Raw genomic sequence first — 41,301 nt, 5'->3', positions numbered from 1 at the left:
TGTAGGATAGGCGGGAGGAGTTGAAGGGGCGTCGCCAGGCGTCCTGGATCCAACCTTGAAATACCGCCCTTGGCTGACCGGCTGCCTAACTTTGAACGAAGGACAGTGTTTGGTGGGTAGTTTGACTGGGGTGGTCACCTCCGAAAGGGTAACGGAGGTTTCCCAAGGTCCGCTCACGCCGGACGGTAATCGGCGGTTGAGTGCAATAGCAGAAGCGGGCTTGACAGTGAGGCACACAGGCCGATCTGGGACGAAAGTCGGGTATAGTGATCCGGTGGTTCCGCATGGAAGGGCCATCGCTCAAAGGATAAAAGGTACGCCGGGGATAACAGGCTGATCTCCCCCAAGAGCTCACATCGACGGGGAGGTTTGGCACCTCGATGTCGGCTCGTCACATCCTGGGGCTGGAGAAGGTTCCAAGGGTTCGGCTGTTCGCCGATTAAAGTGGCACGCGAGCTGGGTTCAGAACGTCGTGAGACAGTTCGGTCTCTATCTGTGGTGGGCGTTGGACTACTGAGGGGGTCTGTCCTTAGTACGAGAGGACCGGGATGGACGCACCGCTGGCGGATCAGTTATCATGCCGGTGGTATGGCTGAGTAGCTACGTGCGGATCAGATAAGCGCTGAAAGCATCTAAGTGCGAAACTGGCCCCGAGATGAGTGGTCCTAAACAGGAAGGGTCGTTGGAGACGACAACGTTGATAGGCGGCAGGTGGAGGTGGTGAGAGCCATGGAGCCGAGCCGTACTAATGTGCCCGAGAGCGAGTTTGCCGGTTTGTTATGCTGGTCTGGGATTGTGTATTTGATTTTCTCTCTGTGAGGAAAAAGACGCTGGTCTTGGTATCGTTGCCCGGTGGGGTCAGGATACGAATGATATACTTAGGTTGGTGTTGTTAAGGCGGGTGATCACCTCTTTCCATTTCGAACAGAGCCGTTAAGCCCCGTACTGCCGATGGTACTGCTGTCACAAGTGGGAGAGTAGGAAGGTGCCACCTAAGAAACTGGAAGCCGCTATCAGCTGATAGCGGCTTTTTTTATGCCCTAAAGTTTCAGCGTGAAAACAGCTATTTTATTACAAAACAGATGGCTCTTCAATGGTTTGCTTCAGCGAGATCTTCTGAGCGAATTGCTCCTCCAATAGGCTGGCCCATGTGTTCATATACGTAATAACATCTTCCCGCACATTGTGCCTGAGATGCCGTTTCTCCAGTGGTAAGCGTAGCAAAACAGCTCGATCGTCAAGTTTCTCCAGGTGTTTCAAATCTTCAATCTGCAATCCGGCTGATACCATCTCGTTAATAATCACGTCGATTGGCATCTGACTACTTGGGCAATAATCATCCAGTTGTCTATTCCAGTCGCCGTATCGTTCCATAGCATAATGATGGATCTGAGCCTTATCTAGTTTGGTCAGTTCCTGGGCAAGATTGCCGCAATTGCAGCCACCCATGTGCCCCCATTGATAATGAGCACCATTTTTAAGATTACGCGCTGTCTGTCGGAGCGCTTCAATAAGCATAGGTGTTGGACGCGCCATAGCTTTACAAGTTAGTTTACTTAAAGCTAACAAAGTTGCGACAGGAAAGTACCATGCCGGGTATTAAAAAAAGCCCGCTCATAGCGGGCTTTCTATTATTTGACGAGTTCCATACTGACAAGCTCCATCAGATCTTTATCGTTAACCTGCTTACGAATGTCGGCCATGTCAAGAAAACGGGTGTAGATTGTATCAAGCGACGACTTGTTATATGTAAAGCCCAGGAGCTCCAGACGATGACGGAGGGCGTGGCGGCCACTACGGGCGGTCAAAACGATAGACGACTCCGGTACGCCTACGTCCTGCGGATTCATAATCTCGTAGTTCTCGGAATGTTTTAGAAAACCATCCTGGTGAATACCCGACGAGTGAGCAAAAGCGTTACGACCAACAATAGCTTTATTAGCCTGCACAGGCATCCGCATCAGTTCTGAAACCAGTTGGCTAACGGGGAAAAGACGAGTAGAATCAATATTAGTATGTAAACCCAGTTCTTTGCGCACTTTTAACGCCATAACGACCTCTTCCAGCGACGTATTTCCTGCGCGCTCACCGATGCCGTTCATAGTTACTTCAACCTGTCTGGCACCGTTTACAACGCCTGCCAGCGTATTGGCTGTAGCTAGTCCCAGATCGTTGTGGCAGTGGATAGAAATGGTTGCCTGATGTACATTTGATACGTGCTCATAGATATAGGCGATTTTCTTACCGTATTCATCTGGCAAACAATAGCCTGTTGTGTCAGGAATATTGACTACCGTGGCTCCGGCTTTAATGACAGCTTCGGTCAACTGAGCCAGGAAAGCCAGATCAGCACGGCCGGCATCTTCTGCGTAAAATTCAACATCTTCAACATACGTTTTCGCGTGTTTAACGGCAGCTATGGCCTGCTCGACGATCTTTTCGCGGGTACTGTTGAATTTGTTCCGGATATGAATATCCGACGAACCAATACCGGTATGAATACGGCCACGTTTCGCCCATTTCAGAGCTTCACCAGCGGCATCAATATCGCCTTTAACGGCCCGGCTAAGCGCACAGACCGTGGGTTCGCTGACGGCTTTGGAAATCTCGACAACGGAACGAAAGTCTCCAGGGCTTGAAATTGGGAAACCAGCTTCAATTATGTCAACACCCATGCGCTCCAGCTCTTTAGCGATGACGATCTTTTCATCTGTAGTGAGCTGACAGCCGGGAACCTGCTCGCCGTCCCGCAGTGTAGTGTCGAAAATATAGACTTGTTGGCTCATATCCGGTTTGTATTGAAATGTTTGCAGTTTAACGACTTTTAAGCAAAAAAGCTCTTTCCAGGGAGAAAGAGCTTTTTAAGCACTATATAACTTTCTCCGTCTTATAAAACGATTGGCTTTAGCAGTCGGTCGATAAGCAGAAAGGAGGTCATTGTTATTTGCGAAATTTCGCTGGTTGCGTAAATACGCTACAAAAGTAGCTAAATGTCGGAAATTTGCAAACAGTCAATAATTTTTTAACAAATGCGAGTCTACTCTAAATCAAGCGTTTAAATGCTGAAGAATTTGCTCACCCATAGCCGACGTTCCCAAAATATTATCAGGAGCTGTAGCTGCATCTGCAATATCACGAGTTCGGTAACCCGCTTTTAGTACAGCATCAACAGAATCGATAACGGCCTGTGACTCTTCTTTGAGACCAAACGAGATGTCAAGCAGCAACGCAACCGACAAAACAGATGCCAGCGGATTGGCGACGCCTTTACCTGTAATATCGTGGGCTGAGCCGTGAATTGGTTCGTAGACGCCTGTTTTATCGCCTACAGAGGCAGAAGCCAGCATACCCATCGAACCAGCAATCTGGCTGGCTTCATCGGTAAGTATGTCCCCAAAAAGATTACCTGTTACAACAACGTCGAATCGTTTAGGATCTTTGATCAATAGCATAGCCGCTGCATCGATAAACTGATGCTCAACCGTTACGTCCGGATATTCTGGAGCAAGAGCCTGCACCACTTCACGCCAAAGCCGGCTACTTTCTAATACGTTAGCCTTATCGACCGAACATAATTTTTTACCGCGAGTGCGGGCGGCTTCAAACGCTTTCCGAACGATACGCTCTACTTCGTATTTGCTGTAGATCATGGTATCATAAGCGGTGTTACCGTCTTCGATTCGTTCGCGCTTACCAAAATAAACGTCACCCGTCAGTTCTCGGAAGAATAGAATATCGGCACCACGCAGAATCTCTGGCTTTATGCTCGACGCTTCCAAAAGCTCATCAAATAGTTTAATTGGACGCAGGTTCGCGTACAGACCCAGTTCCTTCCGCATTTTCAGCAGTCCTTGCTCGGGTCGTACTTTAGCAGATGGGTCGTTATCGTACTTAGGGTGACCAACAGCGCCAAACAGCACCGCATCAGCGGCTTGCATTTTGGTCAGTGTCTCGTCGGGTAGGGGTGAACCGGTGGCTTCTATGGCAACGTGGCCGATCAGCGCTTCGTCGTAGGTGAACTCGTGACCAAATCTCTGGGCGATTGTTTCCAGAACCTGCTTACCAACCGCGGTAACTTCGGCGCCAATACCGTCGCCGGGAACAACAAGGATGTGTTTTTTCATAGAGGATGGGAACAAGGAGTAAAGGAGAAAGAAACAAGGACGTAGTCGTCTCATTAGATTTTCTTATTCCTTGCTCCTTGTTCGAGTTATTCTAAAGTATTCAACATTTTTTGGGTTGCCTTAATGGCTGAGACGGCCTGATCGGAATCAAGCCCCCGGGTTTTGAATTCGTTATTCTGGTGCTTCCAGGTAATAATGGTTTCGCAGAGCGCGTCGGTATGACCACCCGTTGGAATCCGGACAGCATAATCGGTCAGGGTCGGAAGCGTCATCTTCTTTTTGCCATATATCTTTTTCAGGGCATTCATGAACGCATCGTACTGCCCATCACCCTGGGCATTCTCTTCGAATTGCTCGTCGTCGATACGTACCCGGAGGGTAGCCGATGGTTTCAGGTCCTTGGAGTGCGTTAATACGTAGTTCAATACTTCTACCCGCGAAACGAGGGTGTTTGTGTTCAATACGTCGCTGATGATATACGGCAGGTCTTCGCGCGTGACCATCTCCTTCAGATCGCCGAGCTCGATTACCCGCTGCGTAACTTTCTTCAGATCACTTTCTGGCAACTGAATCCCCAGTTCGCGTAAGTTATTCTCAATGTTCGCCTTTCCCGACGTTTTCCCGAGTGCGTAGCTCCGTTTCCGGCCGAAACGCTCGGGCAGCAGCGTATTGAAATACAGGTTGTTTTTCTTATCACCGTCGGCATGGATGCCAGCTGTCTGGGTGAAAACATTATCGCCCACCACCGGCTTGTTGTCAGGAATGCGCAGCCCGGAGAACGTCTCAACCAGCTTACTAACCTGGTAGAGGGATTTTTCAACCACGCCGGTTCTAACATCTGGCATGAAATCACGCAGAACGGCAATGGCGCTGGCCATCGGGGCATTGCCGGCTCGTTCACCGAGGCCATTTACGGTCAGGTGCAAGCCATGCGCTCCTGCCCGAATAGCTTCCATTACGTTAGCAATGCTCAGGTCGTAATCATTGTGGGCGTGGAAATCGAAATGCAGATTGGGATACCGGCTGACGATCGCGGAAACGAATTGATACGTATCGGCAGGTGTCAACACGCCCAGGGTGTCAGGAAGTAAGATTCGGCGAATGGGCTGCGTGCTGAGGAAATCCAGAAACTGGTAGACATAGTCCGGCGAGTTATGCATTCCGTTGCTCCAGTCTTCCAGATAGATATTAGCCTGTAAGTCGTGCTGTTGCGCTCTTGTCAGTAACTCTTCGATGTCAGCAAAATGCTCTTCGGGTGTTTTCTTAAGCTGATACGTCAGGTGATTGACGGAGCCTTTCGTAAGCAGGTTCATCACCCTGGCGCCAGAGGCCAATACCCAATCAATTGATGCCTGTCCGTCGACAAACGTCAATACTTCAATCTTCTGCAAATAGCCCGCTCCTTCAGCCCATCGGGTTATCTGCTGTACTGCTTCCAGTTCACCAGCCGACACCCGGGCGGAAGCCACTTCAACCCGATCTACTTTCACCTCGGTCAGCAGCGATTGCGCCAGGGCTAGCTTCTCGGATGCAGAAAACGACACTCCGCTGGTCTGTTCACCGTCGCGTAGCGTCGTATCCATAATTTCAATGTAACGACGTTTCATACTTAATGAGTGAATGAGTGAATGAGTGATTTGGTGAATACCATCCGGAAGAATTTATTCAATAAATCACTTATTCACCCATTCACAATTAAAACGGTCTCGTGTCGGCGAAGGCTTCGATTTCAGTTTTCATCGACAGGAGGTAATCGATGTCGTCGAAGCCGTTTATAAGATTGTTCTTCTTGTATCCATTGATGGTAAAGCTTTCGCTCTCGCCAGTGGCCAGCAAGGTGATGGTCTGTTCGGGGAGGTTTACTTCCAGCTCCGTGTTCGGGTCGGCATTGATTGCTGCGAAGATTCTGTCCAAAAATTCGGGACTTACTTTCACGGGCAGAATGCCAATGTTCAGGGAGTTGTTCTGGAAAATGTCGGCGAAGAAGCTGGACACGACGCAACGAAAACCGTAGTCGTAAATAGCCCAGGCTGCGTGCTCGCGGCTGGAGCCGCTGCCGAAGTTTTTGCCACCTACCAGAATTTTTCGGGGCGACCCTTCGCTTGAGTAAGTTGGATTATTCAGGACGAAATCTGCTTTGGGCGTATCGTCGTTGTTGTATCGCCAGTCGCGGAAGAGGTTATCGCCGAAACCTTTGCGCTCGGTTGCTTTCAGGAAACGGGCGGGGATAATCTGGTCCGTATCGACGTTCTCGATGGGCATCGGAACGGCCGAACTGCGGAGTATAGTAAATTTGTCGTAAGCCATTGGAAAAGGTCATTTACTAATTACTCAGCCGTCATCGTTCTACTGCTTTTGACAAATCGCGATGGCGGCTGAATAACGGAGCATTAAATCAATTGTCTTGGATCGGTAACGACGCCCGTTACGGCAGCCGCAGCGGCAACGAGGGGACTGGCAAGCAGCGTACGAGCGCCTGGACCCTGGCGACCTTCGAAGTTGCGGTTCGAGGTCGAAACGGCATATTTACCCGCTGGAATCTTGTCTTCGTTCATGGCCAGACAAGCCGAACAACCCGGTTGACGGAGTTGGAAACCAGCCTGCGTCAGTACGTCCAGAATACCTTCTTCCTGAATCTGCCGCTCCACAATATGCGAACCCGGTACGAGCCAGGCCGTTACGTGGTCAGCTTTCTGACGACCTTTTACAATCGAGGCAAACGCCCGGAAATCCTCGATCCGGCCGTTGGTGCAGCTGCCGAGAAAAACGAAATCGACGGGTTTTCCAATCATAGTTTCGTTTTCGGCGAAGCCCATGTATTGTAGTGACTTCTTGTAGCTGGCCGCACCATCTTTAACCGCGTCAGCCTGCGGAATTTGCTGCGTTACGCCCGTTCCCAGACCTGGGTTGGTACCATACGTAATCTGAGGTTCGATATCGGCAGCGTTGTAAGTCAAATCAACGTCGAACGTAGCGCCCTCGTCGGTTTTAAGCGACTGCCAGTACGGAACGAGTTTGGCCCACTGTTCGCCCTTAGGGGCAAGCTCGCGGCCCTTCAGGTAATCGAGCGTTGTCTGGTCAGGAGCAATCATACCGCCCCGTGCCCCCATTTCAATACTCATGTTGCAGACCGTCATCCGGCCTTCCATGCTCATGTTTTCAAAAACATCCCCGGCGTACTCAACGAAGTAGCCCGTAGCACCGCTGGCCGAAATCTGCGCAATGATATACAGGATAACGTCTTTCGGTAGTACGGCTTTGTTCAATGTACCGTTGACGGTGATCCGCATTTTCTTCGGCTTCGGTTGCATGATGCACTGCGTTGCCAGTACCATTTCAACTTCAGACGTACCAATCCCAAAGGCAATTGCACCAAAAGCGCCGTGCGTCGATGTGTGCGAATCGCCACAAACGATGGTCATGCCGGGTAGAGTAATGCCGTTTTCTGGGCCTACTACGTGTACGATGCCGTTTTTAATGTGCCCAAGCCCCCAGTGCGAGATACCGTATTTCGTTGCGTTGCGTTCCAGCGCGGCCAGCTGGTTGGCCGATAGCGGATCGGCTACGGGCAGGTGCTGGTTCATGGTTGGCGTATTATGATCAGCGGTAGCGAAGGTCCTGCCGGAGAACATAACCGGTACATGCCGACTCTCCAGACCCAGAAACGCCACCGGGCTGGTTACTTCGTGAATAAAATGCCGGTCGATAAAGAATACATCGGGACCATCCTCAATGTGTCGAACAACATGGGCGTCCCATACTTTGTCGAACAGGGTCTTTGGCGAACTCATATGATTTGCGATTTATGCTACAAAATTGGCAAAGTGCAATTAATCCAACATCCCGCCATTCGTCCAGTAAATAGCGATTTTAGTTCAATAGCCTGATATGAGTTTAAAACTGTATTAGTGAAACGTATTCATATATTCTGAGGCAGTATTCATTTGAGGCCAGATTAGCGACAAATATTAACTGAGAATAGGTTGTATTACATCGTCACCAGATAGATCAGACTGCCTGTTTCGGCGTGAGTCCGTATTGGGCTTTGTAAGCTTTGATGAAGTGCGATACGCTTTCGTAGCCAATTTCCATGCTTACTTCCGATACGTTCTTATCGGTATTGCGTAGCAGAAAATGTGCGTGCTCCAGTCGTTTTCGACGGATCCAGTTACCGGGAGACGTATGAAAATGATCTTCAAAATCCCGTTTAAACGCCGATAAACTTCTGCCGGACAGGCGGGCCAGTTCATTCATCGACAACGGCTTGAGAAAGTACGCACTCATTAGAAAATCCAAGTCGATTTTCTGCCCCTGGTAGATGTGCAGCAGTATGGCCCGCAACTGCCCGGCGGTATCCAGTTCGAGCAGATGCAGCAGCAATTCCTGAAACTTAAGCTGCAGCAGCTCATTCAAATAAGGCGTCTGCGCACCGAAATACGTTAGCAATGAGTCAATGAACGTAGTGAACGTAGGGGAAGACGAAAACGACAGAATCAGGTCGGCGAAGGGCGTTGGACTTGGCTGCTGAAAAATGGGGAGATGCTGGCTGACGAATTCTTTCAACAGGCGCTCGTTGAAGAAAAAGACCAGACTTCGGTAATTATTATCGATCGACTCGTTCATCGAGTAGCAGCCCCGCTGAAAAAACAAAATGTCGCCCTTACGTACGTGTAATTCCTGCGTGGGTGAGCTGAACTTCTTTTCGCCTTTCAGCACAACGATGACCGCGTGTTCCTCAAAGAATATCTCGTTTCGTTCGGGGTAAACGTCGCTACGGTAAGCCACAAAGGTCATTTCCGACGCGTCCGTCCGGCGGATGCTGAGGGATTGAAATTGGTTGGGCTCGATGGAGGAGGGAACGCGAAGCATGAGTGATTAGAACCTACCTAGTTCTTGTTTAATAATGAAATCTATATATGGATTTCCTTCTGAATTGCGTCCCACATTAACTCGTAATCAATTCCCCAGTAATGATGAATAAGCTTGTCTCTCATTCCTGCAAACCCTGCCAATCGAACTCGGGATGATGGTACCGTACTTCATCAGGAACGTTCTTGCAGGCTTCACCAATAACTTCAAAGCTTCTAATAAAGGCCTTGCTAATAAAAGGTTGTTTTAAAATTCTTCGTAAGTAATTCCTTTAGAGTGTTTAAAATATAAGCTAACTCGCTTTGTATGTGCAGAAGAAATTCAATAAGTAAGGGGCGCATATTCAATTTCTTTTTCGGCCTGACGTTTTACAAACGATGCCATACCTTCCCAGGTAAGCAATTCTACCTCACGACCCATTAGCCTTTCCGGGTAATAGACCATATTGATGTAATTCCGAAAAGTCTTTTTACTATCCTCAAATTCTACTACAAAATCAATATCGCTTTTCTCGGTCTGATCACCCCTTACAAATGATCCAAATAGACCCAGCCGAGCCGTACCAAATAGTTTTAAAGCCGACTGGTGCGACTGAATGCGTTCAAAAGCCTGTTGTTTATTCTGTACTGCAGAAGTCATTCGTCAAACAAGTTTGAGCTGTTAAATCTACACTAGAAACTGGAATAGATCGGGCTGATCGTTCAGGTATTCGTAAACGATACTCTGGTCGTTCATCCGCTGAATGAGCGGCTCGAAATCTTCCCGGTTTTTTAACTCAATCCCTACCACGGCCGGCCCCGTTTCGCGATTGGTTTTCTTCACGTATTCAAAGCGGCTGATATCATCGTTAGGCCCTAATACGTTCAGAAACTCCCGGAATGCGCCGGAGCGCTGCGGAAACCGGATGATGAAATAGTGTTTGAGTCCTTCGTAGAGCAAAGACCGCTCTTTGATCTCTTCTGTCCGGGTGATGTCGTTATTACCGCCACTAACCAGACAGACAACGTTTTTACCTTTGATTTCATCCTTGATCAGGTCAAGAGCTGCAATCGTCAGGGCGCCGGCTGGCTCGGCCACAATGGCCTCTTCGTCGTACAGTTTCAGGATGGTCGTGCAGACTTTCCCCTCCGGAATCAGCAGAATGCGATCAAGGTTCTGGCGGCATACCTCGAACGTAATATCGCCCGGGCGTTTGACCGCAGCTCCATCGACAAATTTATCAATCTTATCGAGCGCTACGACATGGCCTTCATCCAGGGATGCTTTCATTGAAGGAGCCCCCAGCGGCTCGACGCCAATCAGTTTTGTTTTAGGACTGAGTTGTTTAAAAACGGTCGATACACCAGCCGCCAAGCCACCACCGCCAATCGCCATCAGCAGGTAATCGATCTTACCGCTGGCATCCTTGAAGATCTCCAGACCAACTGTACCCTGGCCTTCAATAACCTGCAGATCATCGAAGGGGTGAACAAACGTACTATTGTTACGCTGGCTGAACTCAATGGCTGCGTAGAAAGCATCATCGAACGTATCGCCGGTCAGAACAACGTCGATAAACTCTTTGCCGAACAATTTTACCTGCTTCACCTTCTGACTCGGTGTGGTGGAGGGCATGAAAATGGTGCCATGAACAGCCATCTTCCGGCAGGCGTAGGCAACGCCCTGGGCATGGTTGCCGGCGCTGGCACACACGACCCCCTGCTCCAGCGCTTCGGCGGGCAGGCTCGCCATTTTGTTGTAGGCTCCCCGAATTTTATAGGACCGAACGATCTGCAAGTCTTCCCGTTTAATGTAAACGTTCGCGTTGTAGCGATCCGACAGATTGAGATTTTCCTGAAGGGGCGTCCGGACAGCTACGCCCTGCAGACGCTCGGCGGCCAGGTAAATATTATCAAGATCGGGCGCGAGCCCTATTTGGTCAGTATCAGTCACGAGGATAAAGCTAAGTACACAAAATTACGAAAAGTCAGCGGGCCAGGAGCTAACAGGGTAGTTGTCTTAATTCTGCCCCGGATAGGTCTTGATCAACGCGCTGGCTTCCTCCGCGGTTAGTTGCGAAACGCAGCCATGCCGGGCTTCCGGCGGGAAATTTACGTTCTCCTCAACGGTCCAGTGGAGCAGGTCCGGCGAAGACGATGCGCCAAAGCGATCTGTCATGCAGTAATCATATAACAGAAGCCAGCCCGGTTTAACGGGGTCTTTCATAACAGTAGGGCCTTCAGTAATGACCGGAACGATCTGCCCGTTGTTCAGATAGCCATCAACAATGCGGTAGGGGCCTTCCAGATGCTTGGACGTAGCTACGCGAATAGCCCTGCGTTCGCCGGTTTTGGCGCCGAATACCTCCTCTTTATGAAAGAGATAATACGTATCTCCCTGTTTCAGCAACGTACCATCGATGACGGAGTAAGGAGGGGCAAAGAGGACTTTGGCGGGGGTGAAGGTCTTCCAGTCGCGCGTTCTGCTATACCAGAGCCGACTTTCTTTCCAGCCCGCATCCATGAAGGAAGAGGACCAGAACAGGACATACTCACCCGTTTTGTCGTCATAGAACCATTCGGGCGCCCAGATATTCCGGGCTAAAGCACCTGTGTCGTTCCGTACGTCTTTCATTAGGGGAAGCGACCCTTCTTCCTGCCAGTGAATGAGGTCTTTTGACGTAACATACAGGCAGCTGGGACCTACTTTCTCCCGGTCGAGACCCTTTCCACCTCCGGTCGACAGGATTCGCCAAAGCCCATCGGGGCCACGCCGAACGTACGGATCGCGGATATGATGGTCCCAGACCGGTTTGTTATCATTCAACGGCGTCCAATGGCGGCCATCCGTAGAGAGCGCTATGTGCAGCTTATTGATCAGCATAGGGTTTGCCAGCGGCACCTCAACGACCTTTCCCGTTGCATCAATCTCAACGCGGGTCGGATAGCGCTGCCGGAAATACGTCAGCATCCAGACGGGCTTATCCTTTTGAATAGTGAATGTCCCGCCTGGATTGGCAGGAGTTTCCCCCCGTCTGGGCTGGGCCGCAACTCCTGCGTAAATAAATAGCAACACAAACCCAAACGCCACTCTCATAACGATCTCTTTTAGTACTACCCGAAAACCAAAGATAGAAAAAAGCGTCAGGCAAAGCTCGAAGCTTTCCCTGACGCTTTTTTCTTGATAAACAACGAAGAAAGCTAGAAAGAGACCAGATCAGAGCTGGAAGCGCTCGTCGTCATTTTTTTAATTGGTGGTGAAAACTGCGTTAGTTTGATACCTCTAACGGCCGCTTTATACTCGTCAATGGTAGGGGTTCTGCCAAGAACGGAAGAAAGAACAACCACGGGGGTCGAGGCCAGTAAGGACTCGCCTTTCTTACGGTCTGAATCTTTCACCACGCGGCCCTGGAACAAACGAGTAGAGGTCGCCATTACGGTATCGCCCTTCGCGGCTTTTTCCTGGTTTCCCATACACAAGTTACAGCCGGGCCGCTCCAGATACAGGATGTTTTCATATTCGGTACGGGCCGCCGTTTTAGGTGCAGCATCGTCGAATTCAAAACCAGAGTACTTTTGCAGCACATCCCAGTCGCCTTCTTCTTTCAGTTCAGCGATGATATTGTAGGTAGGCGCTGCCACGACTAAAGGCGCCTGGAACTCAACTTTTCCGTATTGTTCTTCCAGGTTTTTCAGCATCCTGGAAACAATCTTAATATCGCCCTTATGGACCATGCAGGAGCCAACAAAACCGAGGTCAACATGTTTCTCTCCGCTATAGTACGTAAGATCGCGAATCGTGTCGTGCGTGTATCGCTTGGAGGCATCCGCGTTATTTACGTCAGGGTCAGCAATCATCGGCTCATCAATGACATCCAAGTCGACCACAAATTCCGCGTAGTATTTCGCGTTCTCATCAGGCGTCAATGGTGGTTTTTCCCCTGATCTGATTTCCTCAATTCGCTGGTTGGCTTTGTCGATAAGGCCCTGAAGGACCTGCTGCTCATTATCCATGCCCTTTTCGATCATAATCCGGATGCGGTCTTTCGCGATCTCCAATGATTCGATGAGGGTATCCGGCTGGGAAATGCAAATAGACGCTTTGGCTTTCATTTCGGCCGTCCAGTCGGTGAAAGTGAAGGCCTGATCGGAAAGCAACGTACCGATATGTACTTCGATCACACGTCCCTGGAATACATTCTCTCCGTTAAACGCCTTCAGCATCTGTAGTTGGGTAGCATGGACCACATCGCGGAAATCCAGGTGATCGTTCATTTTGCCTTTGAACGTCACTTTTACTGATTCTGGAATGGGCATGGATGCTTCACCAGTGGCCAACGCGAGCGCCACCGTACCGGAGTCGGCCCCGAACGCAACCCCTTTGGACATCCGGGTGTGGGAGTCACCACCAATAATGATCGCCCAGTCGTCGACCGTGATGTCATTTAGAACCTTGTGAATTACATCGGTCATCGAATGGTAGACACCTTTCGGGTCCCGGGCCGTGATAAGACCGAAGTCATTCATAAAGCGCATCAGCTTGGGAATGTTCTGCTGCGATTTGCTATCCCAAACCGAGGCCGTATGGCAACCCGACTGGTAACCGGCATCTACGATAGGAGAAATTACCGTTGCCGCCATTGACTCCAGTTCCTGCGCCGTCATCAGACCCGTTGTATCCTGAGAACCAACAATATTTACCTTGACACGGACGTAAGAACCGGCATGTAACGTAGCACCAGAGGTACCAACCGCATTCCTATTGAAGATTTTTTCTACGGCAGTAAGCCCTTGTCCCGGATTCGAAATTTCCTTGGATGGGGCAAACACGGCCGGAGCCGTAATACCTAAAGTCTTGGCCGCAAACGTCTGTAGCTTTTTACCGAATTCGATGGAGTAAGACCCACCGGCTTTCATGAATTCGATCTTCTGGGGAGTGAACGCCGAACTAATATCCATGACCTCCTGGCCATCTTTATACAGCTTCTTGGTTTTCGTGTTAACAGTCAGGATAGTTCCGGTGTCTATCGAATAGGTTTGCTCTAAAACAGGCTGACCGTCGGCATCGACTACCAGTTTACCGTTTTCATCGAACTTTTTGACCCAGTTTTTAAGGTCCAGACCAATACCGCCTGTTACGCCAACGGTCGTTAAAAAGATCGGGGAGATACCGTTGGTTCCGGCAACCACCGGAGCAATGTTAACGAAAGGCACGAAAGGGCTGGCTTGTTTACCAATCCACAGCGCTACGTTGTTTACCCCCGACATCCGCGAAGAACCCACACCCATCGTGCCTTTTTCGGCTACCAGCATAACCCGCTTATCCGGGTGTTGTTCTTTCAGTTCTTTGAGGGCCTGTTGCTGAGCTTTGTTGTGCTCAAACATGCATTGGCCATGCAGTTCACGGTCTGACCGGGAGTGCGCATCACTGCCCGGAGAAAGCAAGTCGGTTGAAATATCACCGATTCCTGCCACGAACGTGACTAATTCAATCTCTTCCGGAATATTGGGTAATTTGGTGTAGAATTCAGCTTTGGCATAGCTTTCAAGAATGTCCTTGGCAATCGGGTTACCACTTTTGTAGGCCTGCGCCAACCGATTAGTATCGGCTTCGTAGAGGAAAACCTGGGTTTTCAGCACCTCTGCCGCGTTTTTTGCGATCGTCTCCTCATCGCCCAGGGCAAGGTCCAGCAGCACCTCAATGGAAGGCCCTCCTTTCATGTGGGATAACTGATCAAACGCAAAAGCGGGCGGAATCTCAGGGACTATAGACTCACCAAGAATGATCTCCTTCAAAAACTTTGCTTTTACCCGAGCTGCGTTTGTAGTGCCTGGTAGTACGTTATAAATAAAGAAATTGAGCGAGTCTTGCCGGTGCTCATGGTCTCCATCTTTGATTTGTGCAATAACCTCATACATCAGTTCTGCGCCATCAATCGGCAATGGATGAAGTCCCTGAGTTTCTCTATCTACAATCTGTTTTTGATACTCGCTATATGTACTCATAAATCAATCTTAGTGCAATGAGGGTTAATACAATTGCCCAAATTTACAAACTTAGCCAGTTCGCTAAGCGAATTATATTGGCGTTGCAGATTCAATACGTTGTCTCCTCGGCTGATTGTTGGCTAAAAACAACCAGCTACCTAGTGTTCGGAGAAATTTCTGGGGGTTTTGCAGGCGGAGGACATTCGTCAACACTCGGTGTAGTATTCGCTTACAAAAGGGGACAAATGCAGTATCGGGTAGTAGCTGGCCTGTTGGCTGCTCTCTACCCGATTTCGTAGCAATATATGAAGGATGTTTAGCTCCGTTCCGGACGTAGCGAACGAACGGCTTTGCCAGCTTGCCACATTTCAGACTCACGCAGTTCAGCCAATTCAACTTCCAGTTTCTCGCGGTAATCAGGCTGCGAGTTGCGGGTAATGCTGATTTCGGCCTGCTCCTGCGATTTTACCGAGTTGTACAGTTGTTCGAAAACGGGTTTGGTCGCATCACGGAACGGTTTCCACCAATCCAGCGCACCCCGTTGTGCCGTGGTTGAGCAGTTGGCGTACATCCAATCCATACCGTTTTCGGCAACCAGTGGCATCAGCGATTGGGTCAGTTCTTCAACTGTCTCGTTAAACGCTTCTGATGGGCTGTGGCCATTAGAACGGAGCACTTCGTATTGAGCCGCGAAAATACCCTGAATGGCGCCCATCAGCGTACCGCGTTCGCCGGTCAGGTCAGAGGTTACTTCTTTGTAGAAATCTGTTTCGAACAGGTAGCCCGAACCTACGCCGATCCCCATAGCGATGGCTTTGGTACGTGCTTCGCCCGATGCGTCCTGGTAGACGGCGAAGCTTGAGTTCAGCCCTTTGCCTTCTACGAACATCCGGCGCAGCGACGTCCCCGATCCTTTCGGCGCAACGAGGAATACGTCAACGTCGGCGGGAGGAACGATACCCGTTTTCTCTTTGTAGGTTACACCGAAACCGTGCGAGAAGTACAGCGACTTGCCTGGTTTCAGGGCTGCTTTAACGGTTGGCCACAGCTCGATTTGAGCAGCATCGGAGAGCAGGAAGCAGATGATGGTACCTTTTTCCAGCGCTTCTTCGATTTCGAAAAGCGTTTCGCCCGGAACCCAGCCATCAGCTACGGCTTTGTCGTAGGTTTTGCCTTTCCGCTGACCAACAATGACGTTGAAGCCATTGTCGCGCATATTCAGCGACTGGCCGGGACCCTGTACACCGTAGCCGATAACGGCGATGGTTTCATTGGCCAGCACTTCGCGGGCTTTCTCCAGTGGGAATTCTTCCCGGGTAACAACTTGCTCTTCTACTCCTCCGAAATTAATCGTTGCCATGTTTAATTGATTTTGGGTACTCGTATTTAGGGTAATGCGTTACAGATAATAAGCCCATTCGGCTTCGGGTAGGTACTCGACCAGCCCTTTTTCCGTCTTGCCGACGGCAACCCGTCCGGAGCGGACAAATTCCAGGATTTCGTATTGCTTCAGGTACTCAAAGAAGCCAAAAATATCGTCCTCGCTACCGGTTTTCTCAATGACTACGTAATCAAGTCCCCAGTATACCACCCAGGCCTTGTACTGTTTATTGATCGTTTCAACGTCCAGTGATTTCGCACCTAGGGGGGTAGCGATCTTAAAAAGGGCGATCTCGTTAAAAACGATCTCATCGTTGAGGTAGCCGAAGACAGCCATTACCTCCACAATTTTCCGGATCTGTCGAACCAGCTTCTCGACCTCTTCCCGCGATTCGCTTTTGATAACAATTGTAAAACGCGATACGCCTTTCCGCTCCGTTTCCGATACGGTCAGGCTTTCGATGTTAAGCCGCCGGCGGGTAAAGATGATCGTGATGCGGTTTAGCAGCCCGATCGTGTTCTGGGTAAATATGCAGATTGTGTAGGTGATCATGACAGTCGGATCTGGGATACGGTAGCACCAGCCGGTACCATGGGAAATACGTTTTCTTCTTTCTCGACGATGACCTCCAGCAGGAACGGTCCTTCGTGTGCCAGCATCGTATCCAGCGCACCGGACAGATTCTCACGGCCGTCGCAGGTCATGCCGTCCATACCAAACCCTTTTGCAATCGTGATGAAATCGGGGTTTTGCAGTTCAACGAACGAGTACCGACGCTCGTGAAAAAGCTGCTGCCATTGCCGAACCATGCCCAGAAAATTGTTATTCAGGATGATGATCTTAACGGGTTGTTTGTTCTGCACAATCGTACCCAGTTCTTGGATTGTCATCTGGAAACAACCATCACCGATGATGGCGACTACATCGCGGTCAGGTGCGCCAACTTGAGCACCGAACGCTGCGGGCAAGGCAAAGCCCATTGTACCCATGCCTCCCGACGTAACGAGGCTGTTGGGCCGGCGGAACTGGTAGTACCGGGAGGCCATCATCTGGTGCTGACCAACGTCGGTAACCAGAATAGCTTCGCCTTTGGTCTTCTGCGAGAGCGTGTCGATTACTTCTGCCATCCGGATTTTGCCTTCGGGATTTGTGAGGGCGGGTAACGTAATGGTATCGTGCTCGATCGTATCAAATTTCCGGAACTCATTTCGCCAGACAGTATGATCATTGGCATAAACCAACGGAAGTAAAGCTTGTAGCGCTTCCTTGGCATCACCAACAACCGGCGCATCGGCCCGGATAATTTTATCAATTTCTGACGGATCAATCTCTATATGAACGATTTTCGCCTGTTTGATGTACCGGCTGGCATCTCCCGTAACCCGGTCGTCGAAACGCATACCAATGGCGATAATAACATCGGCTTCATCCGTCATTACGTTGGCCCCGTAATTACCGTGCATGCCCAGCCAGCCGACATAGAGCGGGTGATCGGTCGAAATAGTCGACTGTCCCAGCAACGTAGTGGCTACCGGGATACCCGTTTTTTCCGCAAAGGCAATCAACTCTTGTTCCGCATGGGCGATCTGCACCCCGTGTCCTGCGAAAATATAAGGCCGTTTGGCGTTGTTAATCAGTTTGGCCGCGGCTTCAATCTGTTCCTTTTTAGGCGTCAGACGAGGCCGGTAGCTAACAAGCGACTGGCAGCATTCGTACTCGAATGGCTGGGTCATCAGTTCCAGCTGAGCGCTCTTGGTGATATCGATCAGCACCGGACCCGGACGCCCGGATTTGGCAATGTAAAACGCTTTTGAAATAATCTCCGGAACCTCATCGGCAGACGTGATCTGGTAGTTCCATTTTGTGATCGGCATCGTTACGCCCATGATATCGGCTTCCTGAAACGCATCGGTACCTAGTAATCGTTTCGCCACCTGGCCAACCAGACAAACGATAGGCGTTGAATCGATCAGGGCATCGGCAATACCCGTTACCAGGTTCGTAGCGCCGGGACCGGACGTAGCAAGACACACCCCGACGCGACCGGAAACGCGAGCATAGCCTTCGGCTGCATGGGAGGCACCCTGCTCATGCCGGACCAGAATGTGATTAATCTGCTCCTGGTAGTCATAAAGAGCATCGTACACTGGCATAATAGCCCCACCGGGATAGCCGAAGATCGTGTCAACTCCTTCGGCTATGAGCGCTTTCATGAGCGCCTGGGAGCCATTGATTAAGACCGGAGTTTGGATACTCTCCTGAGTGTCTGTGATAGGGCTGGCGATTGCTTCCATAACAGTTGGAGTTGGTTGTAAAGCGTTCAGTTTGTTGTTTGTAATGTCAATGAATTAGTCTTCGTCAGTAACGCAGCCTTCGCTGGCCGATTTTACGCTCCGGATATACTTGCCGAGAACGCCTTTGGTGAAACGGGGTTTGGGTTGTACCCATTCGCTGCGCCGTTGCTCCATTTCTTCGTCGGAGATGTGCAGGGTCATTTCCCGGCCAACGGCATCGATGGTAATCAAATCGCCGTCTTTAACCAGGGCGATCGGTCCGCCTTCGAACGCTTCGGGTGTTACGTGCCCAACGACGAATCCGTGCGTACCGCCAGAGAAACGTCCGTCAGTGATCAGCGCTACTTTATCGCCCAGACCGGCCCCGATAATGGCGGAGGTTGGTTTCAGCATTTCGCTCATACCCGGACCACCCTTCGGCCCCGCATTACGGATAACAATAACTTGACCCGGAAGAATTTCACCTTTTGACAAAGCTTCGATCACTTCTCCTTCGTGTTCGCAAACTTTAGCAGGTCCTTCGAAGCGTTCGCCTTCTTTGCCCGTGATTTTTGCAACCGAACCCGTTGGTGATAGATTACCCCGCAGAATCTGGATATGCCCCGTTTTCTTGATCGGATTCGTTAGCGGGAAGACAATTGATTGGTTATTGAAATCTAGTGTTGAGACATCGGCGAGGTTCTCGGCTACCGTTTTACCCGTTACGGTCAGGCACTCACCATGAATCATACCCTGCTCATACAGGTATTTCATCACGGCAGGTACGCCACCAATGGCCAGCATATCCTCCATGTAATATTTGCCGCTGGGTTTCAGGTCGGCTAGGAGCGGTGTGCGGTCGCTGATTTCCTGAATGTCGTCTAGTGTCAGCGGAATGCCAGCCGCGCGCGAGATAGCCAGGTAGTGCAGGACAGCATTTGTTGAGCCGCCCAGTGCCATAACGATCGTCAGGGCGTTTTCCAGCGATTTCCGGGTGATGATGTCGGCTGGCGTAATGTTACGTTCCAGCAACAGGCGCATGGCGGCACCAATTTTTTTACATTCTTCCTGCTTGCCTTCGTGCGTGGCGGGGTAGGTACTGCTTAACGGTAGACTCAAACCCAGTGCTTCGATGCTACTAGCCATCGTGTTGGCTGTGTACATACCTCCGCAGGCCCCAGGACCAGGAATGGCGTTCTGAACAACGCCGTTAAAATCTTCGTCGGAAATGTTCCCGGCGTAACGCTTTCCCAGCGCTTCAAATGCCGAAACGATATCCAGTTTCTGTCCTTTATAATGACCCGACCGGATTGTTCCCCCGTACACCATGATGCCGGGGCGCTCAAGCCGCGCCATAGCCATAATAGCGCCGGGCATGTTTTTGTCGCAACCAACTACCGTAACAACTCCGTCATACCACTGAGCCGCAACGACCGACTCAATAGAATCCGCAATCAGGTCCCGGCTGGGTAGCGAATAACGCATGCCGTCATTACCATTCGTCATGCCGTCGGAAACCCCGATCGTATTGAAGATAAGCCCTACCAGATCGTTAGCTTGAATTCCCTGCTTCACATAAACAGACAGGCCATTCAGGTGCATGTTACAAGGGTTTCCCTCGTAGCCAGTGCTGGCAATACCAATCTGAGGTTTCTTAAGGTCGTCGGTTGTCAGTCCGATACCATACAACATGGCCTGCGCAGCCGGATTGCTTACTTCCTGGGTCAGCGTAGCGCTGTATCTGTTGAGCTGGGTACTTGTCTCCTCGGCAATCATAATTTCTTTATTAGCGAAATTTCGCTGATAGTGTAATGACGCTGTAAAGAAACACGGAGTTGCTGCCGAAAGCAAGCATTTTTTGAAAAAAATGGTGGGAAATCGGCACATATAAATGCAAGAAGAACCACCGACTAGGATTTATTTGCCTTCGTTAAAGTCTATGTACTTTTGTTATAGATATCTGATCACCGAAGCGCTATGATAACCGAAACTCCCTCGCATTACGATCATCTGGAGCAAATGCCCGTTCACGAGCTGCTGACCTCTATTAATAACGAAGACAAAACCGTGCCGCTGGCTGTAGAAAAAGCCATTCCTCAGATAGAGGCTTTAGTAACGGAAATCGTTACCCGAATGCAGCAGGGGGGACGCTTGTTCTATATTGGCGCGGGTACCAGTGGTCGGTTGGGCGTGGTCGATGCGTCCGAATGTCCACCAACGTATGGCGTACCGTTTGACCTTGTTGTGGGGATCATTGCCGGTGGCGATGGAGCAATCCGAAAAGCGGTTGAGTTTGCGGAGGACGATGCCGAACAGGCCTGGAAAGATATTATGCCTTATAACCCAACGGATCTGGATACGGTGATTGGCATTGCCGCTTCCGGCCGAACGCCTTACGTAATTGGGGGATTGAATCAGGCGCGGGAGGCTGGTCTGCTGACGGGTTGCGTGGTCTGTAATCCTGGCTCGGCGGTGGCACAGGCGGCCGAATTTCCGGTTGAGGTGGTTACGGGGCCGGAGTTTGTAACGGGTAGCACTCGCATGAAGGCCGGTACCGCCCAGAAACTGGTTCTGAACATGATTTCGACCTCCGTGATGATTCAGCTTGGCAAAGTGAAAGGGAACAAGATGGTTGATATGCAGTTGACAAACATCAAGCTGCAGGACCGGGCAGCCAAGATGGTCATGAGCGAAATCAACGTGAGCCGCGAAATGGCGGAAGGATTACTGGCTAAATACGGCAACGTACGCAACGCGGTCGACGGCTTTACCAACGAAAGGCAGTCCAACTAGTCGAAAGTATTGACTGGCTTAGGTCCCGAACCGGGAAAACGGCCTGGACTGACGAACCTGCTTACAGGTTGTCAGCGTCTGGGCCGTTTCGGCCAGACACTTGATCTGGGAATAGAAACCAAGGTCAGACGTAGCTTTAGTCGGCAGAGCTGGTTGGGCGTTATGATCGACTACCTGATGCCAGCCAACATGCTGTACGTCCGGAAAATGCTGAAAGGTATATTCGTGTACCCGCTTGAACCACTTAAGGCAATCTTGATTTGCCGTTTGCGTATATCCTTTTATCAACGCCGAAAGGGCCTCAAGCTGTATCCAGGCCCATTTGTATTGAGTACCGATTTCCGGAGCTGGCTGGTTCTTGAAGTCGACATACGTGTTTAGTCCACCGGTCGATTCACTCCAGGCCAGCTCGCAGATGTGCAGGCACCAGTCTACTACCTGCGTTGCCAGTTTGCGATTTGCGGCAACGGATTGATAATCAGTTTTACACAGATCGAGTAGGTAACTGGCCGTCTGACAGATGAGGCCTACGTTTAACCGGCGCCCCTTGGGAGTATTGACGAAGCCGCCGTCTGACAACACATAATTACGTAGCAGGCCCGTTCGTCGGTCCAGAAATGTGTGTAACAGCGTATCCATCGCCTGCTGAACGTCTTCTTTCCAGACATCTTCGGCGAGCAGCGATTTCATCTCCAGTGTCACCTTCAGCTGAGCCGTTGCTTCCTCCAGCCACCGACCATCCCGAAAGCCACCCGGCGCTGACTCCAAACGAGCAGACTGCCAGCGGTTACGTAATCCGGTGTAGAGTTGTTTCGCCAGCATAGCCCACTCGTCCTCGCTGGTGGCGCGATAAAGCTCGGTATAGGCCAGGGCCGTAAACGAGTCGGGTAGCCCGTTAAGGGCCGGTGCTACCGGACGCCCCCGCCGGTCCAGCTCGGCGTAGCAAGCCAGTGTCTGATCGTGGGCAAACTGACTTAAGAACTCGGCTCCATAACGGGCGTGGCTCAGCCATCCTGGCTGTGCGTCGAGGGTATTATACAGCCAAGCAAACGCCCAGACCTGCTGGGCCTGCAACGCAACGGACTTATCGCTTTCAATAACCTCGCCCGTTGCGGTCAGCGTATCGAAATAACCACCGCACAGCTCGTCTCGGCTGTGATTTAGCCCAAACGGAACCACCTGACGCAGCAGCGCCTGCTGATAGTCGGCCGAGAGTTTGGGAAAGTCGAGCATAGGCGTAACTATAAAAACGCGGATTCAGTCATCTACTACTCAAAACGAATTGCTTCGCCCTGATCGGTAAATTTTCTGAATCCGCGTTTCTGAATTTGATTAATAGACGCGCTCGGCTTCGCGCTGTTCTTTCCGATGCATTGACTCCTCGTCGGGTAGCACAAACTTCATCGGTTTGCCTACCTGACCGGGCAGAAGTGCTGCTTCTATCACCTGATCGACGGTATCGACGTAGTGGAACGAGAGATTCTTAATGTAAGCCTGGTTGATCTCTTCGATATCCTTCCGGTTTTTTGAGCACAAAACGATTTCCCGGATTCCCGCCCGGTTAGCTGCCAGAATCTTTTCTTTGATACCACCAACGGGTAGCACTTTGCCACGTAGCGTGATTTCTCCGGTCATCGCCAAGTAAGTCTTAACTTTCCGCTGCGTATAAATCGAGGCCATCGATGTTAGCATCGTAATTCCCGCAGACGGGCCATCTTTAGGCACAGCACCGGCCGGAATGTGAATGTGCAGGTCGTAATAGCTAAAGATACGGTAGTCGATTCCCAGGTCATCGGCATGCGCTTTCAGGTACGACAATGCCGTTACGGCCGATTCTTTCATGACGTCGCCCAGTTGACCGGACAATGTTAGAACGCCTTTGCCCCGGCTCAAGCTCGACTCAATCAGCAGAATTTCTCCGCCCACCTGTGTCCAGGCCAGCCCCGTAACGATACCAGCGATATCATCCTCGGCATAGAGTTCCTTGTCGAAAATCTCGGCGCCCAGCATTTTGGGGATGTCGGAGGCTTTAATTGTGTGGTTGTATTCCTCATCCATCGCAATGGATTTGGCCACTTTTCGAATCGTCGTGCCTATTTTCTGCTCCAGATTCCGAACGCCCGACTCACGGGTATAGCCCTCGATGATCCGCAATACAGCTTTGTCTTCAAACTGAAGATCCTTAGTTTTCAGGCCGTGATCTTTCCGTTGCTTGGGAATCAGGTATTTTTTGCTGATCTGTACTTTCTCTTCGACGGTATACCCTGTAATATCAATAATTTCCATCCGGTCGCGCAGAGCGGGGTGGATGGTATCGAGTGAGTTTGCCGTAGCAATGAACAGTACCCGCGACAGATCGAACTCCGTTTCGAGGTAGTTGTCCATAAACGTCGAGTTCTGCTCGGGGTCTAGTACTTCCAGCAGTGCCGACGATGGGTCACCCCGAAAGTCCGAGCTTACCTTATCAATCTCATCCAGAATGAACACCGGGTTGGCGGTACCGCATTTGCGGATGTTTTGAATGATCTTACCCGGCATAGCGCCGATATACGTTTTGCGGTGGCCCCGAATTTCGGCTTCGTCATGCACACCACCCAGCGCCATCCGGCTATATTTCCGGCCTAGTGCCTTGGCAATGGATTTCCCCAGCGAGGTTTTACCCACCCCTGGAGGACCATATAGGCAAAGGATTGGGGCCTTCATATCGTTCTTCAGCTTCAGGACGGCCAAGTACTCGATGATTCGTTCCTTTACCTTGTCTAGACCAAAGTGATCGGCATCCAGAATTTTCTGGGCCCGTTTCAGATCGAAGTTATCCTTCGTGAATTCGTTCCAGGGCAGGTCTACCATCAGTTCGATATAATTCATCGTAACCGGGTATTCCGGTGCCATCGGATTGATGCGTTGCAGCTTATTCAGCTCCTTATCAAAATGAGCCCGCACCTCCGGCGACCACTTCTTGCGGTCGGCTTTCATGCGTAGTTCATCTAGGTCCCGGTCGGGAGCATCAATACCCAGCTCGTCCTGCAGAACCTTCATCTGCTGACGCAGGTAGTAATCGCGCTGTTGCTGATCGAGATCTGACGAAGCTTTCGACTGAATTTCCCGCTTCAGTTCCAGCAGCTGTACTTCACGGAGCATATACTCCAGCAGAAGGTTCGCCTGCTGACTGCCATCAACCGTTTCCAGCAGTCGCTGCTTATCGGCCACATCGGCGCTAAGGTTCGACGACAGGAAATGCAGCAGGAAGGTCGGGCTTTCAATATTATCGAGCGCGATACGGGCTTCCTGTGGAATTTCGGGATTCAGGCGAAGCGTTTTATACGCAGCATCTTTCAGTGACTGAAGCAGCGCTTTACCTTCCTTTTTGTTAACGTTCGGGAAACTATCGTCAATCTGGCGTACCTGCGCCGTCAGATACGGTTCTTCCTGCGTAATCTGTTCAATTTCGAACCGCTTTTTTCCCTGAATAATAATCGTAATATTGCCATCGGGCAGCGTAATCATTTTAATGATGTATGCTACCGTGCCGAACTGGTATAAATCGTCTGCCGTAGGCTCATCTTTCTGCTGATTCAGCTGAGCTACCACGCCGATAATGCGGTTGCCTTTGTAGGCTTTTTTGACCAACCGGATTGATTTGGCCCGACCAACCGTAACGGGAATAACCATGCCAGGAAACAATACGGTGTTACGAACCGGAAGGATAGGCAGGTTGGCTGGTAATTCGTAATCTTCATCTATACCCTCTGGCGACCCTAATGGTACAATCTCCAGATTGTCCGAATCGAAATCTGCCAGTAATAAACGGGTTGCTAAATCTTTGTCTAAACTCATAAGAACTCTGCCAAACTGACAGCTTTCAAGGCATTGTGGGAATTAAATGTATTGAGGGGCAAGGAGATATAGTAGGCGCAAGACCCATGCCAGTCTTACTAGAGATGCCGTAAAGCGAGTTTACGTCTGGTTAATACAAAATAACAGCCCCTGGCACTTTATGGCTAAATAAATTTATTATTTAGAGCGAAATAGCCTGAATTGGCTGGTTCTTTCGGAAGACAAACGTTTTCTTCTGTCCCTGGTATTGTAGATTTACCATATTAACCTGGTCGTCGAACATCTCCATCAGTACGTTCTGGCGCATTACTCCGCCTTGGAACGGTTCGTTGTAGGGCATTTCCAGGTAAATCCAGTTAGCGTCGTCTTCTACTTCGTGACCAACGTAATTGAAAGGCTTTACCTGTCGCTGAGGATTCAGGTAGGTAAAATGAGCACGAACATATTTTTCCAGCAGATCGTCATTTTTTATTTTCGATGACATATCTACCGCTTTTCCAGTCTCTTTCGTCAGTGTCTTTTCCAGATCGTCGGTGAAGATGCGAATGCTGATTTCAAACGCCTTTTCCTGCGGATTGTACTGCATCTGCGTAACGCTGGCGTGAAAGTCATGAAGCGTCAGCGGCCGACTGCCCATCAGGCAACCGGCCACTGCTATAAAAACAACCGACAAAAGACTGTGTTGTCTCAACTTAAAAAACAGCTTTGAATACATCATTAAAAATCGCAAAGGCCATCAGCCCCAGCAAAATGACCATACCCACCCGTTGAGCTCCTTCCAGAAACCGATCGGATGGCTTGCGGCCTGAAATGATTTCGTACCCTAGGATCGTAGCGTGGCCACCATCCAGGGCGGGAATTGGCAGGGCGTTCATGAAAGCAAGAGCCATCGACAGCAGGCCCGTTACGGTCCAGAAACGATCCCAGACCCAGATGCCGCCAAACAGGTTCTGCGCAATGCCAATCGGACCGCTCAAGGCCTTAGAAGCCGACACTTCACCCCGGAAAATCTTGCCAAAGCCTTTAATGTTGTCATATACAACGCTGAACGCTTTCTCGGTACCAATGGAAATTGCCTGTCCAAAGGTGTAATCTTCTTTCGTCACGGGGAGCAGAAATTCCGCGTAGAAACCAATCGTACCGTCTTCGGTAGTCGTCAGGTTTAGTGACTTGGCCTGCCCGTTACGATTGATACCAAGTGTGATGGGTTTGTTTTTCAATGGTTTCACCAGGTCGACGAACTCGTGGTAGAACCGAACGGGCTTGCCGTTGACACTCGTAATCACATCACCCGCTTCTAGGCCGGCTTTGTCCGCTGGCTGCCCCGGTGCTACTTCTCGAACTTTGAAAGGCTCGACGGGATCGATAAATTGACCTGCGTTTTTCTTATCAGCCAGTTTGTCGATGAAATCGTTGGGAATATCAATATCGATCAGCTTACCATTCCGCTCGACGGTGTAGGTGCTGTTATCGCCCAGAATGACATCAGAACCCCGGATTTCATTAAAATCAGTGATTGTCCGGCCATTGACTTTAACGATTTTGTCTCCTGTCTGAAGACCAATACTTTTGGCCAGATCATAAGCCACAATACCGTATTTTGCGTCTTTTGCCGCCAGGTACGTATTGCCGTTTTTGTAGGCCAGCACGACGAAGATCAGGATGCCCACGATAACGTTGACAATGATACCGCCGAGCATAACAATGAGCCGTTGCCAGGCTGGTTTCGCTCGAAATTCGTAGGGGAGTGGTTCGGTATTCGTATGAGTCGTATCAAGCGACTCGTCGATCATCCCCGAAATCTTGACAAAGCCGCCAAGCGGGATCGCGCCCACGCCGTATTCCGTTTCGCCACGTTTGAAACTCCAGATTTTTGGTGGAAAACCAATATAATATTGTTCCACCCGCATGCCGAACGCCTTGGCCGCCAGCAAGTGGCCTAACTCATGTAATCCTACCAGAATGGACAGACCCAGAATGAGCTGTCCGGCCATAACTAAAACTTCCATTTACTACTGACCTGTGATATGCGCTGCTAAGCGAATGAATGAATGTACGGACGCCGGGTTATTTTGACCGACGGTTGAACAGCCGGAGCACAAGGAAGCCCAATGCGAGACCAACGATAAACCAAACCCAGTAGTCCATGTACTTAAAAACGTTAAGGATGTCTCCTCTTGTACAAACAGTTATACCAAACTTTTAATTCGCTCCGTAGCCAGCTGGCGGGTTGCCTCGTCGGTGCTCACGTAGTCCTCATAGCCAGGTGTCTGCACAAACGGAACCGAATGTAGGCAAGTCTCAATAATTTCGGAAATATCGAGGAAGCCAATCTGATCGTGCAGGAAGGCCTCGACGGCTATTTCGTTGGCTGCGTTGATGATACAGGGAGCGTTTCCGCCCTGCGCCAGCGCATCAAAAGCCAGTTGCAGGTTGCGGAAAGTTTTCAGATCCGGCTGCTCAAATGTCAGGGACGGGTAATCCAGGAAATTGAAACGGGGAAAGTCAGATTTCAGTCGGTTGGGGTAACCCAGCGCAAACTGAATGGGTAGTCGCATATCGGGCAGCCCCATCTGCGCTTTCAGGCTACCATCTTCAAACTGAACCAGCGAGTGAATGATACTTTGGGGATGAACGATCACGTCAATTTGCTCCGGCGTCAGACCGAAGAGCCATTTGGCCTCGATTACTTCCAGGCCCTTATTCATCAGAGTAGCCGAGTCGATGGTAATTTTAGCACCCATCGTCCAGTTAGGATGCTTGAGCGCCTGGGCCTTCGTTACGTTTGCCAGAAACTCCCGCGATTTTCCCCGAAACGGTCCACCCGACGCCGTCAGAATGATCTTTTCGATCGGGTTGTGAAACTCGCCAACCAGACACTGGAAAATAGCCGAATGCTCTGAATCGACCGGGAAAATATTGACGCCTTTCTGAGCCGCCAACTGAGTAATCAGTTCACCGGCTACAACCAGCGTTTCTTTATTGGCCAGAGCAATCGCCTTACCGGCTTCAATCGCTTTGATTGTAGGCAGCAGGCCCGCGTAGCCAACCATAGCCGTCAGCACAATGTCGACGGTATCCATTTGCACAACCGAAGCAATGGCATTGATGCCGGAATACACTTTGATGCCCAGCGGGTCCAGCGCCGAAAAAACCTGGTCGTAGCGATCGCCATTGCAGATAACCACTACGTTAGGTTTCAGCTCGACCGCCTGCTGAATGAGCAGCTCGGCATTATTATTCGTCGTGAGGACCTCAACCTGAAACTGGTCGGGATGAGCTTTTACTACCTCAACGGCCTGCGTTCCAATGGAGCCGGTTGAGCCAAGTATGGCGATATGGCGTTTTTTTATATCAGTCATTTAAGTTTGGTGCGCAGGTACTGAATGTGCTGGTAGTAAGGAGAGTCAAGAGCTTCTGCAAGCGCTCCGTCTTCATAATCCACACTGTCAATCATATGGATCAGCGCTTCTTTTAATTTGGTGAGGCTATAGCGGCTGGTTTGATAAACCAGTTCTTTATCTACTCCTCTGTAATCATGCGCTAAATAATTACGCTTACCAGCCATCTGCTGCCATGCAATATCGGAATAGATATTTTTAAGCCCTTTATCAATCTTTTTAGACTCTTCTCCAACGACTAACAGTAAGCCCCAAGCAGCGTTAAAATTCAGCTGATCGTTTGCCCAAGCAAATTCTGTTGCATCGTTGAAACCGTCACTATATAAGAAGATCTTTTCGATACATTCGAGTAGCGTACTGATGTACGTAAGATTACGATTGCTAAACATAAATTACATCCTTGCGCATGTAGTAGCTGATGAAAGGGTTCATGACTTTATCGTTTACCAGATCCAGCTTCTGCCCTAGGTTTCTTCTTAATACTCGATAAAGACGTTCGCGAGCAGGCAGGTCCAAAAAACGGCCATCCTGCAAATGATATACCAGGTCAATGTCGCTCTTTTCATTCTGCTCATTACGAGCGAAGCTACCATATAGTCCAATCCGTTCAATACCAAATTCGTTACGTAGCCGCTCCTGATTGGCGCGTAACGTTTCCAGAATGTAATCTCGAGTAATGGCAGTAGCTTTCATCAGCTATACAGATTGATTAACCTCCAACAATCCCTCCGCAATGTTGCGGTCATTCGCCAGGCGGGGCACCTTGTTCTGGCCGCCCAGCTTTCCCTGCGATTTCATATACCGCTGGAATGACCCGCGCGACAGACTGGTCAGCTTCAATGGTTGCAAGATAGAACCTGTAATCAGATCGTCGTAATAGACGTTCAGTTTCGCTAAGCGCTCGTCGAGGTGCTTTCCGAAAGACGTTACGTCGTTCGGGGGCGTTGCAAACTCGATCAGCCACTCATGGTAGGGTAACCCTTCGGCCGGGCTCACCATCGGGGCCACTGTGAACTCAACGACTTCTGTTTCCGGATGTTGCTGCATGGCGTACTGCAAGGCTTTCTCCACTTCTTCGCCAATGACGTGCTCGCCGAAGGCCGAAATAAAGTGTTTAATACGTCCTGTTACCAGCAGACGGTACGGTTCGCGCGATACAAACTTGACCGTATCGCCCAGCGAGTAGCCCCACAAGCCCGCATTGTTGTTAATAATGACCGCGTAGTTTTTTCCGAGTTCAACCTCATCAATGGTTAGTCGGCGTGGGTTTTCGGAGAAATACTCGTCGGCAGCGATGAACTCGAAAAAGATACCGCTGTCCAGTAGAAGCAGCAAGCCTTCCTGATCCTGGGTATCCTGAAAAGCAATGAAGCCTTCGGAGGCTGGATACGTTTCAATGGAGTCGACTCGTTTGCCAATGCTCTCAAACAGCTTGGCGCGGTAAGGCTCAAAGTTTACCCCACCATACACGAAGACCGAAAAATCCGGGAAAACGTCTTTAATCAATTTGCCGGTACGTTCCTGAATCCGGTCGAAATACATCTGTACCCAGGGGGGAATTCCCGAGATCAGCGACATCGGCTGCGTCAGCGTTTCGTCGATAATCCGTTCCAGTTTGGTTTCCCAATCGTCGATAACGTTTGTCTCGTAGCTGGGGAGCTGATTCGTCCGCAGGTAGGCGGGTACGTGGTGGTTCGCAATACCTGACAATCGGCCGATGTTAATACCCGTCTTCTGCGTCAGTTCGGGACTGCCCGATAAAAAAATCAGTTTCTTATCCAGAAACCCACTGTTGCCGGTCTGGTGGATATAATTCAGCAGCGCGTCGCGGGCAGAATTGATATGATTTGGAATCGAGTCGCGGGTAATGGGAATGTATTTCGTCCCTGACGTAGTGCCCGAGGTTTTGGCAAAGTAAAGCGGCTTGCCTTTCCAGAGCACGTTTTCGTCACCGGCCAGAATCTGTTCGATGTATGGTTTCAGGCCTTCGTAATCTCTGATGGGCACCGCCTGTCGAAATTCGTCAACCGTCTGAACCTCATGCAACTGGTGATCCCGGCCAAAAACAGTGTGCTTTCCACCAGCAATTAATTGCTGAAGCCAGCGTTGCTGTGTTTGAGCAGGCGCATACATCCAGGTTTGTTGCCGCTCAACAACCCACTTGGCTAATGGCTTACTTACGACCGAGCGAATTCCCATAGTGGCACAAAGGTATAAGTTTCGCCGTTAACCCGTATGGCCTGAAGTTTTTGATGACAGAAGGTATTTTCTTCACAAACCAACTGATTGTCATCTGAAAAATAGGTAGCGCTATTCCGAAAGTAGACCTTGTTTCTTTTGAATAATCTATATTTTTGCAGTCTTTTCAACGACTGCACTCGTAATTAAGCGTTCAGCGCTAACCAGGAATGGGACTTTTCAATTTTTTAACCAGCGACATTGCCATTGATCTAGGTACGGCCAACACCTTAATCATTCACAAGGATCGGATTGTCGTCGATGAACCGTCCATCATTGCCATGGACAAAGTGACTGGCAAAGTGCTGGCGATTGGTCATAAAGCCATGCAGATGCATGAAAAGACCAATGAAAACATCAAGACAATCCGCCCCCTGAAAGATGGGGTAATTGCCGACTTTACCGCGGCCGAGCTGATGATCCGGGGCCTGATCAAGATGATTGATACGGGTAGCAAACTTTTCTCGCCGTCGCACCGCATGGTTATCTGTATTCCATCGGGTATCACGGAGGTAGAAAAGCGGGCTGTTAAGGACTCTGCTGAGCATGCTGGTGCGAAAGAGGTATACATGGTTCATGAGCCAATTGCGGCTGCCATTGGTATCGGTATCGACATTACGCAGCCGAACGGTACGATGATCGTCGATATTGGTGGGGGAACGACCGAAATTGCCGTTATCGCCCTGTCGGGCATTGTTTGCGAACAGTCGATTCGGATTGCGGGTGACGTGTTTACGCGCGACATCGTTGATTACATGCGCCGGGAGCACAACCTGCTGATCGGCGAGCGTTCGGCCGAGCAAATCAAGATGGAAGTGGGTTCGGCCCTGCCCGAACTGGACAATCCGCCAGCCGATTACGAAATTCGTGGTCGCGATCTGATGACCGGTATTCCAAAGGAAATCAAGGTAACGTACAGCGAAATTGCTTACTCACTCGATAAGTCGATTTCGAAAATCGAAGAGGCTACTATGAAAGCCCTCGAGATTTCGCCACCGGAGTTGTCGGCTGATATTTACACCAACGGGATTCACCTGACCGGTGGCGGTGCACTGCTGCACGGACTGGATAAACGGCTGGGGGCTAAAACGAAGCTGCCAATTCATGTAGCCGATGATCCCCTTAAAGCCGTTGTAAAAGGTACCGGCGAGGTGATCAAAAACCTGGATATGTATAAATCCGTATTGATTAGCTAATTAGGATCAGGCAATAAACTGGACGGCTACGTCCGGGTGAACTAGCTACGTTGGCTATTTCCCCGAACGTAGCCGTCTGGTCTACCAGCCCACCCGAGATATGGGAGAGTTAGTCGACTTTTTCCTGCGAAGCCGTAACTTCATTCTGTTTGTGTTGCTGGAAGTATTGTGTTTTTACTTTATCATCAACACCAGTAATTACTGGAGCGCTACGTACTTCAATACCGCCAACCGGTATTCAGCGCAGATACTGGCGTGGTCGAATACCGTGAATGATTACGTTCAGCTACGGCAGGTTAACGCCGATCTGGCGGCCGAAAACCAGCGGCTTAACCAGCGACTGACGCAGCTACTGCAAAGCAAGCCGGCCGCTCCGGAGCAGTATAAAGCCGATTCTGCCTTTGCCGATCGCTTTACATTCACGGTGGCTAAAGTTGTGAACAACACCACGCAGTTCGCCAACAACTACATCACGATTGATAAAGGAACCGACGACGGCATTCATCCCGGTATGGGCGTTATCTCACCCACGGGTATTGTTGGTCGGGTAAAGATTAGTAACCGGCATTTTTCCGTTATTACGTCCATTCTCCACTCGGAATACCTGGTGTCATCGCAACTAACAAAAGCAGAGGAAATTGGAACTGCCCATTGGGACGGTGTTGATCCGCACCTGATCAAACTGAATGATATTTCCCTGACCAAAACGGTTCATAAAGGCGATTCGGTGGTGACCTCCCCGCGCAATTCGACGTTCCCTCCGGGTATTCTGGTGGGTCGGGTTCGGACGATCGGGGTTCAGCCCAACCGAGTATTCCACGACATAACGCTGGATTTGTCTACTAACTTCAGCAGTCTGGCGTTCGTATATGTCGTTGAAAACAGACTGCGAAACGAGCAGGAACAACTAGAAAAACAAGTCGAGACGGGAAAATGACGCTGCGCGAAATCTCAACAACCTTATTCTTATTCGTGCTGTACCTGGCTCTGCAGATTCTGCTGGCTCGTAATCTCGTCCTGTTCGATTATGCCTTCTGCTTTGTCTATATCGCCTGTATTCTGCTGTTACCAACGGAAATCAGTCTGACCTGGACCCTGCTCATTGCGTTTGTAACGGGCGTAGTTGTGGATATTTTCTATAACACACTGGGAATGCACGCAGCCGCTACGGTACTGATGGCCTATTTCAGGCCGGTAATCGTTCAGTCGCAAATTGATGTACCCGGTATGGACTCCCGGCTTGAATTCTCACTGCAGGGGCTAGGCACGGCTATATTCTTCCGTTACGTGCTGATTCTGGCCTTAATTCACCACTCCGCGCTGTTTTTTATTGAAGCGAGTAGCCTGTCACTTCTACTGCCAACGCTGATTCGAATAGGCGCCAGTACGTTGTTTACGACGATAAGCATCGTACTGATTCAATTTTTTACCCGCAACTAACGATGGCTGAAACACTCATTCTACCGCAGACCACCGACCGGAGCGCGCTTTACGAAAGTCTCGTTCCGCAAATTGCTGCCCTCATCGACGGAGAGCCGGACCTGACGGCCAACCTGGCGAACGTAGCGGCTGCCCTCAAAGAAACTTTCGGATTCTTTTGGGCGGGATTCTACGTAAAAAAAGACAACCAACTGGTGCTGGGACCATTTCAGGGACCTATTGCCTGCACACGTATCAACTTCAATAAAGGCGTTTGCGGAGCAGCTTACTCGCGCCGGGAGACCATCCTGGTGCCTGACGTTGACCAGTTTCCGGGACACATTGCCTGTAGTTCGGCCTCCAAATCCGAAGTTGTTGTTCCGGTATTTGATCAGGCGGGCAATGTGGCGATGGTCCTTGACGTAGACAGCGATCGGCTGAATGACTTTAGCAAGGCTGATGTCAACGGATTGGAGCAGATTGCCGCTCTATTAACAGTAGTCATTTAATCAGTACCATACTCAGAAAAAAAAGATCGCCCAGCTATCCGACGGCTGGGCGATCTTTTTGGCGGGAAAGAAAAAAAGCATCCGGTACACTACCAGATGCTTTTCTTAACCACACTATTAACCCTTCAGCGTGTTAGCGTGAAGTTTTTGTGCTTTTTTTCTTGGCGTCAGCAGCTGCTTGTGCTTCTTTCTGGCTAACTACCTCACCTTTCAGGTACAAAACAGCTTGACTAGCAGCAGCGTTGCTGGTTACCGTTACCGTTTTGGTGAACTGGCCTGGAGCGGCTGCGTTGAAGGTAGCCGAGATGCTACCGCTTTTGCCCGGCATGATTGGCTCACGGCTGAAGCTTGGCTTCGTGCAGCCACAGGAAGCCTGTGCGTCATTGATGATCACAGGATCAGAACCCGTGTTTTTGAACTCAAACACGTGGGTAACTGGCTTACCCTGCTCGATTTTGCCGAAATCATGCGTTTCCTGAGCGAATTTCATCACTCCTTTTTGTGCATAGCTAACTGCAACAAATACGAAAAAGGCTACGAAAAGCGAAAAGATCTTTTTCATTGTACTAGGGAATAATTATTGGGTTGATTAAAAATTTCCTTCCTTTCAGCGTTTGTCTAGCAAACAGTTTGCCAACTAATTGCAATTTCTCAACGGCTCAACAAAGAAACTCAAAAATTCGTTTTTTTGAAAGCTGCGGTGTTTTACCGTACTTTTACTTTTACTTGGAATTGGTCTTAAGCCAATCTGATAAGAAATAATTATTGTACGTTCTCAAACCGTAGCTCCGTTGTGATAGCAAACGAACAACTCCGCTCGACCGATATTCTAACTCGTGAAAATATACTCTGGGATTATCAAATGGCCTGCGAAAGTCGACAGGCCAGTCTCCTGGGTAGGCGCGATGTTATGGGTGGACGGGCAAAGTTCGGGATCTTCGGTGATGGCAAAGAACTGGCGCAACTGGCAGCTGCCCGTGCGTTTAGACGAGGAGATTTCCGGTCGGGATATTATCGGGATCAGACATTTGTGGCGGCTTTGGGCGAACTGTCCTGGCAGGAGTTCTTTGCTCAACTCTATGCACACACGGACGTAGAAGCTGAACCAAACACGGGTGGTCGATCCATGAACGGGCACTACGCTACCCGCTGGCTGGACGAACAGGGACTCTGGCGTAATCAAACCGAACTTTTCAACTCTGTCTGTGATATTTCCCCAACAGCGGGGCAAATTCCCCGTTCTGTCGGGCTAGCCTATGCCTCCAAGCTATACCGCGAGAACCCGGCATTGCACGACATGACTAAGTTCTCCCGAAACGGTAATGAAATTACGTTCGGGACGATTGGCGACGCATCAACTTCGCAGGGGATGTTCTGGGAAACCATGAATGCCGCTGGTGTATTGCAGGTGCCGTTGCTCATGTCGGTCTGGGATGATGGGTATGGGATTTCGGTGCCGGTTGAGTACCAGACGACGAAAGGTAGTATCTCCAAAGCAATGGCCGGTTTTCAGCGGGATGTCGACGAAAAAGGAATCGAGATTCTGACTGTAAAAGGCTGGGACTACGTAGCGTTGCTGGAAACATACCAGCAAGCAGCCCGGGTTTGTCGGGAGGAACACGTCCCGGTACTGGTACATGTACAGGAGTTAACGCAGCCGCAAGGACATTCGACTTCCGGTTCGCACGAACGCTATAAATCCAAAGACCGGCTGTCCTGGGAAGCAGAACACGATTGTAACCGAACCTTCCGGCAGTGGATTCTGGCAAACGGCTACGCGACGAACGAAGAGCTTGAAACTATTGAAGCAGAAGCCAAGCAAACGACTAAGGAAGCGCGCGCTCAGGCATTAGCGGCTTACCAGCAGTCGATGCAGAGCGATTTTGACGAAGTGCTTGACTTGCTTCAGCAGGCGGCCCGGCACAATTCAAAGTCGGGCGAATTGATGGCGATTCGGGAGGAACTGCGTAAAAGCTTTTCGCCCCAACGCCGGGAAGCAACGTCGGCCGTTCGGAAAGCGTTACGTGTTTTACGAAATGATACTGGGGCTGCCCGCCAGAATCTGCGTAACTGGCTGAACCGGACGAATGCGGAAAACGCAGAACGGTATAGCTCGCACTTATATAGTCAATCGCCTGAGTCGCCGATGTTGATTGACGGCGTTCCGGCTCAGTTTTCCGAGGAAAGCCCAACGATTGACGGGTACCAGATTATGCAGCGGTACTTCGATAGTTTGTTCGCCCGCGACCCCCGTGTTGTGGCCCTGGGCGAAGACGTGGGGCAGATTGGTGACGTGAATCAGGGCTTTGCCGGACTACAGGAAAAATACGGCGAGATCCGAATTACTGATACGGGTATTCGCGAAACAAGTATTATTGGGCAGGGAATCGGCATGGCAATGCGGGGACTACGCCCTATCGTCGAGATTCAGTACTTCGACTACGTTTATTATGCACTGGCCACGTTAACCGATGATCTGGCATCGCTGCATTATCGTACGAAAGGCGGGCAGAAAGCCCCGTTGATTATTCGGACGCGGGGCCACCGACTGGAGGGAATCTGGCATTCAGGCTCTCCACTGGGTGCTATGCTGCATAGCCTGCGGGGGATACACATACTGGTGCCACGTAACATGACCCAGGCCGCCGGTTTCTACAATACGCTTATCAAAGGAGATGATCCGGCTTTATTAATCGAATCACTGAATGGTTACCGATTAAAGGAAAAACTGCCCGATAACCTAGCTGAGTTTTGTTTGCCCCTGGGTGTTCCTGACGTACTGCGACCCGGCTCGGACGTAACGGTCGTCACGTACGGCTCCATGTGCCGGATCGTGATGGAAGCCGCTCAGCAGCTAGCTGCTATTGGAATCAGTGTTGAAGTGATGGATGTGCAGACGCTACTGCCCTTCGATGTTCATCATCTGATTCTCGAATCAGTGAAAAAGACAAACCGAATTATTTTCGCCGATGAGGACGTACCCGGTGGCGCATCGGCATTCATGATGCAGGAAGTTCTCGAGTGTCAGGATGCTTACAAGTACCTGGATTCGGCCCCCAGAACGATATCCGCCAAGGCACACCGGCCACCTTACGGTTCCGATGGCGATTATTTTTCGAAACCAAGCGTTGACGACGTAATCGAACTGATTTACGAATTAATGAACGAGGCCGAACCAGATCGGTTTCCTGAACTATAGCGAAAGAGTGAAAGAGCGAAAGAGCGAAATCGGACCACCGAAACGGAGCGAGATAGCTACTCTTTCATTCTTTCGCCCTTTCGCTCTTTCGCTCTTTAGTAATGTCTTATTTTGACGATATAAAATCGGGGATTCGGACGACGGTCAAAGGGTTAGGGTTAACGTTACGTCACATTCGTAACGCAACGAAACGCCGAACGCCCGAGGGTGTAGCCAGTGACAACTACTTCGATCTACAGAACGGCCTCGTTACGCTCCAATACCCGCACGAGCAGCTGCCTATTCCGGATAATGGCCGGTATCGACTGCGGAATGAGATTGACGACTGCATCGTCTGCGATAAATGTGCCAAAGTTTGCCCCGTCGATTGCATTACCATAGACGCCATCAAGGCGACCGAAGAGGTAGGCCGGGCGTCGGATGGTTCCCCCATTCGGCTGTATGCCGCCAAATTTGACATCGACATGGCCAAGTGTTGCTACTGTGGCCTGTGCACCGCCGTTTGCCCAACGGAGTGTTTGACGATGGACAAGAAGTTTGACTATAGCGAATTCGAACTGGGTAAACTAACGTACCAATTTGCCGAGCTGACGCCCGCAGAAGCTGACGAAAAACGAGCGCTTTACGAACAATTCGTCCGGGAAAAAGAAGAAGCAAAAGCCGCTGCTAAAGCCGATACGGTTGAAAGTAAAACGCCCGTTGCTGCCAAACCGAAGCCCGCGTTCCGGCCAACGGTGAAACCGGCTACTCCACCAGTTGAGTCGCTCAATTCTGGTGAGGGCGCGGCTAAGCACCCGCTAACCGACGCGACACCATCTGAAATGGAGCAGATCGCGCAGGGTGGTCTGGAAACACAGAAACATCCAACGTTCGAACCTGCCGATAAACTCGTTACGCAGGATATTATCCGGGATGAAGTAACGGAAGCAGGATCGCCAGAGAAAGCCGCATCGGCTGCCGACGTACCAAAAGCGAAACCCGCGTTCCGGCCCAGCATGAAGCCGCCAAAACCGGCGTCAACCGAAATGGAAGCGGCTGCATCAGAAACGCCAGCGGAGCCGGCAAAACCAAAACCGGCCTTCCGCCCGTCAATGAGACCACCGGATAAGCCTGTTGACCCTACGTCTGAGGGTAGCGCTGCTAGCCGTGTGGAGGATGCGCCAAAGCCGAAGCCAGCCTTCCGGCCAACAATGAAACCGCCAGGCCAACCCGCTGATGCGGCTACGCCTACGCCCCCCGTTTCGGAAGCGGAAAGTAATGAACCCGGGCAGCCAGCGGCTGAAGCGCCAAAACCCAAACCGGCGTTCCGGCCAACCATGAAGCCCGCAAAGTCTGCTGAGCCAGACGCTGCTGCCGAATCAACAGACGAAACGCCAGTCGACGCGCCGAAAGCCAAGCCAGCCTTCCGGCCGACGATGAAACCGGCTAAGCCAACTGATCCGGTTGATGAACCAGAAGGGACGAAAATGGAAGCTATAGAAGAGAAAATCGACGTAGCACCGAAACCCGCGTTCCGACCAACCATGAAACCGGCGAAACCAGTTGAGCCGGTTGATGACGTAAAGAAAACAGAAGAGACTATAACGCCAGCCACTGAGCCAACTGCGGCTAAGCCCAAGCCCGCGTTCCAGCCGACGATGAAACCAGCGCAGAAAACTCCGCCGGCTGAAACTACGGAAACCAGTGCTAGTACGCCAGTCGAGCCAGAACAATTAGCTGAAGCTGCTAAGCCGAAACCAGCGTTCCGGCCAACGATGAAACCCAAATCGGCTCCACCTTCACCACCATCCGATGAGACATCGGCATAATCTGTTACGTCAGTGATTCAACTAGCTTTTTACGGGTTTGCCATCCTCACCATCGGCAGTGCATTGGCCGTCCTGCTAACGAAGAACGTGTTATACGCGGCCTTCTTTTTGCTCTTGACTTTATTCGGCGTAGCGGGTTTGTTCGTCCTGGCTAGCGCCGATTTCCTGGCGATTGCCCAGTTAATGATCTACGTAGGTGGGGTACTTGTGCTGGTGGTTTTTGGCGTCATGCTGACCCATAAACCAGAGCCGCCGGGTGATATGAATAGTCAGGTACCTAACCAGGTGCCTAGTCTGAACCGGAGCTGGGTAGTCGCGCTACTGGTTTCCGGAAGTCTGTTTGCGGCTTTGTATACGTTACTGGCGCGGGCTAATTTCCTGATTTTCTCCCAGCCTATTGGCTGGCAAAGCACCATTACAACCATCGGTAAGCAGCTTATGACCGAATCGGTCTTACCGTTCGAATTGATAGGTATCCTGTTGCTGGCAGCGTTGGTTGGTGCTACGTATCTGGCAGCACCAATCCTTAATTCAAAGAAAAATGCAGGCCGTTAATAGTTATATGTTTTTGCTGGTTGGGGCCGCGCTGTTCAGCATAGGGCTGGCAGTCGTCCTGCTTAAACGGCATGCCATCGTGGTGTTAATGGGTATTGAACTGATGCTTAATGCTGTCAATATCAATCTGGTTGCCTTCAGTCAGTACGACCCGGACCGACTACAGGGACAGATGCTGGCCTTGTTCGTTATGGTCGTGGCGGCCGCAGAATCGGCGGTGGCACTGGCGATTGTCTTGCAGGTTTATTGCCACTTCCGAACGGTGCAACTGGATAAACTCAACGAATTGAAACAGTGATGGAGGACCAGTTCGAACCAATTATTGACGGAATTCTAACTACTGGCTACGGCATTGCGGACGATTTCCTGACCGTAGACGAGGTGAATACCCTGGCCAACCGCCTGCGCGAGCGCCGGACAGCCGGGACGTTTAAATCGGCGGGTATCGGTAACCAGAATACGGTTGTTGAGCGGCAAATCCGGGGCGATGAAATTTTGTGGCTGGACGAAACCGATAGCACCCCTGAAGAAGCGGCTTTCCTGAAACGTATCGGGCAGTTCGTGGACTACGTCAACCGAACCTGTTACCTGGGCCTGCGGGATTATGAATTTCACTACGCGCTCTACCCGCCCGGTACGTTCTACAAACGACACCTCGATCAGTTTCGCAGCGACTCGCGCCGGAAGCTGTCGGTCATCTGTTACCTTAACCCAGACTGGCAGGAAAGCGACGGCGGACAACTGGCTCTTTATCTGCCTGACGAAGCCGGGAACGAGCAGACTATTACGATTGAGCCAGTTGGGGGGCGGTTAGTCTGTTTTGAAAGTGGCCTGTTAGAACATGAGGTCCTGCCTGCCACCCGAGAGCGATTGAGCGTGACGGGCTGGCTGAAAACAAGTTGAGTTGGTTTGTTTCCCCAGTCATCAATCTGGATATTTGCGGCCGTAACTGCCCCTGTGCCTAATGTCCCATTCACTCCTCGTTGCCATTTTACTGCTACTGCCATTCGCTGGGTTCCTGACCGTAGCGAGTGCCGGGCGTCGACTGGCGGGGGGGCTGGCGCTGGTATTTACGGGCTCCGGATTAGTATTATCGATTTTGGTTGCCACCTCGGTTCCAGCCCAGGCCGAAACCTTCTCTGTCAACTGGGCTCAGTTGACGAATGTACCCGTTAACTTTAGTCTCCGGCTGGATACATTGACGGCAGTCATGCTGCTACTGGTGCATTTCATTGCCCTGCTGGTACAGCTTTATTCAATCGAATACCTCAACGACGAACCCAAACTAGCCCGCTATTTTTCCAGTCTCCAGCTCTTTGTGGGAGCCATGCTGGGTATCGTGCTGGCGGGAAATCTGATCGTACTCTACGCCTTCTGGGAATTGGTAGGGTTAGCATCTTATCTGCTGATTGGTTTTTATTCGGATCGTCCCGCTGCCGGGCAGGCTGCCAAAAAAGCGTTCCTGATGAACCGGGTAGGGGATATTGGTTTCCTGCTGGGGATCTTTCTGACGTATTACTATTACGATACGTTCGAGCTGAGCGTCCTGCTGGATGGCGATCTGGCAACGGCACCTGCTACGGTTATCGGGCTCTGCCTGTTCATGGGATGTGTAGGAAAATCGGCGCAGTTTCCGCTGCTGACCTGGCTTCCCGACGCCATGGAAGGCCCCACACCCGTGTCAGCGCTGCTTCACGCGGCTACAATGGTAGCGGCCGGTATTTTTCTGCTGG

At 50.6% G+C, this 41,301-nt stretch carries 36 protein-coding genes and 2 rRNA genes (2 of these 38 only partly in view); 13 read left to right on the top strand and 25 right to left on the bottom strand.

Annotated elements, in window-relative coordinates:
• Together HU175_RS01855 and rrf are read left to right on the top strand one after the other, a co-directional pair.
• A 23S ribosomal RNA gene (locus HU175_RS01855) occupies positions 1-770 on the top strand (it extends 2,066 nt beyond the left edge of the window).
• A gap of 112 nt (positions 771-882) precedes the next feature.
• Positions 883-994: ribosomal RNA gene (gene rrf, locus HU175_RS01850) — 5S ribosomal RNA — on the top strand.
• A 77-nt stretch (positions 995-1,071) separates the two neighbouring features.
• Here rrf and HU175_RS01845 read toward each other — a convergent pair.
• The 16 genes from HU175_RS01845 to ilvD form a co-directional block, all read right to left on the bottom strand.
• Positions 1,072-1,536 (bottom strand): hypothetical protein, encoded by a 465-nt coding sequence (locus HU175_RS01845; protein WP_176564971.1) that lies wholly within the window; start codon positions 1,534-1,536, stop codon positions 1,072-1,074.
• Positions 1,537-1,631: 95 nt separating this feature from the next.
• On the bottom strand, positions 1,632-2,786 hold the full coding sequence (locus tag HU175_RS01840) for a 2-isopropylmalate synthase (RefSeq protein ID WP_176564970.1): 1,155 nt from the start codon (positions 2,784-2,786) through the stop codon (positions 1,632-1,634).
• Positions 2,787-3,047: 261 nt separating this feature from the next.
• Positions 3,048-4,124 (bottom strand): 3-isopropylmalate dehydrogenase, encoded by a 1,077-nt coding sequence (gene leuB / locus HU175_RS01835; protein ID WP_176564969.1) that lies wholly within the window; start codon positions 4,122-4,124, stop codon positions 3,048-3,050.
• Positions 4,125-4,210: 86 nt separating this feature from the next.
• The gene (locus HU175_RS01830) at positions 4,211-5,731 is read right to left on the bottom strand and encodes an alpha-isopropylmalate synthase regulatory domain-containing protein (RefSeq protein ID WP_176564968.1); all 1,521 of its coding nucleotides are present in this window, start codon (positions 5,729-5,731) and stop codon (positions 4,211-4,213) included.
• An 88-nt stretch (positions 5,732-5,819) separates the two neighbouring features.
• Entirely contained in the window at positions 5,820-6,431 is a 612-nt protein-coding gene (gene leuD / locus HU175_RS01825; RefSeq protein WP_176564967.1) for a 3-isopropylmalate dehydratase small subunit, read from the bottom strand.
• Positions 6,432-6,514: 83 nt separating this feature from the next.
• Positions 6,515-7,915, bottom strand: coding sequence for a 3-isopropylmalate dehydratase large subunit (gene leuC / locus HU175_RS01820; RefSeq protein WP_176564966.1), 1,401 nt, complete (start codon positions 7,913-7,915; stop codon positions 6,515-6,517).
• Positions 7,916-8,132: 217 nt separating this feature from the next.
• Positions 8,133-8,993 carry a helix-turn-helix transcriptional regulator gene (locus HU175_RS01815; protein ID WP_176564965.1) on the bottom strand — a complete coding sequence of 287 codons (861 nt, stop codon included), beginning with the start codon at positions 8,991-8,993 and terminating at the stop codon, positions 8,133-8,135.
• A 41-nt stretch (positions 8,994-9,034) separates the two neighbouring features.
• Complete coding sequence (locus tag HU175_RS25060) at positions 9,035-9,118, bottom strand: HepT-like ribonuclease domain-containing protein (RefSeq protein WP_410528608.1); 84 nt, start codon at positions 9,116-9,118, stop codon at positions 9,035-9,037.
• 196 nt (positions 9,119-9,314) lie between these two features.
• Positions 9,315-9,632: a nucleotidyltransferase family protein gene (locus HU175_RS01805; protein ID WP_176564963.1), complete on the bottom strand. Its 318-nt coding sequence runs from the start codon at positions 9,630-9,632 to the stop codon at positions 9,315-9,317.
• Positions 9,633-9,659: 27 nt separating this feature from the next.
• Positions 9,660-10,925, bottom strand: coding sequence for a threonine ammonia-lyase IlvA (gene ilvA / locus HU175_RS01800; RefSeq protein ID WP_176564962.1), 1,266 nt, complete (start codon positions 10,923-10,925; stop codon positions 9,660-9,662).
• 66 nt (positions 10,926-10,991) lie between these two features.
• Positions 10,992-12,068: a glycoside hydrolase family 43 protein gene (locus HU175_RS01795; RefSeq protein WP_228724287.1), complete on the bottom strand. Its 1,077-nt coding sequence runs from the start codon at positions 12,066-12,068 to the stop codon at positions 10,992-10,994.
• Positions 12,069-12,172: 104 nt separating this feature from the next.
• Positions 12,173-14,977 (bottom strand): bifunctional aconitate hydratase 2/2-methylisocitrate dehydratase, encoded by a 2,805-nt coding sequence (locus HU175_RS01790; RefSeq protein ID WP_176564961.1) that lies wholly within the window; start codon positions 14,975-14,977, stop codon positions 12,173-12,175.
• 298 nt (positions 14,978-15,275) lie between these two features.
• Entirely contained in the window at positions 15,276-16,319 is a 1,044-nt protein-coding gene (ilvC, locus tag HU175_RS01785) for a ketol-acid reductoisomerase (protein ID WP_176564960.1), read from the bottom strand.
• 39 nt (positions 16,320-16,358) lie between these two features.
• On the bottom strand, positions 16,359-16,892 hold the full coding sequence (ilvN, locus tag HU175_RS01780) for an acetolactate synthase small subunit (RefSeq protein ID WP_176564959.1): 534 nt from the start codon (positions 16,890-16,892) through the stop codon (positions 16,359-16,361).
• Positions 16,889-18,634: a biosynthetic-type acetolactate synthase large subunit gene (gene ilvB / locus HU175_RS01775; RefSeq protein WP_176564958.1), complete on the bottom strand. Its 1,746-nt coding sequence runs from the start codon at positions 18,632-18,634 to the stop codon at positions 16,889-16,891. The genes ilvN and ilvB overlap by 4 nt, the downstream gene beginning before the upstream one ends.
• Before the next feature lie 54 nt (positions 18,635-18,688).
• Entirely contained in the window at positions 18,689-20,389 is a 1,701-nt protein-coding gene (gene ilvD, locus HU175_RS01770) for a dihydroxy-acid dehydratase (protein ID WP_176564957.1), read from the bottom strand.
• Positions 20,390-20,590: 201 nt separating this feature from the next.
• Here ilvD and murQ point away from each other — a divergent pair, with 201 nt between their 5' ends.
• Positions 20,591-21,406, top strand: a complete 816-nt coding sequence (gene murQ / locus HU175_RS01765; RefSeq protein ID WP_176564956.1) for an N-acetylmuramic acid 6-phosphate etherase — start codon at positions 20,591-20,593, stop codon at positions 21,404-21,406.
• A gap of 18 nt (positions 21,407-21,424) precedes the next feature.
• Here murQ and HU175_RS01760 read toward each other — a convergent pair whose 3' ends face one another.
• The 8 genes from HU175_RS01760 to HU175_RS01725 form a co-directional block, all read right to left on the bottom strand.
• On the bottom strand, positions 21,425-22,639 hold the full coding sequence (locus HU175_RS01760; RefSeq protein WP_176564955.1) for an AGE family epimerase/isomerase: 1,215 nt from the start codon (positions 22,637-22,639) through the stop codon (positions 21,425-21,427).
• A 99-nt stretch (positions 22,640-22,738) separates the two neighbouring features.
• The gene (gene lon, locus HU175_RS01755; RefSeq protein ID WP_176564954.1) at positions 22,739-25,243 is read right to left on the bottom strand and encodes an endopeptidase La; all 2,505 of its coding nucleotides are present in this window, start codon (positions 25,241-25,243) and stop codon (positions 22,739-22,741) included.
• Positions 25,244-25,424: 181 nt separating this feature from the next.
• Positions 25,425-25,916, bottom strand: a complete 492-nt coding sequence (locus tag HU175_RS01750; RefSeq protein ID WP_228724286.1) for a DUF6702 family protein — start codon at positions 25,914-25,916, stop codon at positions 25,425-25,427.
• Between the two features lie 19 nt (positions 25,917-25,935).
• A complete protein-coding gene (gene rseP / locus HU175_RS01745; RefSeq protein WP_176564953.1) occupies positions 25,936-27,252 on the bottom strand; it encodes an RIP metalloprotease RseP in 1,317 nt (438 codons plus the stop codon).
• A gap of 180 nt (positions 27,253-27,432) precedes the next feature.
• A complete protein-coding gene (locus tag HU175_RS01740; RefSeq protein ID WP_176564952.1) occupies positions 27,433-28,605 on the bottom strand; it encodes a 1-deoxy-D-xylulose-5-phosphate reductoisomerase in 1,173 nt (390 codons plus the stop codon).
• Complete coding sequence (locus HU175_RS01735; RefSeq protein ID WP_176564951.1) at positions 28,602-29,033, bottom strand: DUF86 domain-containing protein; 432 nt, start codon at positions 29,031-29,033, stop codon at positions 28,602-28,604. Before HU175_RS01735 ends, HU175_RS01740 begins: the two co-directional genes overlap by 4 nt.
• Positions 29,026-29,337, bottom strand: coding sequence for a nucleotidyltransferase family protein (locus HU175_RS01730; RefSeq protein ID WP_176564950.1), 312 nt, complete (start codon positions 29,335-29,337; stop codon positions 29,026-29,028). The genes HU175_RS01735 and HU175_RS01730 overlap by 8 nt, the downstream gene beginning before the upstream one ends.
• 3 nt (positions 29,338-29,340) lie before the next feature.
• Positions 29,341-30,843 carry a GH3 auxin-responsive promoter family protein gene (locus HU175_RS01725; protein WP_176564949.1) on the bottom strand — a complete coding sequence of 501 codons (1,503 nt, stop codon included), beginning with the start codon at positions 30,841-30,843 and terminating at the stop codon, positions 29,341-29,343.
• Between the two features lie 209 nt (positions 30,844-31,052).
• Here HU175_RS01725 and HU175_RS01720 point away from each other — a divergent pair, with 209 nt between their 5' ends.
• The 4 genes from HU175_RS01720 (at position 31,053) to HU175_RS01705 (ending at position 34,006) form a co-directional block, all read left to right on the top strand.
• Positions 31,053-32,078, top strand: coding sequence for a rod shape-determining protein (locus tag HU175_RS01720; RefSeq protein ID WP_176564948.1), 1,026 nt, complete (start codon positions 31,053-31,055; stop codon positions 32,076-32,078).
• Positions 32,079-32,178: 100 nt separating this feature from the next.
• On the top strand, positions 32,179-33,015 hold the full coding sequence (gene mreC, locus HU175_RS01715; RefSeq protein WP_176564947.1) for a rod shape-determining protein MreC: 837 nt from the start codon (positions 32,179-32,181) through the stop codon (positions 33,013-33,015).
• Positions 33,012-33,518: a hypothetical protein gene (locus HU175_RS01710; RefSeq protein WP_176564946.1), complete on the top strand. Its 507-nt coding sequence runs from the start codon at positions 33,012-33,014 to the stop codon at positions 33,516-33,518. The genes mreC and HU175_RS01710 overlap by 4 nt, the downstream gene beginning before the upstream one ends.
• Positions 33,519-33,520: 2 nt before the next feature.
• Entirely contained in the window at positions 33,521-34,006 is a 486-nt protein-coding gene (locus HU175_RS01705) for a GAF domain-containing protein (protein WP_176564945.1), read from the top strand.
• Positions 34,007-34,139: 133 nt separating this feature from the next.
• On the opposite strand, the gene HU175_RS01700 is transcribed toward HU175_RS01705, so the two are convergent.
• Positions 34,140-34,568 carry a DUF1573 domain-containing protein gene (locus HU175_RS01700; protein WP_176564944.1) on the bottom strand — a complete coding sequence of 143 codons (429 nt, stop codon included), beginning with the start codon at positions 34,566-34,568 and terminating at the stop codon, positions 34,140-34,142.
• Between the two features lie 231 nt (positions 34,569-34,799).
• Between HU175_RS01700 and HU175_RS01695 the strand changes: the two genes are divergently transcribed.
• The 6 genes from HU175_RS01695 to HU175_RS01670 form a co-directional block, all read left to right on the top strand.
• On the top strand, positions 34,800-37,205 hold the full coding sequence (locus tag HU175_RS01695; RefSeq protein ID WP_176564943.1) for a thiamine pyrophosphate-dependent enzyme: 2,406 nt from the start codon (positions 34,800-34,802) through the stop codon (positions 37,203-37,205).
• Positions 37,206-37,306: 101 nt separating this feature from the next.
• Entirely contained in the window at positions 37,307-39,013 is a 1,707-nt protein-coding gene (locus HU175_RS01690) for a 4Fe-4S dicluster domain-containing protein (RefSeq protein ID WP_176564942.1), read from the top strand.
• Between the two features lie 12 nt (positions 39,014-39,025).
• Positions 39,026-39,568: an NADH-quinone oxidoreductase subunit J gene (locus tag HU175_RS01685; RefSeq protein ID WP_176564941.1), complete on the top strand. Its 543-nt coding sequence runs from the start codon at positions 39,026-39,028 to the stop codon at positions 39,566-39,568.
• The gene (gene nuoK, locus HU175_RS01680; protein WP_176564940.1) at positions 39,555-39,866 is read left to right on the top strand and encodes an NADH-quinone oxidoreductase subunit NuoK; all 312 of its coding nucleotides are present in this window, start codon (positions 39,555-39,557) and stop codon (positions 39,864-39,866) included. Before HU175_RS01685 ends, nuoK begins: the two co-directional genes overlap by 14 nt.
• Positions 39,866-40,471: a 2OG-Fe(II) oxygenase gene (locus HU175_RS01675; protein WP_176564939.1), complete on the top strand. Its 606-nt coding sequence runs from the start codon at positions 39,866-39,868 to the stop codon at positions 40,469-40,471. Before nuoK ends, HU175_RS01675 begins: the two co-directional genes overlap by 1 nt.
• A gap of 61 nt (positions 40,472-40,532) precedes the next feature.
• On the top strand, positions 40,533-41,301 hold the 5' end (the start) of the coding sequence (locus HU175_RS01670; RefSeq protein ID WP_176564938.1) for an NADH-quinone oxidoreductase subunit L. It continues 1,121 nt past the right edge of the window; the window shows 769 of its 1,890 coding nt (coding positions 1-769); the start codon lies at positions 40,533-40,535; its stop codon lies beyond the right edge, outside the window.

Origin of the sequence: Spirosoma sp. KUDC1026 (assembly GCF_013375035.1) — a bacterium.
In the GTDB taxonomy this organism is placed as follows: Bacteria; Bacteroidota; Bacteroidia; order Cytophagales; family Spirosomataceae; genus Spirosoma.
This window is presented reverse-complemented; position numbering and strand designations above follow the sequence as displayed.

Bases quoted from the DNA above. Each gene is read 5' to 3' on its own strand.
- ilvB (WP_176564958.1), bottom strand. From the start codon at position 18,634: ATGGAAGCAATCGCCAGCCCTATCACAGACACTCAGGAGAGTATCCAA.
- leuD (WP_176564967.1), bottom strand. From the start codon at position 6,431: ATGGCTTACGACAAATTTACTATACTCCGCAGTTCGGCCGTTCCGATG.
- murQ (WP_176564956.1), top strand. From the start codon at position 20,591: ATGATAACCGAAACTCCCTCGCATTACGATCATCTGGAGCAAATGCCC.
- HU175_RS01845 (WP_176564971.1), bottom strand. From the start codon at position 1,536: ATGGCGCGTCCAACACCTATGCTTATTGAAGCGCTCCGACAGACAGCG.
- ilvN (WP_176564959.1), bottom strand. From the start codon at position 16,892: ATGATCACCTACACAATCTGCATATTTACCCAGAACACGATCGGGCTG.
- ilvC (WP_176564960.1), bottom strand. From the start codon at position 16,319: ATGGCAACGATTAATTTCGGAGGAGTAGAAGAGCAAGTTGTTACCCGG.
- HU175_RS01740 (WP_176564952.1), bottom strand. From the start codon at position 28,605: ATGACTGATATAAAAAAACGCCATATCGCCATACTTGGCTCAACCGGC.
- HU175_RS01790 (WP_176564961.1), bottom strand. From the start codon at position 14,977: ATGAGTACATATAGCGAGTATCAAAAACAGATTGTAGATAGAGAAACT.
- HU175_RS01805 (WP_176564963.1), bottom strand. From the start codon at position 9,632: ATGACTTCTGCAGTACAGAATAAACAACAGGCTTTTGAACGCATTCAG.
- rseP (WP_176564953.1), bottom strand. From the start codon at position 27,252: ATGGAAGTTTTAGTTATGGCCGGACAGCTCATTCTGGGTCTGTCCATT.
- leuB (WP_176564969.1), bottom strand. From the start codon at position 4,124: ATGAAAAAACACATCCTTGTTGTTCCCGGCGACGGTATTGGCGCCGAA.
- HU175_RS01830 (WP_176564968.1), bottom strand. From the start codon at position 5,731: ATGAAACGTCGTTACATTGAAATTATGGATACGACGCTACGCGACGGT.
- HU175_RS01725 (WP_176564949.1), bottom strand. From the start codon at position 30,843: ATGGGAATTCGCTCGGTCGTAAGTAAGCCATTAGCCAAGTGGGTTGTT.
- leuC (WP_176564966.1), bottom strand. From the start codon at position 7,915: ATGAGTTCGCCAAAGACCCTGTTCGACAAAGTATGGGACGCCCATGTT.
- HU175_RS01690 (WP_176564942.1), top strand. From the start codon at position 37,307: ATGTCTTATTTTGACGATATAAAATCGGGGATTCGGACGACGGTCAAA.
- ilvD (WP_176564957.1), bottom strand. From the start codon at position 20,389: ATGATTGCCGAGGAGACAAGTACCCAGCTCAACAGATACAGCGCTACG.
- HU175_RS01840 (WP_176564970.1), bottom strand. From the start codon at position 2,786: ATGAGCCAACAAGTCTATATTTTCGACACTACACTGCGGGACGGCGAG.
- HU175_RS01735 (WP_176564951.1), bottom strand. From the start codon at position 29,033: ATGTTTAGCAATCGTAATCTTACGTACATCAGTACGCTACTCGAATGT.
- HU175_RS01720 (WP_176564948.1), top strand. From the start codon at position 31,053: ATGGGACTTTTCAATTTTTTAACCAGCGACATTGCCATTGATCTAGGT.
- HU175_RS01675 (WP_176564939.1), top strand. From the start codon at position 39,866: ATGGAGGACCAGTTCGAACCAATTATTGACGGAATTCTAACTACTGGC.
- mreC (WP_176564947.1), top strand. From the start codon at position 32,179: ATGGGAGAGTTAGTCGACTTTTTCCTGCGAAGCCGTAACTTCATTCTG.
- HU175_RS01760 (WP_176564955.1), bottom strand. From the start codon at position 22,639: ATGCTCGACTTTCCCAAACTCTCGGCCGACTATCAGCAGGCGCTGCTG.
- HU175_RS01700 (WP_176564944.1), bottom strand. From the start codon at position 34,568: ATGAAAAAGATCTTTTCGCTTTTCGTAGCCTTTTTCGTATTTGTTGCA.
- HU175_RS01705 (WP_176564945.1), top strand. From the start codon at position 33,521: ATGGCTGAAACACTCATTCTACCGCAGACCACCGACCGGAGCGCGCTT.
- HU175_RS01730 (WP_176564950.1), bottom strand. From the start codon at position 29,337: ATGAAAGCTACTGCCATTACTCGAGATTACATTCTGGAAACGTTACGC.
- HU175_RS01815 (WP_176564965.1), bottom strand. From the start codon at position 8,993: ATGCTTCGCGTTCCCTCCTCCATCGAGCCCAACCAATTTCAATCCCTC.
- HU175_RS01710 (WP_176564946.1), top strand. From the start codon at position 33,012: ATGACGCTGCGCGAAATCTCAACAACCTTATTCTTATTCGTGCTGTAC.
- lon (WP_176564954.1), bottom strand. From the start codon at position 25,243: ATGAGTTTAGACAAAGATTTAGCAACCCGTTTATTACTGGCAGATTTC.
- HU175_RS25060 (WP_410528608.1), bottom strand. From the start codon at position 9,118: ATGAGAGACAAGCTTATTCATCATTACTGGGGAATTGATTACGAGTTA.
- HU175_RS01795 (WP_228724287.1), bottom strand. From the start codon at position 12,068: ATGAGAGTGGCGTTTGGGTTTGTGTTGCTATTTATTTACGCAGGAGTT.
- nuoK (WP_176564940.1), top strand. From the start codon at position 39,555: ATGCAGGCCGTTAATAGTTATATGTTTTTGCTGGTTGGGGCCGCGCTG.